The following is a 57,671-nucleotide window of genomic DNA, read 5'->3' as shown; positions in this document are numbered from 1 at the left end:
GGGAAACGCATTTCAAACACAGGCTGAAAAATTGGTGCGACCTTATCCATAGTTATGGGAAGAAGGTGCTGTATCATACGGATGGAGCTGTCCTTCCTTTGATCCCGGGATTGATAGAATGTGGCGTCGATATCCTGAATCCGATACAGCATGTCTGCCCGGGCATGGACAGAGCCAATCTGAAAGAACAATACGGAAAAGATCTTATTTTTCATGGAGGGGTCGAGAATCAACGAACGTTACCGATGGGGACAGTCGATGAAGTGATCGATGAAACCCGTAAATGCCTTGAAACATTGGGGAAGGACGGAGGCTATATCTGTTGCTCATGCCATAACGCACAGGCAGGAACACCGGTGGAAAATATATTGGCAATGATAGATACGGTGAAAACATATAGGAAATAATGGTATCTTGCAATTGAAATTCTGAGTGCAGAATAATTATTTATAAATTAAAGATGTAGTTATGTCTAAAAACTTAATTCTGTTCACGAAAATATTATTGTTGACACCTTTATTTGCATTAGCCAATGGTCCGGATGGAAAAGACTTGAAGAAGTTATCTTATCCTTCTTTGAAGGGTATTCCGACAGGAGAGAAGGTTACTTGTTCACCGGACCCTTTGGTCAATTACCGGTGGAAAAGCCCGGATGCCGACGATGATCTGGAAGTGTATACGCAGAAACCGGTTTCTGTAACGTGCGATGAGCCGGTGAATATGAAAGCTAAAGGTAATTCTGATCTGACAATTACAGGAGCATGTAATATCATGTTTGATTTTGGTCAGGTAAATGCGGGTTGGTTGGAATTTGAATGCGATGATATGCCGGCAACGGTCGAATGCAGTATCAGTGAGTTCAACGAACCGGCTGTATTTAATCTGGGTTCCGAACATCCGGTAAAAACGGTAGTACCTAAGCAATACGGTAAGACTTATCGTTTAGAGTTAAATAAACAATTGTATGAAGGGGTACGTTTTGCCTGGATTCATTTGAAAGATGTATCCAGGAAGTTCAGGATACGGAATGTCCGGTTGGTTTGCCAGACAAAGCCGACTAATTATGAGGGAAGTTTCAACAGCAACAATGACGAGTTGAATCGCATCTGGTATACGGCTGCTTATACTGTCCGGCTTAATTTGCTGAAAGATTATTTCGGTGCTATTCTTATGGAGCGGAGTGACCGTCATTCCTGGACTGGGGATGCACATACTTCTCAGGCTGCTGCTCTTGTTGCTTTTGGTAATTATGATTTTGTCCGTAAGAACATTCTTTACACGGCCGAGCAGTTTAATGGTATCCTGAGTTATTCTCTTTATTGGGTACAGAGCTTATTGGATTATTACCAGTATACCGGTGATCAGTCTCTTTTGGATTCCTTATGCAATAATGCCTGTAATAAACTGGATATCGCTTACCAACATTATGAACATAGTCCGTCGGTCTCTTTTTACGGATGGGACGAACGGTTAGGAGCCGGTTTTGAGAATCCGAACTGTAAAGAGACACATACGGCATATAAAATGTTGTCTATCCAGACCTGGAAGAGGTTTGCAAAGGCGATGAATGACTGTGGCCGACAGGACCTCTCCCGGAAATATGAAACGTATGCCGATGAAAAACAACAGCAGTTACAATGTAGTCCGGACTGGCAGGAAGGGTTGGATATATTTGCTGCTTCCGATGCGGTGAATGCCGGTGTTGTATCTCCTGAAGATGTGTCTTCTTTGTGGAAGAATGTATATAGCGATCGTTTGCAGCGTGTTTCTTATTCTCCTTTTAACCAGTATTTTGTGATCAATGCATTGGCTCGTCTGGGACGTTATGGGGAGGCGATGAATACGATCGATGATTGTTGGGGAGGACAGTTACGGTATGGTGCGACTACATTCTTTGAAGTATTCCGTCCTTCGTGGAATCTCTGTAAGCTGGAGGATAATGATGCTCCGGTCAATAATCAGTGTGGATACACCAGCTTTACTCATCCCTGGAGTGCCGGTGTAGCGAAATGGTTGAGTGAAGAGATTTTAGGTGTAAAACCGGAGACTCCGGGATTTAAAACTTTTACCGTTTGTCCGCATCTGACTTCCGGATTGACCCGTATCGACGGGACTGTTCCTACTCCTCATGGGAAAATACGGGTTTATATGGATGTAAAGGAAGGAAAAGGTTCTTTGTCTGTTCCTGCCGGAACAACAGGGCAGCTGGCTATACCTCTTATGGGGGCAGGAAATATAGAAATCAAAATGGACGGACAAACAGTACAGCCGGAAAAGAAAAATGCCACTCACGTTTATTTGCCTGTATTGAATGATGGATTGCATACATTTAGTTTTTCTTATGACCGTCCTGCTGAAAGTCCGGTGGTTGAGGAAGATATCAACTACTGTTATCCGGCTTCAACAGTAAAGGAAGATACCCTGACTCAGGGGAATTGGAAAGGTGTATATGGTTCGAAAGGATATGTTTTGTTCAGTTACGACGGGGAAGGTGCACACCGGACTAAACTGCCGAAACAATGTCAAAGCATCATTTGCCAGAGAGAAGAGAATTCCAGATATATGAATACGGCTTCTGACAAACGGGCATTGGTCTCAAATCTTGAAAATGACGAGAGTCGTAGTCTGGGAGCTATAACGACGTTCGATCCTCAGGTCTGCCGTCAGACAATAACAATAGATGTGGATTACCGGCACGATAAACCGTATAAAATATCTCTTTACTTTGTGGATTGGGATAATAACGGACGACGGAGTGCGATCGAATTGTTTGATTTACAAAATAAACGTATTTTGTCTCCGGTCCATATGGTCCGCAATTATGAAATGGGACGTTATGTGACATTTGAAGTGAACCAGCCTGTGCGTATCCGTATATGCCAGGTGCGTGGAGCAAATGCAGCTTGTTCTGCGTTGTTCCTGGATTGATTTAAGTTGAAATAAAAAAGAACTACGGTTTCGTTACGAATACCGTAGTTCTTTTTTTGTTATAAACCTTAATGAGTTGCAGAAATATTGATCGTCGGATTCTTTATCTCGAAATAATGGTAAGATTCATCAGATTTCAGATACTTCACAGAATGTTGATTAATACTGCTCAATTGGTTATTTTCATATTTTCTCCCGTTTATAACTAGAGATTGCTTTATTTTATCTTTAGGAAATGCAATATGAATGATTTTATTATCTGTATTGGTCACATCGATGGAATATAGATGTCCTGTTTGATTTTTTATCGTTGCTGTGATAGTTCCCGTTTTTGTAGGAACAGTACATACCACTTGCTTTAAATTTCCTAACATCGGTTTTATAAGAATTTTATTCCATTCAGCTTCAAGTGGAGAGATTCCTGCTATATACTGGGAAAGTAAAGATAAAGGACCTCCTGCCCAGCCATGGTTGATACTTCCTCCGCCAGCTCCACCAATCTGCCAGTCTTCCCACAACGTGGTGAGAGGATGATCGACCATGTATTTATAGCGTTTTTTCATGCGATCGAGACCTCCCTGAACGTCGCCACTAACAAAGAAAGCTTCTAATATATATTTTTCCATATAAGGGCTCGCATGGAAATTATCAGTTAGAAAAGTCTTTATTGATTTCCATTTATCGGAATCGGCAAAACCAGCAAGTACAGCCAGTCCATTAGCGCGATCATCCGGTGATTCCTGAAAATCCGAAGAACAATAGACCTTCCCATTCCAATAAAATGTATTTACTGCCTGTTTGATTGTTTTTATTTGTTGATGGTAAACGCTGGTATCTTCATTATAACCAAGTAGTGAAGCCATGTTTTGTGCTCCTTCTAAAGCGAGGCAATACCATGCGTTATCTAAAACTGGCAGATCTATATTTTCTCCCCAATCTCCCCAGTCCCAATCTCCGGGACGATGAATGACCAAATTACGTTCATCGGTTTTCCACTTGGCCAAGTAGCGTTTCACTGCCGGATATGCATGCCGGATCGTTTCTGTATCTCCTGTATAAAGATAGTAATTCCACATCCCGAATTTTCCGATAGAAGCAAGCATTTGCAGCGGAAGTTCTCTGGCCCAGGAACCAGCAGGAACCGGAGAATATAATACACTGTCTATCCTTTGCCAGTCAACCAGATTCCGGATCGCTTTTTGTATAAGTCCATGTGCATTACTATCACAGGAATATAGTATTTCTCCTGAAACGATAACTGCGTCTCCCCACCATTGAGACCGTTCTCTGTCCGGGTCCTGTATCGCATCACGCATATTTAGATTCATCGTGTTCAAGGATTTTTGCCAAAGTGTATTCAGAAATATGTCGTCACACTCGAATGAACCGACATGTTCCGTATTGAACCGGGTTTCACGATAAGCAACCTTATTCACTTTTACTCCGGGAGGTATAGTATATATTATTGCGTGTCCGTTTACGTAATTAAACGCTTCAAAGGACTGCTTTCCCTTTTTGGTTACATACTCTGCACGAACATTATATTCACTTCCTCCTTTATAGTTGTCAGAACGGATATCGATGAACAGACCTTCATTGGCTTCTATTTCAAAGTAGGGTGTTACACTGATATTTCGTGGGAGTTTGGCTTTAATTATTAATGTATCCGATTTAAAAGAGCGTTCGACCGAAACATATTCTGTCAGACCGGAATCATACCAGTTAGGGAAAGGACGCGGATGTATCTGGTTCCACGGTTGGCAAGGATAATTACCGGCAATGGTTGCTTGCTGCCAATTGGAGTCATCATATTCCGGTTTCATCCAGTCGGGAATATCTTTCCGGGCATCGAAATGAATATTTGATTCAGGTAACCGATAATTGGGGAGAGGTTCCTGCGACTCTCCGTATGCCGGATGTACTTTAACTTTCCAGCTGGCATCCGAAATTATTTCACGATTACCTGATTGTAATTTAGCCAGTAATCCCGGACTGCCGCTATTTTTATGGCAGAAACCGTCTTTTCCCCAATACCACATAAGTATTGCAATTGTGTTATTTCCCTTTTTCAGGTAAGAAGCAATATCCAAGCGGTCAAAGTAAGTGTCATCAGGGTTGGGACCGCGTTTCAAACCTCCTTCGAAAACAACTAATTTTCCATTTACCCAAAGCCAGTATTTTGAATCGACTGAAATAGTAAGCAAGGCTGTTTTTTCAGTTTTTTCAAGTGTAAACGCTTTTCGGTAACAGATCCATTGATTGGGCTTAGTCAATGTTTTTTCAATGGATATCCATTTTACTCCATTCAAGTCGACGGCTGATAGGTGTAAAGCCGTAAAGATAAACAGGGTTAAAAGAATGTATTTTTTCATTTGTATAAAATCATTTAATAGTTGTAATCAGTTTTACCGGTCCGAACAGTCCCGCATCGTATTGGTTTAGATCAGGTATCCCTTTCCATCCCCAGGTCCGGAGTTTTCCCAGATCTTCTTTCATCCACATTTCATTAGCTATCAGATTTCCTATTTTAATCTTGATTTTATTCTCTCCCCGTTTTAATGTGTTGGAAATGTCAAATTTGAAAGGAGGCCATAAACGAGCTCCTACAGATTGATCATTAACAAAAACTTCAGCCATGTATTTTACTTCACCTAAATCGAGGAAGACTGATGAAGATGCATCGTCTATCGTAATGGAAGTTTCATATTCTAAAAATCCGGTGTATTGTTGAAGCCCGTAAGTGTACCAGGAAGCTAGTTTTTTATTCTCTTCCGTGCCAACAGTAAATTTAAAAGGAGCGACAGTTACTTTTTCATCCTTCCGGTTTAATACAAACGACAGCAATTTTGATTCCGGTGCCAGGTTGATTAAAGAATCTGTTACCTTTATTTTTTTGTCATTAAGCCAGATCTCTTTACCTAACATATAGGAAGGGACTATAACCGATTTTGCTCCTACAGGAATATTCATCCTCCAATAGCCATAGGTACATTTAATCTCGTTTTCATCCTGGCGGGAATAATATTTCCAGTTGGAGTCGTCATATCCTAATCGTAAAAACTCATTTTCTTTCAACCGGCTATCTGAATATAATACTTTTGCCGTTGTTTTATAGATTGTGTTTTCATTCGGATAACTTATTTTCCATGTGGTATCGATTGTTCTTTCTCTGGTGGCAATATCCGGTTTTACCTCTATTGAATTTGTTTTATCAGGATCAAAAGCCAGCCAATAAGCTTCAAACGGATTCAATGTCAGAGATACTTTCTGATATCCATTCTCTGTTTCCGACGGAATATTCTTTTTCTGACCTGTCTCACAATCCCATATTTCAGCAACTCCTTTTCCATCTCTCAACCAGGCGGTGAAATGTTTCAATGTATCGGTATTGTTTGCAAACCAGTATAAATTGGTATTACCTATCTTTCTTTGAGCCGTATATAATCTGCCGGAGTTTTCAAGACGTATCTGAGGCTTCATCTTTTCGTTCAGGACTGTGATCATAGCTTCCATTCTGTCTTTATCGGATGCTAAATTAATCACGTTCGGAAACTGTTTTAATGCTTTTGCCTGTGTCATAATCGTTTTATCGTTCAGCCCTTTTTCGGGAGAGCCCTGAGGTAATTCGCCTAATAAAACGACTAATCCTCCCTGTTTGGCAAATTCAAAGATTTTTTTGAATGATGACTGGGGGATAATATACGTTGCCGGAAGTACGATTGCCTGGAAATTATGATTATTGATTGTTATTGTGGCATTTTTGCCTGAGTTTTGTATTGTTCCTTTCGACAAGTAATATTTGTCGGCTATTAAGAAATCGATATTTCCCTGATTCATTTTTCTCATGGCATCCGAATAGACCTGGTCCGTTTCAACTACACGAGAGTCCCACGGTGCATTCTGTACACCTTTTTCTTCAGAGAAATAATTTTCAGAAAAAGACCAGACGGTTTCAAGCGGATGGACCAGCAGAACATCTGCCACCAGGTTGCTTTGCCGGGTAATAAAGGCGGCACGTCTGGCAAAATCAGTCCATTGGTGTAAATAGTTCCAATATGGATTTTCGGTGAACCAGTCACTGGGAAAAGGAACTGTCTCCAATTGTCTGTTCATATAAATACCATGAGGTACAACATGATTAACACCAAATGAAGTGACTGAATTTATGGTTATTTTCATCATTTCCGGAGATTGTATCCATCCCGCTACTCCCATGATCTCACTCATGAAAGGACGGTCTTCAAATTCGGCAACAGACTGTACTTCCTTGAAGTCATGTACATCCTGAGATTTCATTTCCAGACAGTCGTTGCCTGGCATTGTTACACAGCGTGTCGTTCTCATCAGATCGCCTACTGCGATTGTCTGAAGCTGTAACGATTCTTCCCATAAATTGGAGATGTAATACATATTACGTTCCTTCAACCATTTAACCAATGGTTCGAAGTAACATTCATTATATACATCTGATACGACGTCGAACCAGTCACATCGGGCGACAACAAATAAACCGTCTTTGTCTTTTTCGGTTAATAAAGGTAACCATTCCCTTATATCACGTTTCTTCTTTTTCTGATATTGGGTTGCAAGGTGTTCGGACCACGCCATTTTCCATCCGTAATCACCCTCATTATCGACGAATACGCCCGGTATGCTACAGCCCATATCTTTTTTGAAATGTTTGTCGTATTGTTCATGGACCATTGGGATGAATACTTCCATTAGTTTCGGGTCCAGATAATTAACTTTTCCGCCATCGATACCCGGATGAGTTTTGATAGTGTATGTATAGATCATCCAGTTACCGGAAGGAACTGTCCATTTGATCGTATTCCCTTCACCGATAACACGCAAGGATGAGGCATCGAGCTGGTTATTGATCAGTTTTCCGGCAACAGCAAAGTCAACCGAATCGTACTTCACTTCTGTTTTTCCGTTTACATAATAACGTCTAGGAGCAAGATAGGTGGCTTCAAGTTCCGGATGTTTCTGAAGGACTTTCCCGGCTACTTGGCCGCTTGGCCAGTTATAGTCATCACAATATCCGAGTGTTAATCCGTTTTCCTTTGTTTTTTGCAGTGCGTTGCTAAAACTGTTGAACCAGGGTTCTGCGAGGTATTGTTCGACAGGAAGCGCTGTTACCGTGTTATCAAATCCGGAGCGGGGATGTGCATAACCGGGATTCAGTTTCTGTTTAGCCATCTCTTCAGCCATCGAGGCTGCTGTCTGTTCGTCTTTGATTACATCGTCCCAAAACCAAAAGGTGTGAGGTGCATAGAACATGGGAGGATTATCAAACATGTCATGGATTTCCTTGTCGCTGTATTTTTTCAACCATTCAGGCTGAATGTTTTTTTCTTCTTTATCCTGGGCTACTACTATCGAAGAAATCAATAGGCTGCATGTTGTAACCAGGAGCGTGTTTTTCTTTGATATATTCATGGATATACTTCTTTTTGATTCGTGAGTAAAATTGTTATTATCAAATAGTGCCCACTAAGTTATAGTGAGCACTATGTTTCATACGATGAGTTTTACTGACCGGATGCTTCTAATTCTTCAAGAGAACTGATAGGCGGTTCATTTTTCTCATAACCGGCGTATCCGTAATTCTGGTTTATACGTCCGTATAAGTTCGGATCAATGTTACCTTGCGTAATAGGCCAGAATATATTATGTTTCCCGATTTTATATTCATCTCCATGTAAAGTAGTTACACCTTTGTTATAGTAATTATTGTACTTTACGATACGATGCCACCAGTAACTGTTACTGCCTTCGTCTGCCAGGCTTTTCGGAGACTGATATGTTCCTTCTTCGTTTGCTTTAATATACGAGACACGTACCAGTTCCACATGACGGAATTCTTCATACATCAATTCACGGGCCCTTTCGTCCATAATGACATCCAGACCATCCAGACCGTTCATATCGGCTGCACTAAAGAATGTTGTACAATGAGCACGTTTTCTGATCCTGTTCACATCTTCTGCAGCTTTTGCATAATCGTTCAGCCAATAGTAAGCTTCAGCCCTTAGCAGGTATGCTTCTGCTAATCTATATAGGTACGCATCACCAGGTCCTCCCTTATAATCGACACCTCTGTATCCGTTGGCAACATCCCGGTCAACATCATCTACCCATAATTTGTAATAAGGATAACCGTACCAGCAGCGTATAGTATCTTTACACAATAATGTCCCGTCATCTGCAAATTTCTGAAGAGGTTTTAAATAGTACTTTTCATCATCAGTCCCCAGCAGGTTTACATTGTTGTATTTCAAATCTTCCATCGCCATCCAGTTTCCTGTTTGCCTGTTATGTCGAAGATCGTTCTCGTCTGTCCACATACTTTTTTCAGCAAAGTAAGTCGGTCTTATGAAACATTCTCCTCGTCCGCAAACAGCTCTTTGGTCTATATAATCAGGGTATTGAGCCATGAAATCGGAAGTTCCCGCTTGTCTGCCAATTCCGATATTTTGTTTACTTGGAGTTAAAATACCCCTGTTAACATCGGTCATACTCCAGAATGGGGTAAAGTTATATAAAAAACACGTTTCAACTCTACTGTCTTGATTCTCATAACGGCTGATGATAGTCATAATACTTTCTTTATTTGCCGAAATAGATTTATTGACAGGTCTGTGCAAATCCCATAAGACATTTCGTGTCATTGGACGAACATCCGGGAAAGGATTTTCAAATGTACCGAAAGGCTCTTCCATCAATTCATAACCACAGTTATTTATCAGCGTATTTACGGCAGTAAGAGCTTTCTCAAATTCGCCTGCTGCCAGATAATACTTGGTAAGCAACATTAGGCATGTACCTTTGTTCTCTTTCCCCCAATCGTCTCTTTCCGGGATATTTTCTACCGCAAACTCCAGGTCTTTAATCATTTTCTCAATAACCACTTCCATCTTTACTGAGCGGAAGTCCAATTTGGGAGATGTTATTTCTTTCGTAACCAGAGGAACGTCTCCAAACTGGAATGTGAGATGATAGTAACGCCATGCACGATGAAAATAGGCTCTGGAAAGCATCTGATTTTTAGTTGTCTGATCCAGATCCAGTTCAGGAAGACGTGATATTACTGCATTGGCAAAACTACTACCTGCAACACCACTACTCCAAAAAGCATTGGATAAGTTACTGCCAATCCAACCGTTATTAGATGTAGGGGTTATATCTGAAACAAAATTTTGTGAACCGCTTAAGTCTGTGATTGCAGATACCGCTGCATCTGAAAAAATTAATTCGGTTGACAAGGCTGTTCCATCGGTGCCCAAAAAATAGTAAAGCATATCACTTCTACACCGAGTGAGTGCCCCTTCGAGACCTTCAACTGTTGAAAATGTAATATTGGGCTCATAAAAAGACAGAGGTTCCGGATCCAACCAACTTTCGGAGCAAGAAGCCAATGTCGATAAAGCGAGCGTAAGAGATACTGATTTGAATAAATTATTTTTCATAATAAAATGGATTAAAATGTTATACTAGCACCTAATGTATATGTCCGGGGCATAGAGCCTGTCGTTTCAATATCCCAATAGTTGGCTTTTGACCATTCTTTTGAGAATGCCCATATCGCAACGTTACGGATAGTTGCATATACCCTGATATCCTGGGTGCGTAATAAATTTGTTATTTTCTTCGGAACTCTATATCCGACAGAGATATTCTCCAAACGGATAAAATCTCTACTGATTATTTTTTTAGGTTCTACGTTTGAAGGTAGTGTAGACTTCAGACGTGCATAAGAATTAGACTGATTTTCGGGTGTCCAATATTTCCGTACCGGGCTATTCAAATAATCCCCCTTAAAATCGAAGTAGTTTAAATAATCAGTTGTTGCAGCTTTGTGTCCTAAATAAGAGTACAGGTTAAAAGATATGTCGAAGTCTTTAAACAGAACGAAATCATTCCTTAACGCTAATCTGACTTTAGGATCCTCTTGTCCCAAGAATACTTTATCGTCCTGAGATATCCGATAGTCATTGTTTACATCCCGTGCTTTGGCATCGCCTGGTTTTTGTCCGTATTTGGCGGCTTCTTCCGCTTCATTTTCCTGCCAGATTCCAATCATTTCAATATCCCAGATAGTTCCCATCGGTTTATCGATAAACCAACTTTTATTTATATCATCAACTTCTTTTGAACCGACTATATTGCCTTCTTGGTCTAATACGTCTTCGTAAGTATAATATAAATGTTTAATACGGTTTTTATTATGGGATAAATTGAATGTAGTATTCCAGCTGAAGTTTTCATTCTCGATGTTTACAGAATGTAATGATAATTCAAAACCACTATTAACCACTCTTCCCAAATTTGTTACAACAGAACTGTAACCGCTGATATTAGGAAGCGTTCGGTCCATCAATAAGTCTGTCGTCGGCATGTAATACCATTCCAGGCTACCGTTGATTCGATTATTGAGGAATCCAAAATCAAGTCCGACATTCCATGAAGCTGTACTTTCCCATTTTAGATCATTATTAGCCATGCGGCTAATTTGTAAAGTAGAAAGTTCGTATAATGAACCTGTAGAAGTAGCATATGAATATTTGCTGATACCACTACCCGTTGTCAGCTGAGATAATGCCTGATAAATACCAATTTCGCGGTTACCGTTTTTACCCCAGGAGATACGAAGTTTACCATTACTCATAGGCTCCCAATTAAAAAAGTTCTCATTGGTAAAACTCCAGGCTAAAGCCAATGACGGGAAAGTTGCACGTGGATTAGAACGTCCGAAGGCTGAAAATCCATCCCGGCGTACAGAAGCTGTGAGCATGTAACGATTATCATAGGAGTAGAATAAACGTGCCATCAGGGCATCCCCTGTGTATTTTTCGTCATTTGAACTGAATGTTTTTTCATTTGCACTTTGCATGTTATGCCATTCCAAAATGTCGGTTGGTGAAAACTGTTTACCTGTCATTGTCTCACTCCAGTATTCGCTTTTTTCTGCACTTTGTAACAATGTAACATCGACCAAATGCTTTTGGGCAAATGTATAGTTCCATTTAACTATATTATCCAATGTCCAAACAATGGAGCGTGAACTTGCTCTGGTCGCAGAGCCATGTGTAGTATCGAAAACGCTCTCTGAGCTACTCCAATTTCTGTCTTGTGCCCAGCTATAACGTGGTGCAAAGGTAAACTGATAAGTGATATTGAATGGCAAAGTAAGTTTTGCAAAGAAATTACTATTGACAGTTTGCGTTCCTGCACTTTTGGAAGACATGGATAGATTATAAAAACTATTTGTACCAGGAGCCTGGTGACCTTCTCCCATAGGCCATGGATTCAAAGAACCATCTTCGTAATAAGGGGTAGAATAAGGTGAGTTTTTACACATTCCTTCCCAGTCTACTTTTTGGTATCCTTCGTCGCGACTTTGTAAAATCAGATTTGCACCTACTTCCAGGAAGTCGGTAGCTTTGGCATCTATGCGTAAGTTTGTCCTATAGTTCTTAAACCGGTCTCCTGTCTGATTACCTTCGTTATCCTGGTAACCCAATGACCAATAGTAATTTACACGGGCTGTTTGTCCGGAAAGACTGACATTATAGTTTTGCCGTAATCCTGTTTGCCAGGTCGCATCGTACCAGTCGTATGGAGTATTTGCAAAATAATTGCGGCGCTCAACATCTCCCAAACCAATACGTTGCAACCATACATCTTCCATATTTGTGGAACCCTGACCGATCGCATCATGGTTGCGCCATTGTTCTTCGGTTAAGTTGTATTTCTGTAGATTTTCAGCTGTAGGCTTGCTGTAATATCCTTTATTTTCGAACCCGTTACTGCTGGTTGCATAATCCGACCGGTATTGCAGATACTCATCGGGTTCATAAAATTTGCGGCTTACTCCCATTGTCGCAAATCCTACACTACCATCGAATTGCACAGTCGGTTTCTCACCTCTACCTTTCTTGGTAGTTATAATAACTACCCCATTGGCCGATTTAGCTCCGTAAATGGCTGCCGATGAAGCATCTTTTAAAATATCGACAGATTCGATATCAGTCGGATTTATTTCGGAAAGGTCTCCGTTGAATGGTACGCCGTTTAATACTACGAGAGGTGCTGTCCCTCCTGTCAGGGAGCGTTTTCCACGAATAAGAAACGTAGGTCCCTCTTTTGCATCACTGGAAGAAGGTGCAACAATTAAGCCAGGAGCTGTTCCACGAAGAATATCCTGTACTGTGGTAGGTCTTTCATTAGCTAATTTGTTGGCATCCACGTGACTGATAGCTCCTGTTAAGTCTTTCTTTTTCATGCTACCGTATCCGACTACTACCACTTCGTCCAGCAATCGTGAATCTTCTTTCAGGATGATGTTAAAGATCGTTTGGTTGCTGGTAGGGATCGTTTGTTCTGCATAACCGACATAGGATATCTGTAATATCCCATTCTCTGCGATACTGAGGGAGAAATTACCATCCATATCGGATATGGCTCCGTTGGTTGTCCCTTTTTCTATGATCGTAGCACCGGTAATAGGTTCTCCGTTACTATCTTTAATAATACCGGAAATTTCTTTTTTGCCGGAGGTCGTTTTCTTTTGTTTGTCAGAGATCACGATAGATTTGGCAGAGACAATATTGTACTCCAGATTTTTCCCCGCCAATGCTTCATTGAGTACAGAAGAAACCGGGACTTTTGTTTTGGAAATGGTGATGTCTTTTGTAGCGTCTATCACTACATTTCGATAAGAAAAGCGATAAGTGGTTTGCTTTTCAATAGAAGAAAATATCTCCCTTAGAGAAACATTTTCCAGATGTATCGTTACTAGCTTTTCCTGTGCAAAGAGAGAAACAGAAAAAAAGAATAGTAACGAAAACAAAGTTAACATTCTTAGTCTTAAATGTTTGTTCATCTTAATAGTTTTTAGAATTACACTTAATGGGTTCGCTTAATAAGCGTTCTCGATAGTAATGACAGGGGTTATTTTATTTAGTACCGAAAAAAATATATGCTAAAGAACATAAAATGTATATGTATATTAAAAAAACCGCCTCCTTTAAAGAAAGCGGTTCTATATGAATTGGGATGATGCCTGATTTTATTTCAAAAAGATTTCTTTACCGTTGATAACAGCTTTCAGATGATACGAGCGTTCAAGTACTTCAAGTACTTCATTCAGATTGCTAACAGGTAGAGTGCTGGTGAAGGGATCATTGAGATATTCCTCACTTTCTATTTTTATGCGTACATTATAATTTTCTTCTATAGTACGAATCACCTGTGACAGGGGAGTGTTGCGGAATACCATGTCACCGCGCCTCCAGGCTGATATATCTTTTATATGTTCGTCGTATATGACTGTTATATTCCCGGTTGCGTAATCCAATATAGCTTTTTGGTTCTTATTTAAGATCACCTGTTTATTGGTATGGGTAGACAGCAAGGAAACACGTCCTTCTTCTAATGCTAATTCGGCTGTCCGGTCTGTTTTCCGGACAAGCAGGTTGAATTTAGTACCCAATACTTTTACTTGGAGTCCTTGTGCATCGATCAGGAAAGGAATATTCATATCGTGTTTGACCTGGAAATAACCTTCTCCTCCAAAGTGAATGTTTCGTTCTTTTTTGTTGTAATCTTTGGGGAGATAAACGAGTCTGGATTCGGAATTGAGTGATGCTATGCTTCCGTCAGGCAATGTGACACTGGCACGTTCCCCTAGTCCTGTTTCCACAACAATTTTATTAGATAGCAAAGCCGTATTTTCATGATACAAGTAGAAACTTAGTATGACAAAGACCGGCAATAGGACAGCCGCGGCTAACTGCGTCCAACGAAGTATCAGAGAAAAACGATTACTTTCGGGTTTAACTTCCTGGTCGATTTTACCTTTTATTTTCTGTAGCAGTTTGTCGTCGACAGAAGACGTGTCGATCTCTTCATGCAGCCAGTCGTCAAGAATCAGGTTTTCCAGGTCCTGATTATCCATCGCGTTTGCATTTCCTCTAAGTACCGACAGATCTTCAGGACTCAGTTCGTTTATTCTATATTTTTTTATCAAGTCATTCATTCTATTCTGTATGTTAAGACAAACAATTATCTGATTTGTACTAATTGAATCGATTTAATTAATAAATAATAACATAAGATATACTCCCAAGCTTCCCAATTTCTCTTTAAGAGTTTTAAGTCCGAGGGAAAGCTGGTTTTTTACCGTCTGTTCACTCAGTGATAGTTTGTCTGCTATCTCTTTATTCGAGAACTGTTCTATTTTAGACAAAGTAATTACCTTTTGTTGCGTCTCCGGCAATGTTTTTAATATAGCACGGAACTTTGCTACAAATTCCTGATATTCCAGTTGGCATGAAGCGTCATCTACTGACCGTTCATTTATATACTGAATATATTCTTCGTATTCAGGTTGATTGATCTTTGTGCGGAATGCATTGATAAGGTAATGTTTTGTCATAATAAAAAGAAGCGATCGAAGTGTATCTTCCTGTCGTATCTTCGCCCGGTTTGTCCAAAGCCTCATAAATACATCCTGTACAATTTCTTCTGACTCTTCCTGAGATTTCGTAAATTGTATGCTATACGCAAATAGACGTTTTGCGTACATCTCGTATATCCTCTCGAAGGCTTTATAAGAGCCGTTTTTCAATGAAAGGATAAGTTGTGGTTCATTATATTGCACTTGTTTTTCCAAAATACTCAATTAGATTAATCCTAGTATGTCTCCTTTTTCCTTCTGCAAACTTACATAAAAACTTTATTTATTAGTGTATTTGATAAAAATAAAGATCAAGCTGGCTTTATCTTTGCCGTCTGGCATATAGCATCCCGCAGATTGCAAACAGAGCGAGGAATCCGGTGATAACAAAAGCCCAGATATTTGGGACTCGTGACTGGGCTTCCAGTATATAATCGCCCGGTAACATCCGGTAGGCATCTACCTTCCAGTAAGGAGCATCTCCTTCCCGCAAAGAAGTATTGGCTGTGATCAACCGGCCAGGCATATTGAGCTCATACTTAATTTGGTGGCCGAATAATTCTATCGGCTGACATTTCTCTTCAAACAACAGGTTTATCTGATCTTTGTCTTTTTGATATGCTGTGGAGAAATAAGTTGTCTGGTAGAAAGTATCGAGTAACTCACCCATATCTATCGATTCCAGGTCTGTATCTTTGGCCTTGTCCATGGCAGCTCTTTTGATCGCATCTTTATCCGCTTTCAATTTTGAAATAAAGACTTTGTTGCCTGATTTGCTTTCCCACTCTTCGATGGTTTCAAAGCGAAGTTCGTACAAACTCTCATCGTACCATTTCATGAAACGTTCTGTTAAGTCATTCAGTTTATCGTTCAGTTCCAACCCATTCATACCCTGATAGTCGGTCAGGTCACCTTGAAAGAGCAGTCTTTGTTCCTGCTTGTTCAGGAACTGTTCGATAGGGATAGGTCCTTTTTCTTCGATTTGACGGTAACTACATGTAAATGTATAATAAGTATAAAACCATCTGAAATGTTTTTCCAGCTTTTCCTGCGGAACGGCCAATGGCTCCAGCCACTTTTTTTCGGGGGTAAGGAGAGGAGGATTTTCCCATATATTCCATGTGTGTTTGACTTTCACATTCAATTTGTCTTCTTTACCGAGTGAATTGCTTTTCTCGCCCAGAATGACAAAAGGGATACTGGCATCCAAAGGGATCTGCTGCCAGCCCCGGATAGAGAACAGGAAAGGCGAATGAGTATTATCGCCAGCCATAAAGGCAGAATCGCCATAAGCATATACTTCACGGCTGATCTGTCCGTCCGGATAGATCTGAGTCACCATTCGATGATTGGATGAACAGGATGCCATAAGAAGCAATCCGGAAATGGTAAATAAGTATCCTATAGTTTTCATGTTTTCTTCGTTTTAGTGGATGATGTTTTCTACGGAAATTTTTTTGGACAGGAAGAAGGTCTTTCTTTTCGATAGTTCCTTCTTGTATTCCTTCCATTGTTCGGATAGATAACGGCTCTTTTCAAGGAAAGAACTTTCAGTGTTCCAGTCATCGGGCAGGAAGGATGCCTTTCCTTGCCAGACGGCGTTAGCAGTGGATGGTTGTTCCGTAAACTGTTTGTCTTGCGGAAATAATACCGTTTCGCTGATCAGGAAACAAAGTAGAAAAGCTGCGGCAATACCGGAGATTCTACTGACTAAAAGCAGTATCCGTGAGGGATTTCCGGACGGTAATGCGTCTATCCTGTTCAGGATATCGTTTGTCAGCTCTTCCGGGTTGTCCAGACATGGTTCGGTTGTTTTTATCTTCTCCAACCATTGTTCGTATGTATCTTCTTTTTTTGTCATAAATTGTCCTCCATCAGGTTTATTTTTATTCGTATCTGTTTGCGTGCCTGGTAAAGATTGCTCTTGATCTTTTCGGCAGACATTCCGGTGATAGCTTCTACTTCGGATACTTCAAGTCCTTCTATTTCCCTCAGCGTGAATACCAGCTTTTGCTTCGGGGTCAGTTCATGGGTAAACCGGAGTATCAGCTCTTTCAGTTCCTTATTTATCAGGCTTTGTTCCATATCCTCCCCGGAAGAAAGGGAGATATTGGCGAGAGAGATTCCTTGCATACTCCCCGAAGGGGAATGCTGTAAAGAGCGCAGGCGGTCATAACAAACGTTTCCGGCAATTGTATAGATCCAGGTGGAGAAGCGGTATTCCCGGTTATACTTGTCAAGGCTCAACCACACTTTTACAAATGTTTCCTGTACCATATCTCTTGCCTCTTCTTCGTCGCAGAGTAAGCGGAAAGCCAAGCGAAATACAAGTTGCCGGTATTCTGCAACCAATGCGGCAAAGGCGGCCGTGTCCTGCTTTTTGCATTTGTCGATAAGTACTTGTATTTCCCTTTCATTCATCATATTCTGCTCCTTTATTATATGATACGTAAAAAAGAGGGGATGGTCGAATTAAAATATAAAAAAAGAGGTCCACCTATAAAGTGAACCTCTGTGAGTGTCTTTCTGTGGAGAATATCGGACTCGAACCGATCACCTTTAGACTGCCAGTCTAACGCTCTAGCCAGATGAGCTAATCCCCCGTGTGTGGTTTTCGGTTGCAAATATAGAGGTTTTCCTGAGATATTCGCTATCTTTGTGTAAGAATTTTGGAGAAAAAGAATATGATCGTTTATAATACAACATTCAATATAGAGAATGATATCCTTACCGAGTGCATAGAATATCTGAAAAAGAGCTATATACCCCGTGCCTCGGCGAGCGGATTTTTGAGAACGCCTTATCTGCGCCGTATCTTACAAGATGAATCGGAGGATGCAAGCAGCTACTCTATACAGTTCCATGTAAAGAATCCGGAGACGCTGGAATACTGGATGCAATCGGAAGGCCGTGCCCTGCAGGAAGAATTGATTACACGTTTCGGAACCAAGATCGTTGGTTTCAGTACCTTACTCGAAGAAATAGACTGGGAGAATGACTAAAGACCGCATTATATTAGGTATAGACCCCGGAACGATCGTGATGGGATACGGCGTACTGAAGATCGAAGGGAATAAACCGAAACTCGAAGCGATGGGCGTACTGCAGTTGAACAAGTACGAAGACCATTACCTGCGTCTGAAGAAGATATTTGAACGGGTGCTGGCGCTTATCGACCAGTATCATCCTGACGAATTGGCAATCGAGGCACCGTTTTTCGGGAAGAACGTGCAGAGTATGCTGAAACTGGGAAGAGCACAAGGCGTCGCGATGGCGGCGGCTTTGGAACGGGAAATTCCTATCTTCGAATACGCACCGTTGAAGATCAAAATGTCTATTACCGGTAACGGTAACGCTGCAAAAGAACAGGTAGCAGGCATGTTACAACGTTTCCTGCATATTCCGGAAGAGTCGATGTTACCGCAGTTGGATGCGACCGACGGATTGGCAGCCGCTGTATGTCATTATTTCCAGACAAATAATCCGATCTCGGAGAAGAAGTATACCGGTTGGAAAGACTTTATGGCAAAGAATCCCGGTAAAGTAAGAAAATAAAAAACTCCGGTTCCTGATTTAACAGAGACCGGAGTTTCTTTATTATGGAAAGAAATTATCTTTTGCCAAGCTTGTGATCCAGAAGAATAGCATGATGTTCTCCATACATTTTCAGCTGATCTACGATTGCCTTTGCCGATGATTCTTCTTCTACCTGTTCACGAACGAAACCATATAAGAAGTCTTTTGCTGCATGATCGTTATCTGCTTCAGCGATGTCAACCATCTTGTCGATCAACTCTGATACATGTACTTCGTGTTTGTAGACATGTTCGAATACTTCCAGCGGAGTGCCCCATGCAGTCGGAACAACATTGATCTGGTTAATTTCGATGTCACCCCCACGGTCGATAGCAAAATCGATCATCTTGTGGGCATGTTCCATTTCTTCTTCTGCCTGTTTTCTCATCCAGTGTGCACAACCGTTCAGGCCTGCTTTCTGGAAATAGATCGACATTGACAGGTACAGGTTTGAAGACCACATTTCTGCTTCTACCTGTTCATTGAAAGCTTTTGATAAGTTCCTACTTAAGATCATAATGTTTACTTTTATTGAGTTGTATTTGTATAAAAGTAATTACAAAAAGCATGCCAGACTCTTTTATACAATACCTTGCGCCATCATGGCTTTGGCGACTTTCATGAAGCCGGCAATGTTGGCACCTTTCACATAGTTCACATAATTACCATCTTTACCATGAGCAAGACATTGCTCGTGGATAGCACCCATGATCTGATGCAGTCTGGCATCCACTTCATCGGCAGTCCAGGAGATATGCATGGCATTCTGCGTCATTTCCAGTCCGGAAGTAGCGACACCGCCTGCATTAACGGCTTTACCCGGTGCAAACAACTGTTTGTGTTCGATGAACAGATCGACAGCTTCTGCCGTACATCCCATGTTGGAGACTTCGGCAACACATAAGGTCTTGTTCTCTATCAGCTTGCGGGCATCGTCGGCATCTAGCTCGTTTTGTGTAGCGCAGGGCAGGGCAATATCCACTTTCTGTTCCCAGGGCTTCTTGCCTGGATAGAAAGTTGCGCCGGGATATTCGTCGGCATAAGGTGCCACGATATCGTTACCGCTGTTACGTAGTTCCAGCATATATTCGATCTTGTCGCCCGAGATACCGTTCGGATCGTACACATATCCGTCCGGACCGGAGATCGTTACGACTTTGGCTCCCAGTTCGGTTGCCTTCTTTGTCGCTCCCCAAGCCACGTTCCCGAAACCGGAAACGGCAACTGTCTTACCTTTTATATCTATACCATGGGTTTCGAGCATCTGATGTACGAAATAGAGAGCACCGTAGCCGGTTGCTTCCGGACGAAGGATAGAACCTCCGAACTCCATGCCTTTGCCGGTGAAAGTACCTGTGTTTTCGCGGGCCAGCTTTTTGTACATGCCGTACATATAACCTACTTCACGTCCGCCAACGCCTATATCGCCTGCCGGTACGTCGCGGTCCGGTCCCAAATTACGCCACAGTTCCATAATGAAAGCCTGGCAGAAGCGCATGATCTCCGCATCGCTTTTACCACGGGGGGCGAAGTCGGAACCGCCTTTACCGCCACCCATCGGCAGGGTAGTCAGGGCATTCTTGAATGTTTGTTCAAATCCCAGGAACTTCAGGATGGACAGATTTACGGACGGGTGGAAACGAATTCCTCCTTTATACGGGCCGATCGCATTATTAAATTGTACGCGGTATCCTAAATTGACTTGTACTTCACCTTTATCGTCTACCCAGGGCACACGGAAAGTAAAGATACGTTCCGGTTCGACCAGCCGTTCGATGATTTTGGCTTTCTCGAATTCCGGATGCTGGTTGTAAACCTCTTCTATTGATAAAAGAACTTCTTTCACGGCTTGCAAGTACTCTTTTTCACCCGGGTGCTTTGCTTCCAGTGCAGATAAAATAACTTCTGTCTTCATAGCGTTTCTTGCTTTTTTAGGAATAACAATGTGTAGGCAAATGTAGCGAATTCTATGGATTGACCAAGAGTTTTGCTTTCTTTTTGATAGTAGATTATATGTTTTTGATGCATGTCTTTGTGCCGATACTGTTTTTCTGCCGTCTCTCTAACGCCCGATTAAATACGGGCATGCCGGAAAGTATAAGGCCAAAGGGAGGAAAATATTAAAAAGTAAGTAGGGAAATAATAGAATATAGGGAGAAAAATACTAATTGGCGGCATCCAAACTGATTTTTTCCTTACATTTGGGCGCATATAATTCTATGAAATCGTTATGAGCGGAATACCGGACTTTCAGAACCTTGTGTTTAAAGACACATCATTCGCCAATCTAATGAATAAGCGTATATATAATGTACTGCTTATTGCCACAAAATACGACGCCTTCATGCTGGAGGACGATGGACGTGTGGACGAACAGATATTTAATGAATATACTTCACTCAGTCTTCGTTATCCTCCCCGTTTTACCCAGGTGACAACGGAAGAAGAGGCGCTTGCCGAATTAAAGAATCGTAATTTTGAGTTGATCATCTGCATGCCGAATATGGATAACCGCGATATTTTTGCGGCGGCAAAGGAGATCAAGATACATTATCCGAATATCCCTATCGTTGTGCTTACCCCCTTCTCGAAGGAGGTTTCCAAGCGTATCGCCAATGAAGACCTGAGTGCGATCGACTATGTATTCAGTTGGTTGGGTAATGCCGAGTTGCTGCTGGCCATTATCAAACTGATAGAGGATAAGATGAATGCGCCCGACGATACGGCGAGTGTCGGCGTACAGATCATCCTGCTGGTGGAAGACTCCATCCGCTTTTATTCGTCAGCATTGCCCCACTTATATAAATTCGTGCTGGAGCAGAGCCAGATGTTTGCCAAAGAGGCGCTGAACGGCCACCAGCAGACGCTCCGGATGCGCGGACGTCCCAAGATCAAACTGGCACGTACTTATGAGGAAGCTGTCCGTATCTTTAATCAGTACCGGGACAATATGCTCGGTATCGTATCGGATATGAGCTTTATGCATGATGGGGTGAAAGACCCTTATGCCGGGTATAAGTTCGGGCAATATGTCCGTAAGACAGGGCTGATCATTCCTTTTGTGCTCGAGTCTTCCGAGTCGAACAATAAAGTGTATGCCAAAGAATTGGGTGCCTCGTTTATCGACAAGAATTCAAAGAGCTACCCGCAGGATCTGCGTAAGAAGATCATGCAGCGTTTCGGCTTCGGTGACTTCGTGATACTGAATCCGCAGACGAAGGAAGAGATTATGCGTATCAAGGATTTGAAGGATCTGCAGAGGAAAGTATTCCAGATCCCTGACGATTCGCTGGTTTACCATCTTTCGCGCAACCATTTCTCCCGTTTCTTCTATTCGCGTGCCATGTTCCCGCCAGCCGAGGTGTTGAAGCGGGTCGATGTAAGCGATTATAAAGATATGGATGAGGCTCGTAAACTTATTTTCGACCTGATCGTCCAGTATCGCCGTATGAAGAACTCCGGAGTGGTAGCTATTTATCAGAAAGATCGTTTCGACGAGTATAGCAATTTTGCCCGTATCGGTGACGGTTCGCTGGGAGGAAAGGGTAGAGGTCTTGCCTTTATGGGGGCGATGGTTAAACGCTATCCCAAGTTGGAGACGGAGAACTTCAATACGAATATCCCGAAGACGGTAGTAATTTGTACGGATATCTTTGATGAATTTATGGAGACGAACGAACTGCTGCCTGTTGCGTTGAGCGATGCGGATGACGAGACGATCCTGAAATATTTCCTTCGTGCCAGTCTGCCTGCCAGCCTGATAGATGACCTGATGGCTTTCTTCGATGTGGTGAAAAGCCCTATTGCTGTCCGTTCGTCTAGTCTGCTGGAGGATTCGCATTACCAGCCGTTTGCCGGAATTTACTCTACTTATATGATTCCGCGGCTGGATGATAAATATGAGATGCTTCGCTTGTTGAGCGATGCGATCAAGGCTGTCTATGCATCTGTCTTTTACCGGGACAGCAAGGGATATATGACTGCCACGTCGAATCTGATCGATCAGGAGAAGATGGCGATTGTCCTGCAGGAAGTGGTCGGTAACCGTTACAACGATCATTTCTACCCGACCATCTCCGGTGTGGCACGTTCGCTTAATTTCTATCCGATCGGTAATGAGAAGGCGGAAGACGGCATAGCTAATATTGCCCTGGGATTGGGTAAATATATTGTGGACGGCGGTCAGACATTACGTTTCTCTCCGCGCCATCCGCACAGTATCCTGCAGATGAGTTCGATGGATTTCGCACTTCGTGAGACGCAGACCCGTTTCTATGCGCTCGACCTGAAGAACCTGGCGGAACAGTTCTCTATCGATGATTCTTTTAACCTCCTGCGTCTGAACCTGAAAGATGCTGATGCGGATGGTTCTTTGAAATATATCGTTTCTACTTACGACCCCTACGATCAGATCATTCGTGACGGTTACTATCCCGGCGGGCGGAAGATCTTGTCTTTCGTTAATATCCTGCAACATGATGTATTCCCGCTGGCAAAGACGCTGGATGAATTGCTTCGCATCGGGCAGGAGGAGATGGGGCGTCCCGTAGAGATCGAGTTTGCCGTGAATGTCGATCCCGCCAATCACGACAAGGCTACTTTCTATCTGCTTCAGATCCGTCCGATCGTTGATAACAAAGAGATCATGGATGAAGACCTGACGCAGATTGAAAATGAAGAAACGATCCTTTCCTCTACCAGTGTCCTGGGGCATGGTATCGTGACGGACGTACAGGATATTATCTATGTAAAGAGCGGTGCTTTCAACTCGTCTAACAATCAGTTGATCGCTTACGAGATAGAGAAGCTGAACCGCCGTTTTACGGAAGAGGAAAAGAATTATGTGCTGGTTGGTCCCGGACGTTGGGGCAGCAGCGACTCCTGGCTGGGTATTCCGGTGAAGTGGCCACATATCAGTAACGCCCGTGTTATCGTGGAGTGCGGATTGGAGAACTATCGTGTCGACCCGAGCCAGGGAACGCATTTCTTCCAGAACCTGACCTCTTTCGGTGTCGGTTATTTCACGATCAACCCGTTCAAAGGCGATGGCTGGTTCGATGAGGCTTACCTGAATGCTTTGCCCGCTGTGGAAGATACCGAGTATCTGCGCCATGTCCGTTTCGACAAACCGATCGTTATAAAGATGGATGGAAAAAAGAGTTTAGGGGTGGTGCTTAAACCGGAATAAGAATAAAAACGGGGTCTGTATTACAGGCTCCGTTTTTATTTAGATATATCTTTAATCATTGTCTCAATTGTTGGAAGTAAAGGTGGAATGTCTTCTTTTATTGTGGTGTAAACAATGCCTGCATCAATGTCGAAATAGTGATGTGCTATTTTATCACGAATTTGCATTACACCTTTCCAGTAAATATTGGGATATAGGGGTAGTATCTTCCCTTCCGTTATTTTATCAAAGTTTTTAACTGATTCTCCCAAGGCTATCAGATTCATGCAAATAGCGTCTAATCGAAGCATCCCGTCCGGAGTCTGTAGAAAATCGTCCATACAAGAAATCACGTTAGCACGTTCTTCGATCATTAATAAAGCTTTCCTTATATTATTCAAACATTGGATATGTAGTTCTTTATTAGACATAGATAGCTTCTTTACTGATGCGTTCTTTCAAATAATCATTCATATGTTCGCGGATGCGGATTAAGTCTACTGGACATCCGAACAGGTTTCTCAATTCAGACTGTATTTTGTCTAAAGTAAGTAAGGACGGTGCTTTCCCCTCATAACAAATATCAACATCACTACCTTCTTTTTGTTCTCCCCGTGCTACTGAGCCAAAAATCCCCATACGGGTTATACCATAATTCCCGGCATGCTGAGTTTTATAGTTCTTTAATATGGCGAGGTATTCTGCTGTTGTTTTCATATTATCTTGTTTTAGGACAAAGATAAAAATATTCTGGAATATATCATATCAGATATATTCGTAACCAACTATATTAATACATTTCTCATTTCTGTATATCTTTTGGAGTATCTATTATATAAATAAGTCCTCTCATGCACTAGGCAGAGAGGACTTTATTGTTTGATGATACAATAATCAATCAGTCTTTTTTCTTAATAAAGTCCGAAGGATAATTCACCTTATTGATGATCTCATTGTCTTTCAAGCGGATCCAGGTCTTGAAGCCATTTTCACCTTCTGTCATTTCGATCACACGTGCACCGTTGGTCAGGTTGTTATAAACCGTGTCGCCACCTGTATAACGACCGTAAGCCAGTAAGATGCCTTTCCAATAAACGGCATAATCGTCATCGTGGTCGTGTCCGACAAATACCCCCTGGATATCACCCATCTCTTTCATGGAAGTGAACAGGCCGGAGTTCAGTTGCGGAGCGCAAGCCCTTTCCTTACGTGTTCCTACCAGAATAGCGGTTTCGTCGGATGCAGCCTGGTTGTATTCCGGTAAGGCGATGTGAAAGAATGCCAGAGATGGAACAGGCGTTCCGCCGTTCTGTCTTGTATATTTGGCACTGTTCTCACGATACCATTGTATCTGGTCGAACTTGATGTAATCGTATCCGCCGATTCCTCCGATCTGTGAATAAGAATGAGAGTCCATGCAATAGAGGACGGTTGCATCCTTCTTTCCGTCGGATGATTTGACCGGCAGGATATAATTGCTGGCACCTGATACGCCTGCAACAGAATCGGTCAGGTTGTAAGGGATCGTTTTGATGATATCGAACAACTCCGTACGTGTCAGCCCCTGTTCATTGTCATGGTTACCGAATGTCATACCAAAAGGTATTTTGCGTTTAGAGGCCAGGTTGAGAATGGTTCTCATTCCTTCTTCCGCCGGTTTACCATAAATGACATCGCCGGTAAAAAGGACCAGGTCCGGTTTTTCAGCATCCAACACTTCATTGATCCTTTCAATCGAGATAGCCGATTTCGGGTTGTTATGAATATAATGTACGTCGGTAAACTGAACGATCTTGAATTTTCCGTCCTTATTGAATTGAAGTGCCGGTTGCTGGGCGTTTGCATTTAACAGACCACCTAACAGGCATAAGATACTTATAAATAATCTTTTCATCTCTTTTCTATATTATTTGAATACCGGCATTGGACGACCGATCCAAACCTGAGGCTGGGTCAGACCTAATAAAGCTGCAAGGGTAGAGGCGCAGTCGAACTGCATCATGCTGACATTGTCGAAGCAATAACCTTTCTTTACGTTCTTTCCGGAGATGATGAACGGAGTCTCCATTTCCAGCATGGTCTTGCCTCCGTGTCCCTTATTGATCCCACCGTGGTCTGCTGTGATAACAAAGATTGTTTCGTCCAGCATACCGGCCTGTTTAACGGCGTCGACGATTTTTCCGATGTTTTTATCCAACTCTTTCAGCGTATTGTAATAAGAAGGTGTGTCGTGTCCGTCGGCATGACCTACATGATCCGGATTATCGAAGATAACGGCAAACAGGTTCGGCTTTTTCTCTGTGATATACTTCACCGCCATTTCTGTCAAAACGGTTGGATATTTATTATAATCCGGTCCCTGGGCATGATAGCTGAGTGCCAGTGTATCTACCAGATATTTGATGCCGTCCCAGTCATAGACACAACCGATTTCTGCTTTCGGGGCAGCGTCGCGGTACAGTTGGAAAACTGTTGGGAAAATACCATGTTGATTCAATTCACGTGAAGGAAGTTCAGGAGTTTTTGATCCCCATTCGGTGTATCCGTGAAGCTCCGGTCCCGCACCCATAAACATAGAAGCCCAGTTCACAGCACTGGAAGAAGGCAGAACGGAACGTTTTTTCAATGTGTAAGAACCGTCTTTCATTAATTGTTTGGTCACCGGCATCTCTGCTTTTTCTACGCTGTAAGCCCCCCAGCCGTCGAGACCGATCCAGATTACATGTTTTGCTTTTGGTTTGGCAGCAAAAGCCGAACTGATCGTTACAATGGTTAAAACCAAAATAAGAAGTAAGTTTCTTTTTTTCATGATATGTGTTTAATTTTGTATTAGTTCACCAAAGGTATGTATAATTGGAGCTACTCCCTAATTATCATAAGTTCTTTTATTATTATTTTATAGTAATATCGAATTGGTCATACGATTCCGTTCTCCAGGATTTGTCGGCTGTTGTCGGCGAAATGGCGAAAAGCGGAGAAAATGTTTTGATCTTGATCGTCTGTCCGTCAGGCATAAATTCCATGATACGGAGCCAGCCGTCGCCGCCGTTGCCATGCCAGAAACCATCGGCAGTCTGGGCGTTGAACATCATTTGCGGGATATCCTTACCGGCTGCATTCTTTTCGATGCTGAAACCGACATTGTCTTTATGCGGAGCGATTTCACATTCATGTCCGCAAACAACCAGGCAGATATTCTTCGACGGATAAACCAGCTTTTGCCAAATGGCTTCTCCATAGTTGGCCGGAGATATCTTATAGTTTTCTTTCAGGCGCCGTTTTCCGTCTGCAGTCAGGAAGGAGTGGGTCAGCAGGATCACTTTGTGATTGGCATATTTGGGTTTCTCTGTCACAGCTTTAGCCCATTCGATGGCTTCGTCGCGTGGCGCGAATTCCAGAGAGACCACCAGTATTTTACCCCATGTTTCAGTGTTAAATTCATAAGCTGCGTTTTCGAGTGTCGGGATTCCCTGATAATTGTTACCTACTTCAACCAGCGAATTTCTCCAGCAGGAATTTCTTTCTGACGGGAAATACTCCGGTAGACGGCACAGACGGTTCTCAGCCTTTTCGTATCCGTAATCATGGTTTCCGGTGCAGACCACGTAAGGCAATTTATTATCCAGCCGGGCAAATGCCTGTGAGGCTGCTTTCCATTGTTCTTCGCTGGTCTGGTTGCCGTTCACTCCGTCAGGAATACGGATTTCGTTTTGTTCTACCAGGTCGCCGGTACAAAGAACGGCCTCGATATTCAGTCTCTCTTTGTTGTTGGCGGTCCATGCCGTCATCAGTTCGAATAGTGGCTGGTTTACATCGAATTTGGTGTAACTCTGGGGGTCGGGCAACAAGATCATGGAGAATGATCTGTCGTCTGTCAACTTGGGTTGCACAGGCTGCACCTGTGCATTCATTGTCATCAGGTTCAGTAAAGCGATGACTGATAAAAATAATCCTTTTTTCATGCGTATTTAGTTTAATGTATTATTTGCCTGAAAGAGGCGTCAGTTCAAATGTTGTCAGTACAGCGGCATGGTCTGATGCCCATACATCGTCGATCTCCGGAGCTGTTTTTACAATTTTGGAAGAAACAGCCCGGATATTATTTCCTTTATAGTAGAGAAAGTCGATCCGGCTAACCTGCAAGTGTCCGTAAATAACAGCAAAGGTCCCTTCCGGGCGAGCTATTTCATCCGGATTTATTTCCCTGAAACTATCTTTATAACCTTGGTCGAGCATATATTGGGAAATAGGGAAGGGGACAGGTCCGTAACCGAAATGGATCGGCGCTGCTTTTTTTGTCCAATCCAGATGGCTGCAAGAATTGAAATCGCCTCCTATGATGATTGGAGTATCTTCACCTTCTGTCAGATAAGGTTTTGTATCCTTTTCCAGAATATATTTCATGTCTTCTAATCCTCGGGCGGCATCTTCTGCTACCCAGGTAGAAGTATTATGTCCTATGCAAGGATAATTGCAGGAATATTCCGGTTGATAGGCATAACGTAACCAACAGGCGTTGACTAACAAGGGGCGATTGCCTGGCAGTGTTAATTTGACAGGATTGGAATTGAATGTTTTCTTTGTCGGTATGTCTGTTATAGGATACCGGCTGAAAAGAACCAGATTATCCTGGAGCGATGGTGTTTGCATATAATATCCCAGTGAATCTTGAATGCGTTTCTGGCTACCGTAACCTTCCTGCATCGTGATAATGTCAGCATTTGTCGCTTTTACCAGATCGATGACACGTGCCTGACCGTCGTCTCCGACGTGGTTACCTCCATGCCAGATATTCCATTGCAGTACTTTTATGATGTTGGGATTGTTCTGGCTGTTTTCGCTGATCCTTTTATCGATATTCCTTTCACTTGTCTCCGGTATATAGGTCGTTCTTCCCAGCTTGAAGGAGGGGACGGATATTTTGATCTTGTTACCAACGGTGGCTTTTTCGGCTATGTCCGCTGTTACTAGCAGGTAATTGATACCCGGTGTTAATGTCAGAACTCCTTGTTCATCTTTAAATATCATTTTCTTTTTAGGTATTTCCCCCTGACCGAATAGTTCTGTTTTAATGTTTGACCGGGCGGTTTTCCCGGTATGATAGATATGGATCTGCGATATGTCGGACAGTGTTGTGACATCAGACAGGTCGAGTTCAAGTTCTGTCAGGCGTAATGGATTTCGGTCTCCGGTTACGGCGATTCGGAGTTTAAGGATCTGGTCGTCCGAACTACCCTGATCTGCATCCCATTCGCTATCTATTACGATTGCATTGAATAATTCTTGCTGTTTAGCGGGTTTTACGAATTTTGGATTGTCATAGGGCACTGCGTATGCCATTGGAATGGAACCTTTATATTGGAGCCTTCCGTTTCTGATATGGTATGCCTGGTCTCCTTTACCGACCCAGTTTGTCGAAACATCTTCTATGCCGTCGTCAAAGTTATAGTATGCGACCAGTGTTTTAAATTGCGGGTGAGTGGGTTCCAAAGGTTTGCCCATCCATTCTTTGAGTGTTTCAGTCGGCACGGCGGAATTCCAGATACGGACTTCATCCATTAATCCTCCGAAGGTTGTAAGATCGTCTTCATTTACTCCTAATGCTCCGGGAAGAACAGACATGGCTGTTATTTTACTATCGATGACTTCTCCGTCCAGATAAAGCCGGGTGGCAACACCGTCACAACTTAGTGCTACATGATGCCATTGGTCGTCCAGTACTTCTTTTGACCACAGATCGGGCCATGTACTGTGAAGTCTTCCGTTCTCGATAACCAGAGGCAGATAATCTGCCCTGTTTGTCAGGCTATATTCGCCTCCGCCAAAAAGAACTTCCTGTTCTTTCCAGGAATTGTCATCGCCTTTGACCCATGCTTCGAGGGTCCATGAGCCATTGAGATATCCGATACCGGTGCGGACATTATTGTCTTTGCCGTCCAGATGAAGGGCCAGGTTTTGAGAGGGTTGTTGGGCTGTGACCGGAATAACAAATAAATAAGCAAAAAGAAAAATGATAATATGTTTCATGGTGATGTGTTTTTTTGATCATCTAAAAGTAGTTGATTTTATACAATAAGCAACTGCTTTTAAGTGTTTATTTTTAGAAACAAATTTACCGAATAGTAGGTTGTTCATCCATTCTATTCGGTAAATTCAAAAGTAACAGTGAACTATATTATTTTAATACCCACATAATTTTATTCACGTCTTCGGCTCCTCCCCATTGGCGGTTAACTGCATTGATCAGTTGTTCCTTATTGTAATTCGTTTCTGATTCAGGATATAACCATCTTACCGGAATTTTGTACTTATCGTCATTCAGGTTTGTTTCCGGGTTGATCGGTAATTCCGGATAACCGGTACGTCTGTAATCATAATAAGAATCCCAGGCCAGGTGGAAATAAGAGGCTAAGAATGCCTGCATCCATATTTGTTTCAGCCGGTCGAGTGATGTCCCGTTTGTAGCATAGGCTACATCTTCTCCCTTTAGATATTGGGTGATATACTCGTCTGTGATGGTCATTCCCTGATTATATTCCGGAGAAGAAACCGTCGTACGTACGAATTCAAACGAGGCGCGGATACCTTTTTCATAATAATTTTGAGCAGATCCGCTGATCCATCCTCTTTCAACCGCTTCGGCCAATACAAAATTCATATCAGCATATCCCAATCGTATAGAAGGAACTCCGACATAATCTGTGCGATAAATATCGTTGGGGCGGCAATGCATTTTGTTAGAGATCTTTTTCTGTTCCGTGTTGAATAATCCTGCGGCTTCAACTCCCTGATAGGCATTCCAATCGTTTTTTTCTAACAAGGTTTCACCTTTCGGCAGATATATTGGATCTGTCAGAGCCTGCATCGGGGCAAAATAAGAGAATAACCGATAATCTTTGTACTTTTTCAGCGGATCGATCAAAGTGGTTGTTCCTGCATACACATTGATACTTCTTGTTAGATCCTGATGAAAAGGATTTTTCTGGCCATCTTTATTGGAATAAGTAACCTGGAGGTTATCATCATTCCCTTCAAAAAGATTCCCTTCTTTTACAATTTGTGCAAATTTTTCTTTGATCTGTAACTCCGGTGTGTCATCCGCTCTTTTCTGTAAAGCCATTAATACTTTCAGGCGGAGCACATTGGTCGCTTTTCTCCATTTAGCAGGATCGCCGTTGTAAAACGGATCACCGCTGATACCTTCCGTCGCTTTGGCAAAATGACTGTCTGCCTGTTCCAGATCGTCGAGTATCCCTTTGAATACCTCTTTTTGTTCATCATATTTAGGATATCTGAACTCATTGACCTGAAGCGCTTCGCTATAGGGAATGTCTCCCATATCCATTGTTGTCCGGTAAAATGCCCAGCCCTTTAAATAATAATAGAGACCTGTATAAGCATCTTTATTGGATTCGGAGGATAATTCAACCATTTTTTGTGCATTGGTAAGTCCCTGTATGGCACTGAAGCTTCCTTTTTCCACACGATTGTATTGATAATTATCCATTTGTTCTCCCCAGAACATGCGTTTGCACATGAATTCACCATTATCACTGCTCGCTGATTTTACATGATCCAGTATCACTTTAGTTGCAAGCATTGCCGGAGACACTTTTGTTGTTGCATCCGGATTGGTATTCAGATCATCAAAAGAAGATGTGCAGCCATTCCAGATCATAGATATTCCTATTGCACTGAAAGCAAATAGAGATTGCTTTATATATTTCGTTGTTTTCATATATTCTACCTTTAGAAGTTTGCTTTTATGTTAAAACCTATGTATCGTTGAGAAGGTGAATTCAAGCTTTCGTAACCACTGCTATCTCCTCCTTTGTCAGGGTCTGCGTATTTGTATTCTTTGGCCCATAAGAATAAATTCTGGCCTGTCAGGCTGACCGATGCCGCTTTCATTCCTATTTTTCCACACCACAATTGAGGTATGTCATAAGTAAATGTCAGATTTCTTAGTTTGAAGAATGTTTCATCCAATACATTCTGGCGGCTGGGACGACTGGTTGAGTCATGGTATTTTGAAATATATGCTTCATAAGATACTACAACATCATTAGGAGCGAAAACGCGGGTATCGCTGAGGATGTTTCCATCCGGGTCACGTTCAACACTACCGGATACAACTTTGACACCTTCTCCGATGAATGTTTTGTTTCCATTGACCACCTCTTCATATCGCCATTGATTGTCGGAGTCTTTATGTGCACCGGAGTTCCATAACATTTGGTGGGTACGTGAGTATGACATGCCTCCAATACGTCCGTCGATGGTGAAGTTGAGTGTAAAGTTTTTATATCTGAAAGTATTGGTGATACCCCAAACCAGGTCGGGGGTCAGATTTCCTACTTTGGTTTTGAAGTTTTGTTTTACCGGAATACCTCCGTTATGTATGATATTTCCGTCCGGATCTCTGTCCCAGTCATATATATCGAACCAATCCCAGCTTTCACCTTTTTTTACCCAGGTTTTTTTAGTTGAATAATCTGGGTCGATTTTGAAGTAAGAATATTTATCATGTCCCCAGTTTGTAAGAATGTCCCACTGGAAATCTTTATTTTTTATAGGACTTCCCCCTATGGTCAATTCATAACCGTTTCTCAATCTTTCTTCTTTAAAGTTGACCTGAACGGAGCTGAAACCTGTTGCAGAACTTATACCGCCGGAAATGATAAAGTCTGATTCAAGTTTTCTGAAATATGCAAAGTCTGCGTATAATCTGTTATTGAAGAAATTAACAGCTGTACCGACTTCATATACCATAGATTTTTTAGGACGTACATTACCTCCGATAACAGATGAAGGATAAGAAGCCGTACCTAATCCATCCCAAACATTGGTAGAGACAGAGTAAACATTATTATTATCGTAAACTGCAGCATCTTGTTTGGAGGTTGTCCATGAACCTCTTATTTTCCAGAAATTCCAAACTTCAGGTAATGTGATAATCTCTGAAAGTACTATACTTCCAGCTAAGGAAGGATAGAAATAAGAACGCGTCTCTTTGGATAGTGTGGAAGACCAGTCATTACGTCCGGTTACGTCCAGAAAATAAGTACTAGCCCATGACAATGAAAGTTTACCATATAGACTGTTCACTCTTTTCCTCTTTAATTCACTGCTGGCAGAAATAGGATCGACGCTGGCTTTCAGAGAGTAAAATCCAGGAATAGTGAGTCCTCCGGCTGTTGTACTTCTCAATTTGTCATCAGAATAGAAGTAGATATTTCCTCCGGCTAAAACATTCATGTTTAGTTTACCCCATGTTTTATCAGCCATCAACATAGCATCGGTGTTAATACTATACCCCGAATTTCTGCTGATTCCGAAGAAACCGTTTTTGTCCCATGCGTAGTTTGCGCTTTTTGCGTTTCTCCATTGATTTTTCTTAGAATAAAAATCAAGGCCTCCCCTTAACATGGCTTTTAACCACGGAGTAATTTCATAGGATGAGTTCATATACACATTCAATATATCGGTGTCATAAGCATCGACTACTTCATTCGCTTTAAACCAGGGGTTATCATACCAACTGTTATCGTACCAGTTTTGCTGTTCATCTTCTTTGCCTTCAACCCAATAGTTTTTATAATCACGTACGTCGTATTCTGTGTCACCCCAAATTACCATGTCGTAAATATAGCTACCGCTATAACCGGAACCGTTGTCGTTTGATGATACACGTTTGTTGTATGACGCTGATCCTTCCAGTTTGAAGTTTTTGTAACTCATTTCACCTCCGGCTGTATAAGTTATTTTGTTCAGTTTCTGGTTCGGATATTGTCCCTTGTTGAATACGTGGGTCAATGATGTTCTGAACGAGCCGTATTTTCCTTTTTGCGAGACACTGACATTGTTGTTTGTGATCGCACTGAATTGGAGGAAGTTTTTAAAGTTATTTTTACCTTTGGATGTTAACTCCATTTCCCTCCACTCGAATGTTTCCGGATCGTATTGAATAGCCGTTCTTCCGATATCCAATTTGTCTCCCCATACATAATCGCTATTGTATTTTCCACCATAACCTCTACTATAAGATGATTGTACTTCCGGAAATGCCAGATATCCTGCGAAAAACATTGTGTTACTGTTGATCTCTACATTGATACCTTCATTTTGTGAACCTCTCTTGGTAGTGATCATGATCGCACCGGTCGTACCGCGTGCTCCGTACAAAGCAGAAGCGGTGGCGCCTTTTAAAACATCGATGGATTCGATATCGTCAGGTGCAATTTCGTTCAATGTCATATTTCCATATGGGATACCGTCGATGATCAATATGGGAGTTTCTCCTCTTAATTTCAAAGAGGGAGCTTCATTGAATTCGGTACTGTTCTTAACATTTAAACCTGCCACTTTTCCGGTTAATGAAGTTCCGACATCGATGCTTTTTGCAGAGGTTAATGCTTTCGCATCTACTTTTTGAACTGCATATCCCAAGGCTTTTTCTTCACGTTTGATACCTAACGCCGTTACAACTACTTCATTTAAGTTTTGAGTGTCTTCTGTCAATTGTATGTTGAAGACTGTCTGGTTTCCTACGATAATAGCCTTGGATACGTATCCGATATAGGAGATTACCAATGTCGATTTATTGGGCACGGATAAACTGAATTTACCGTTGATATCGGTCACGGTACCGTTTGTAGATCCTTTCTCCAATACATTTGCTCCGATGATCGGTTCGCCGTTGCTATCGGTAATAGTACCGGATATGTTTTTTATGGCTTGCTGTACGACAGCACTCATCAGCATCTCTTTGGGTGAGAGGATAATACTTTTATCCAGAACCTTATAACTGATATCCGTTCCGTTAAATAATTGTTCAAGGACGTTGAATACATCCTTTTTTTTACTTTTAATAGAAACAACACGATTTGTATTTACCTGTTTGTTGTTGTAGAAGAAATGAAACTCAGATTGTTTCTCAATTTCATCCAGGACCTCTTGTACCGTTTTGTTGTTAACGTTCAGAGTTAATGTTGCAGATTGACTGTAACTTTCGGAAGCATATGCCAGTCCGATGCATACAAATAACATTATTGCGGTGAGTCTCATACATAATGGTATTTTTTTCAGGACAATAAACGATGAATTCACCATCCTGAAATGTTGGATGCTAAAATAATTTGTCATAGATTTGTAAGTGATTTTAGAGTTAAAAAAATTCATTTGCTGGAGCTTGTCGCCAAACAAGCTTTCAGTTGTTTTTCATACGGGGAAATACGCCAATATTTTCCCGTATGTTTTTTAAGGAGGTTCGAATGTTTTCATTTTAGTACTTGAATTTAGGTTGTTCATACTTCTATACATTTAATATAGTTCAACAATTGTTTTTTCTGATATTTTATCTGTTCCTGTTTCCGGATCAACGAACTTATATTGAATGCCGGATGATAAGCGGAAGTGTTCAAGTATAAGATGCAGATGTTGCCCGTCGAAAGGTCCCGTAAATGAGTTTTCATATAGAAGATCATTCTTTACGATGAATTCAACATTGAATCGTTTACTTAATACATTTAATGCGTCTTCAAATGGAGTGTTTCTGAAAATAACCAAACCGTCTTTCCAGGCTGTTAGCGTAGGAAGATAAGGTTTGCTCAGGCTGACTCCTCTGGTTTTTGAGTTATAGGAGATTTCATCATTGGGTTTCATGATCATCGTCTCTTCTGTATTGTTTTTGTTTTGGAATGAGAGTCTTACAGAGCCGGAGATCAGCGTCGTGACCACCTTATTACTCTCTTTATAAGCTTCCATATTGAATTCTGTACCCAACACTTCCGCTTTCAGATTAAAAGGAGTGTTTACTATGAATTTTTTCGATTTATCTTTTTGTACGGAAAAATAAGCTTCACCTTCCATTTCAACGTTTCGTGTGTCTCCTGTAAATTTCTGCGGATGCTTCAGGTAAGAGCGGGAGTTGAGCCATACCTTGCTGCCGTCAGGGAGATTAACGGTTGCAACCATTCCCGGATTAGTCCTGATTTCTATGAATTCGACCGGTTCTTCTTTTGTTGCATAATAGAGAGTGCTGATTAATAAGGGTATAACAAAAATAGCCGCGATCCGTTGTAATTGGAGAATGAAAGATCGTTTACTATTCTCTTTTTTGCTGAATCTGACTTTTACCTCCTTTAATGCTTTGGTCGAATCGATGGATTTGATCGTATTGATCGTATCTGTGGCAAAGTAGATGTATTCGATATCCCGTGCTATTTTCCGGTTTTCTTCAGTTTCCTGTATCCAGGCTTCCACCTCCTGTTTTTGGACAGGGGAAAGAATACCGGAAAAATAGTCCAATAATGCTTGTTCGTCTATATGTTTTTGTGTGTCCATTTTGTCTCTTTTATAATTAAGACTAATGAACCGGGAAACCTCCTAAACGAAAAAGTGTTTTTTTGTGATAATTTTTTTTGATTACTGAAAGAGTTCTAGTAAGACTCATGTATATAGTTGTGCAAAAATAACATTTTTCAACACATTGCCCTATTACATTCCGATTAAGTTTTTATAATGTTAAACAAATACAAGCTTTTAGATATATCAACACCCACAAAATCAACCATATTAACCATAGTCTTACTAGAACTAAATACTTTTTATATGCTTTCAACTGTAACAGACAAAACAAACGACGAGATTCTTTTTCAAAGGATCCAGGTTGGTGATGTGAAAGCATTCGATGTTTTGTTTATGCGTTACTATCCTTTGTTATGTGCGTATGCTAAACGATTTGTCGATTTTGATGACGGACAGGAGATAGTACAGGATGTGATGGTTTGGTTCTGGGAGAATAGTTCTATGCAGGTGATCGAGTCTTCTCCTAAAAATTATCTGTTTAGGGCCGTAAAGAACAGATGTCTTACATTGATTAATCGTAACGAGCTGAAACAGCGGATAGTCGATACTATCTCTGTAAATATGCAGGCTCAGTATGAGGATCCTGATTTTTACATCGTGGAAGAACTGGCTAGAAATATTGAAACAGCCTTGTCCCGCTTGCCGACAAGCTATCGGGAAGCTTTTGAAATGAACCGGTTCCAGAATATGACTTATAGCGAGATTGCAGAAAAACTGAATGTTTCGTCTAAAACAGTCGATTACCGTATTCAACAGGCATTGAAACTTCTTCGTACCGAATTGAAAGACTATTTGCCATTGTTGATGGCCTTAGTCAGAATTGTTTGAATACATTTCCAGCTAAAGCCACCCACCTTTTTATTGATTTTTCATCCATTCTTCCGCTTTAGCCAGCGCATCCGGTTTTCCTATATCCAGTAACCGCAGGTTTTCGGCTGCATAAGCGTGGATATTCGTCTTGGCACAGATCGAGAGATAAAAATTGATGATCGGAAATTTTCCCGTCCACTCTTCCATCCAGTCGAATATTTTAGGCGATAAGACATGGATACCGCTAAAAGCATATTCGTTGTACTGATTAGGGTCGAAATCCGGATAGAAAGATTTAACTTCTCCGGTTTCGTGGTTACGCCATCCGCATAACCGGTTCTTTTCATTGAACAGGAGATAACGTGATGTATTGCGTTTACTGACCAGCAAGGTGGCAAGTGGATTAGTTTCCAGGTGACGATCATATAACTTTTTCAGGTCGACGTTCGACATGATATCGACATTGTGTACCAGGAACGGTTCGTTTCCCTGGAGAAATTTGGCTGCCTTTTTTATTCCTCCTCCGGTGTCGAGCAGATAATCCCGTTCGTCGGAAATATGGATCTGAACGCCAAAATTGTTATTGGCGGCCAGGAAATCAATGATCTGGTCTCCCAGGTGGTGAACGTTGATAACGATTTGATGAAACCCTGCATCCTTTAGTCTCAGGATCACATGCTCCAACATTGGTCTTCCATTTATTGGTATCAATGCTTTTGGGGTATTGTCAGTCATCGGCTTGAGGCGGGACCCCATACCGGCTGCAAAAATCATAGCTTTCATAATATTGCGTCAAAGATTTGTTCTATATTCTGTTCCCTGTGGGTCAGGTCTACTTTTACTCCGAATTTCGCATGCAGATGCTCTGCCAGATGCTGTGCCGAATAGACAGAACGATGTTGTCCGCCGGTACAACCGAAAGAGATCATCAGGTTCGTGAATCCGCGATCCAGATAACGTTTTACCGAAGCATCGACAATCGTATATACATGTTCGAGGAACTGGGTGATCTCTCCGTCTTCTTCCAGAAAACGGATCACCGGCTCGTCCAGCCCCGTAAAGTGGTTGTATCGTTCATATTTCCCGGGGTTATTGATTGCCCGGCAATCGAAGACGAAACCACCGCCGTTTCCACTCGGGTCGTTCGGTATCCCTTTTTTATATGCGAAACTGACGATCTTGACTTCCAGCATCCGTTTTTGTATATCGTCCCTGAATTGAGTCAGACCGGTCAATTCTCTCAGGACGGAACACAGATACGGATATTCCGGATAATCGTTCTTTAATAACTGTCGCAGGTTGTTGATGGCAAAAGGGACGCTTTGGATAAAATGTGGTTTCTTTTCAAAGTATCCTCTGAATCCGTAAGCGCCCAGCACCTGTAAAGTGCGGAATAAGACAAAATGACGTAGTTGACGGAAAAAATATTCTTCGTCTACGTCCGTATATTTTCGTAATGCCTGCAAATAATCGGCTAGCAATTCATTCCTTAAATCTTCCGGGTAATTGGCTTTGGCCTGCCAGAGGAAAGAGGCTACATCATAATAGACTGGCCCTTTCCGTCCTCCCTGGAAATCGATAAACCAAGGTTCGCCTTCTTTGATCATCACGTTACGTGACTGAAAATCACGGTACAGGAAAGTAGGAGAGGCGTCTTGTAATAAGACATCGCTCATTTTCTGGAAATCATCTTCCAGACGGTCTTCCTGAAACTCCATGCCTGTTGCTTTCAGGAAACAATATTTGAAGTAATTCAAGTCCCAGAGAATGGAACGCTCGTTGAATTCCGGTTGGGGGTAACAATTACTGTAATCGAATCCGTCGGCTCCCGCATACTGGATAGAAGGGAGCTTCGTGATTGTCTTGTGTAACAGACGACGTTCTTCTTCATCGAACACACAGCTTTTACGTCCTTTTTCTATGGCGTTGAAGAGCATGGTATCTCCCAGGTCTTCCTGCAGATAAAAGGAATAATCGTCCGAATGGAAATGTACCTCCGGAACGTTGATACCTTTTCCTTTGAAAAATCCGGCCATATAAATAAAAGCTTTATTCTCTTCCTGGGAAGAGCCGCTGACCCCGATCAGTGTCTTCGGTCCGGATATTCTGAAATACCGGCGGTTAGAGCCTGATGAAGGAAGTTCAGTTATATCTTCGGCCTGTGAACCTGTGTATCCGTAGTAGAGTCTTTTTAATTCTTCTGTTACCATAATTTTTTGAATTACGGCACTAAGGTAAGTGTTTTTTGTCAGGGGAGGAAACTTATCAAAGACATTCGCTATTGTATTTGGTTTTTGTTACGATGTAATTTGAATTAGTATACGTGGTAAATAAAATTACATGCCGTACTAATCAGTGGTTGATAACCATCAACCGATCGGTTCACAAATATCAACCGTATGGTTGATAATTATCAGCCGTATGGCTGACAATTATCAGCCGCTGAAAAGTATGGGATGAAAATGAAAAGAGTATAGGTGGAAAGGTACACAATATCAGGCAGTTTTGTCGCTGAAAACGGTAGTTTTTTTACTTGTTTCCGGCTTCCTTGAAAAAAGTTTTTTTATTTATGTATAATGTTTGTATAAAGAAGGCTTTAATAATGACTGGAATAGGTTGACATAAAAAGAACTGGTTTTGTACAATATAGATGATTGTAAGCATCTTTTAGTGTTTTTATAGCTGTTTGATATTTAAAATAATTTATCTTTGTAGCTAGTATTATATGGAAGTATAAACCAAGAATGAAATAATATATGAATAAAAAATCTACTTTATTGGCTGCTGCTTTGATGGCAGTAAGTTCATTCACTATAAATGCTGCAGAAGTCACAGATTTAGGGTCTACAGATAATTTCTATTATTTGAAGTCTGAAGGAGGTTATCTGTCACTGTCTGGTATCAAATCGGACTCCGTTGTGGTGAAACCGATTGATGAAACATCAATGACTAAAGCTGCTTTAGATTCTGCCTTGTGGCAAATCATGGAAAAACAAACGAGCTTAGGTGTTACTACATATTCAATTAGGAATAAAGTTACTTTACAATATCTGGCTTTTGCATCGGCAGAAAAACCTGTTCCAAATTTGGTATCGGTAGTAGATGGAGTGGCTCATAGATGGATTTTTGATGAAAAAGATGGTTTAAAGGCTTATTATAGTGGAGATAAGTATTTGTCATTCTCTATTACTAATACAGATTTGTCTATTCTTGATTCTAAATCAGGTGAAGATTTTTCAGTAATAGCTCCTACTGAGAAGTTTGTTTTGAAAGCTGATCAATTAGGTGGTGGCTTTACAACTTTTCAATTAGAATTCGGTGCAATTTATGAGGGAGATATCTTTTCAGGTAAAGATCTGATAGCAAAAGATGTTCCTGGAAAAGCTGGCTACGTCGCTTTGCAGTCTAAAGAAGATAGAGCCTATCCGAATGGAGTTGCCAAATATTTTGGAATCGATACATTGAAAACAACCATTTCCGGAGCGAAAGATGTTTTCGGATATAGGTTTTCTTTAGATTCTACTCGTACGGTACAGAGGCCGAATGCTGCATGGCAACAATTTAAATTTACAATCGATTTGAAAAATGATTCGTTGGCTATGTTCGTTGCAGCTACTCCATTGGCTGCTGAAACCCCGTTAGATGCTGACACCGTTCAGGTTGTAGTTGCCAGTGTAGATACAAAGCAGGTTTTGACAGTATCAAAGATTGACGAGTCTGGCAAAGTATTGCAAGGAGCTGTTCCTTATGTGGCACTTTCTAAAGGTACTCATGCTGATATACCGACAGGTTCAGGTGTTTATTTCCTCCAGAGTGCAAGCAAAGGAGCCAATGGCGGTAAATATTATGTTAAGAAAAACTCTTTTATGGGTGGAGACAGTGTTCCTTCTGTGAACTTGCCGAGAGGACAATGGTATATAAAGACTGAAAATGGTAAATATTCTGTTGTCGACCGTGAATCGGATAATGCTTTTATATTGAATCAGGAAATATTTGAAGTGGCAGGAATGGAGGATACCTATTTATTTGATGGAGACTCTGTAACAGTTACTGCTATGTCAGTCGATTTGAATGACAAATATCTTGGTTCAATGGCTTTTACGGAGAAAGATTTGGCTGAGAAAGGTTTTACGCTTCATCTGATACCAGGAACTCCGATAGGTATATCTTATCTGTATACATTTACGAACGATTCTATTTTGAAACAAACCGGTGAAAATATTTCAGGTGAAATTATGTTTAAACTGGTACCGAAAGATACGCAAATAGTAGCTGGCGCAAAACAGTTAGGCGATGAAATCTCTGTTATATCGTATCAGTTGCGGACATTGTTCGGAACAGATAAGATTGCTGCTCAAAGTGATAGTTTGAAATTGTCTGCGACAGGCGATCCTCTTTTATTCCGTTTTGCTTATAATGAGACAAAACAATGGTATACAATGAAAGTTGTGGGTGATGCTGAGGGACGCTACGTTGGAATGGATATGCAGACAAGTTGTCTTCAATTGACAAAAAATCCGGCAAAGGTTATAATCTTGTCTGCCGATGCTCCTGAGTATGCAACCATGGAAGCAGGCCATAAGCGTTTTTCTACTGCTAATAATTCGTTGGTGATGAACCCGAATACATTCCTGGCTGAATTGAAGATCGAAGGTAATGAGATTACGAAATCCGGTTATACGGAAGATAATTTTAGCCTCTGGGTTGAGAAAGCAGAAAATAGTCCGTTGGGTAAACAGTTGTATTACATCTCTTGTGAGGCTATAGGAACGAAAGTAGGTGACGAACCCCGCTATTATCTGGCAGCCAGTGATACTTTGGGCGGACGTGCCGTGTTTACTTCCGATGAATCTGTTAAAACGATGGAAAATAGTCCGACTCTTTTTGCTTTAAAAATTGTGGAAGGTGGCACTTATTATCTGGAAAACCAGAGTGAGTTCAAAAAGAATGATGCTAAACCGTATGTCGGTATGGTGAATGGGTTTGCTGTGATGCAGCCTGTTCCGATGGCTGAGTTTACGATCGAGAACGCTCCCGCTCCTGTGGCTAACGAAGAGATCGAAGCACCGAATACAATTAAGGTAATCGGTAGTACCGGTGAATTCCAGATTCGTAATGCCAGAGGTAAGAAGATCACTTTGTCGAATATTCTGGGTCAGACGATCGGTTCTCGTCTTGTATCATCCGATAATGAATCGGTTCAAACATCCAGAGGTGTTGTGATTGTTTCGGTTGAAGGTGACAAAGCTTACAAGGTGATCGTGAAGTAAAAAGATCGAAAGATATAACCAATAAAAAACCGGTTCCTATTTTAGTGGGGACCGGTTTTTTTATGAAGTAAAATGAATTTTATTCTTCCGTATTACTATCCAGTTTGCTTTTCAAATAAGCAATTCGCTTGGTTGCTTTTTCTTTTTCTTTCTGGAGATTTTCCAGGTCGCTTAAAACCATTGCCAGTTCAAAAGTAGCGGCAATGGCTTTTTTATCTCCATCGGCAATATATAATGTATAGGGTTTACCGCCCGTGTATTCGGCTTTGACACGCTCTTTTACATTTGCAGCAATGAACTTGGCGGCATCGAGGCCTTTTTCGCCTTTGTAAGTGACAACTTCTGTTGTTTTACCCAGGTCTTTGAAACGATAATTCACGCCGCCGTCATATGGGATAGAAGCCGTTTCTGCGAACTGTCCGTCCTGGGTACTGACCTTTATTCCTGTATGATTGATCGGGGCACCGCCGTAAAAGACGCTGGCAAGGTAGATTTCTCCTTTTTCGTTAACCCCGCTACGGATATAGCAACGCTGTACGTTCCGTTCTACCGTTTGTTGTTTCCATATATAATTACCGATCTCTTCGTAGACACTGTCTTTTTCAAAAACGAATCCTTTTTTCAAACCTTCGGCCTCTTCTGTCTTAATAGGAATAAGGCTGTCGCAGAAGGCGATATTTCTTTCCGCTTCTTTTACTTCAACGAGCCTCATAAGGGAAAGACCTTCTTTCAAAACTTTGAATTCTTTCGGATAGAGTGTGCGGATACTGTCTATTTCACTCTTTGCGGCGAAGAGTTCATTTCGTTCATACATGCTTTTTGCATTGTTCAACCGGGCCTGGGCTTCCTTCTCTGCATTGTTGCAGGCTGCCAGTGTTACAGCGGCAAGTGCGATACATATTGCTGACTTCTTCATGTTGTTTATCTTATTCGTTCTGTGTGCAAAGATATATTTTTTATCTTTGCAGTCTCAATGAGTGAGATAAATAAAGCGAATGTATATAGATCAGGAAGATATTTTAAATCATATATCGGCAAAGCCGTTCCGCATAATTTCAGAGGCTGCAGACGAATTGAGTGTTGAAGCTTACGTGATTGGCGGTTACGTCAGGGATATTTTTTTATACCGTCCGTCAAAAGATATTGATGTCGTTGCGGTAGGCAGCGGGATAGAATTAGCAAAAGCAGTAGCCAATAAGTTGGGTAAAAAGACGCACTTGTCCGTTTTCAAAAACTTCGGAACGGCACAGGTGAAATCAGGTGACCAGGAGATTGAATTCGTGGGTGCCCGGAAAGAGTCGTACAGCCATGACAGCCGGAAACCAATCGTGGAAGACGGTACGCTTGAAGACGATCAGAACCGGCGCGATTTTACCATCAATGCACTGGCTCTGTGTCTGAATAAAGACCGTTATGGAGAACTGGTAGATCCTTTCGGAGGTTTGGAAGATATGGATAACTTGATTATCCGTACACCGCTCGACCCTGATATAACGTTCAGCGATGACCCCTTGCGTATGATGCGTGCTGTCCGTTTTGCTTCACAACTGGGCTTCTTTATCCATCCCGATACGTTTGAGGCGATCGAACGTAACAAGGAGCGGATCTCTATTATATCTAAGGAACGGATCGTTGATGAGTTGAACAAAATCGTGCTTTCCCCGAAACCTTCCATCGGTTTTGAATTATTGGATAAAAGCGGTTTACTGCAACTTATTTTCCCGGAACTTTGTGCGTTGAAAGGTGCGGAGACAAAAGAAGGTATCGGGCATAAGGATAACTTTGCCCATACGTTAATGGTTCTGGATCGTCTGAGCAAGACAACGGATAATTTGTGGCTCCGCTGGAGTGCTATTTTCCATGACATCGGCAAACCTGCCACCAAACGTTTCGATCCTCGTTTGGGTTGGACATTCCACAACCACAACTTCATCGGTGAACGTATGTTACCGGGGATTTTCCGTCGTATGAAGTTGCCGATGAACGAAAAGATGAAATATGTGCAGAAGATGGTTACATTGCACATGCGTCCGATTGCTTTGGCCGATGACGAGGTGACTGATTCTGCAATCCGCCGTTTGCTTTTCGATGCCGGTGACGATATCGATGATCTGATGAAACTTTGTGAAGCGGATATTACCAGTAAAAATCCGGATAAAGTCCGTCGCTTCCTGAATAACTTCCGTCTGGTCCGTGAAAAGCTGGCGGATATAGAAGAAAAAGACCGGGTCCGTAATTTTCAGCCTCCTGTTTCCGGAGAAGAAATCATGGAAACTTTTGCCCTTCCTCCTTCACAACCTGTAGGAGTGATCAAAGAAGCCATAAAGAATGCCATCCTGGATGGTGTTATTCCCAATGAATACGAGGCTGCCAAGCAATTCATGCTGGAACGGGCGGCAAAGATGGGGTTGAAGCCGGTTGGGAAATAATTTCCGACGTTTTTTTACTTTAGTATAAACAGTTATAGAACATAATATAAATAATAGGATCCGGTTTATTGTCCAATAAGCCGGATCTGATCTTTTCAACAGATAAAAATATCACTTTCCTTTTAGCAATTCTGCTGCTTCATCTCCGAAAACGATTTTTAGCACCTGTTCTTTTTTATCGTTGTCCAGTTTGATTTGTAATATTGTTTCTGTTGATATATTACTTTCCTTGCTCAGAACATATTTATCCGGATATGCAATAATATCTATTACTGATTCTTGTAGAGCATTTGCAATTTGTAATAATGTGTTGTATTTTAGTTCCCGCTCTCCCGACATGATAAGGCTTAATCCTGCTTGTTTTAAGCCAATCTGACTAGCTAGATATTCCTGCGAATATCCTTTGTTCCTGCGAATTGTATCTATGTTTCTCAATATATCGTTCATGTAAGCAATTTAGTGTTTGTGGTTTGAATAAATAAATGATATTTGTAATAAAAAATTGCACTTATATTTGCTAATATAACAAAATGTAATATCTTTGCTGCTGTGATTTTCTTAATTCTCTTAATAGACCCTATGTTCCCATTTTGAAACATTTTGCTATTAAGTCTAATAGTTAACCTAATTTGTCTGAAGATAATGTTGATGTATAGAAAGTTATGCTTAGTAGGCAAACGAGGTGTCCGGTATGTGTATGAAGGGGGCCGTTTCCCTTAGTAATACGGTTGCCAAGGCATATGCCAGTTGTTTCTCTGTAATAAAGATTGCACTTTGTTAAGTAATGGAGAAGATAAAGTTTAAGTTTATATAATTCACTAGTATTCATTTTAATATTGCTTGCCTATGATTATGAATTTTTAATTCCAATGTTTTCTATTCGGATATGTAGTCATATCCATTGTGTTTTTTAACCTTATATTCATTTAATAACAGAAGGAAATGAAAGAATCTTTTTTAGACATACATTTAAAAGGATGTCGTGTTAAAAGTAAATTATTCAGAATGTTAACCTTATTGCTTTTAACTTTTTGTACGACAAATGTATTTGCACAGCAGAAAAATGTCAGGGGAACGGTTGTTGATGCTTCAGGGGATCCTCTTATTGGTGTAAATGTTTCAGTAAAGGGAATGACAATCGGTATAATTACCGATATGGAGGGTAAATATCAATTGGAAGTACCGGCCAATGCCATACTTGTCTTTTCTTATATAGGCTACCAGACGCAGGAGACTGTGGTGGGTTCTCAATCATCGATCAATGTAACATTAAAAGAAGACACTCAGAAACTGGACGAGGTTATAGTAGTCGGTTATGGAGTACAGAAAAAGGTAACGGTAACAGGTGCTGTTGCCAGTGTATCGGGAGAGGAACTGAAAGCGTCTCCGACGAGTAACTTGACCAGTGCTATGGTCGGTCGTATGCCGGGTGTTATTGGTTTTCAAACTGCTGACGAACCGGGTGGCGGTAGTACGACAATTCGTATACGTGGTACTAACTCCTTGGGAAGTAATGATCCGTTGATTGTAATTGATGGTATACCCGATCGTGATGGTGGAATGAATCGTTTGAACCCGACTGAAATTGAATCTATTTCAGTATTAAAAGATGCTGCTGCCGCTATTTATGGTGCCCGTGCTGCCAATGGTGTAGTTTTGATTACTACCAAACGCGGTAAAGAAGGCAAACCGGTTGTTTCGTTCAATGCAAGTGGTGGATTCTCTAAGCCGACCCGCATACCGGAAATGACAAACTCGTATGAGTACGCAACAATGTTAAACGAAGTACTTCCGGGTTCTTTCTCAGATGAACAAATCGAGGGTTTCCGTACACATACTGATCCATGGAAATATCCGGATACGGATTGGTTTGATGAAATTGTAAAACCAGTTTCTCCTATCTATCGCGCTGATATCGGTATATCCGGCGGTACGGATAAAGTTAAATATTATGCTAATTTCGGTGCAAACGGGGAAGATGGTTTGTATAGAAATTCAGCCAACCGCTATGACCAGTATAGCTTGCGTACAAATTTAGATGTCAAGACCAGTCAATACGTAGATTTTCAGCTTGGAGTAGCTGCCCGTTTGGAAGATACCAAATATCCGGCTAAACAATCTGGCGATATTTTTGGTAATGCACGTCGTACCCGTCCGGATCAACCGGCGTGGTGGCCAACAGGTGAACCGGGGCCGGCTATCGAACGTGGTGACAACCCGGCTGTGACGAGTACAGACCTTGCAGGTTTCGACCATTACAAAGACCAGTATATCCAGAACAACCTTTCCGTAAATGTAAAAGTGCCCTGGATCGAAGGTTTGACGTTGCGTGGTAACGCTTCTTATGATATCCATTTCCAGAATCGTAGAAAAATGGAAAAACCGGTTTATTTGTATTCCTGGGATGGAGTAAACGAAAGCAGTGAAGGCTTGAGCTCTTCCAAGCAATGGATAGATTCTCCGACATTGGAACGCAAACATACCGAACAACTCGGCTGGATGCTCAACGGTTTGATCGACTACAACCGTACATTCGGGAAACATACGCTCGGTGTTACATTCGGTATGGAAGGTCAGAAAAAACAATATGAAGAAACCTTCGCTTATCGTCAAGGGTTCATCTCTGATAGCAAACCTGAACTGAATTTAGGTGGTGAAGAAGGTCAGAAAGCAACTGGTTACTCCTGGAAAGAGACTCGTCTGAACTATTTCGGCCGTGTGTCTTATAACTATCTGGAACGTTATTTATTCGAATTCGTTTGGCGTGTCGATGGTTCCTACCGCTTTCCGAAAGATCAACGCTACGGTTTCTTCCCTGGTGTATCTGCAGCCTGGCGTGTATCAGAGGAATCATGGTGGAAAGAAAATGTTCGTTTCATCGACTATTTTAAGTTGCGCGGTTCCGTGTCTCAGACTGGTAATGATGCCCTCGTAGATTCAGATAACAAATACGACCATTCCATCCAATATCTGACAACATATGCATTCAACAACAATGGTATAGCATTTGGTGGAGTTGAAAATAAACGATTGTATCCAAGCCGTACTCCGAACCCGAATATCACATGGGAAGTTGGTACGACCTATAACGTAGGTTTAGATCTCAAATTCTTACAGAACCGATTAAGTTGGGAGACAGATGTATTCTACCACAAACGTACGAATATGTTGATCTCACGTAATGCGTCTCTGCCGGAAATTACCGGTATCACCTTACCGCGTGAGAACCTGGGGGAAATGAAAAATCGAGGTTTTGAATCTTTGGTAAGTTGGCAAGACAAAATCGGCCAGGTAGAATATGGAGCCTCTTTGAATATGACATACGCAAGAAACCAGATTACCTTCTGGGATGAAGTGCAAAATGTCCCTGGATACCAGTTATCAACAGGTAAAGCAGTGGGTAGCCGCGACTTGTTGTTTTATGTAGCAGACGGTATTTTCCATACCCAGGCAGAAATCGATGAGGCGCGGGCAAAAGGTCTGTTGTATTCAGATAACACGGTGCCGGGCGATATTCGTTTTAAGGATATGAACGGTGATGGTAAAATCGATGGTTTGGATCGCGTCCGTCCGGAGAAAAACCAGGAGCCGCGCTTCGTTGCCGGTTTGACACTTACTGCCAGGTGGAAAGGCTGGGATATCATGTTATTATTCCAGGGTGCAACAGGGGCTCAGGTATACATCGAAACATGGTCCGGTCTGGTTGGTAATTTCCTGAAGAGTGACTTCGATAAACGGTGGACACCGGAAAATCCGTATTCGGAAGGGCCACGTGCATGGGACCGTGAGAATCAGTACTGGATTAACAATGATAACACCTATTTCTTACGAAATGCCGATTACCTGCGTTTGAAGAATGCCGAGCTCGGATATACCTTTAATTTCGGAGGATTGAAGAAGGCAGGTATTTCCAATTTGCGCCTCTATGCAAACGGTAGTAACCTGTTTACCATTGATGGTGTAAAAGATGCCGACCCGGAACAGCGCAGTAAAGACTTAGGAGATTATCCTCTGAGACAAATCATCAATTTTGGAGTTCAAGCAACATTCTAAAACGTAATTATTATGAAAACAAGACTAAAATATATTTGTCTTTCGGCTGTCGCAGGACTAACATTTTCATTCAGCTCCTGTTCCGACTTTATGGATCTGACACCGGAAGACCAGTATGACGAAGCAACCGTCTGGGCAGATGCCGATTTGACAAAATCAGTTGTTACCGATGTTTATTCGTATGTATGCGACATCGCACAAGAAGTAAATCCTGAAGCATGGACAGATGACGGGTTCTTTACACACGTATATGGATGCCGTGATATAAACGAAGCAACCGTCTCTCCTAGCAACTTGGCCGCTTACGATCGTGACGACTGTCCGTTTAGATGGAGCAAACAGTTTAAAGCGATCTACCGTGCCAATCTGGTATTGGAAAATATAGACAACGTTCCTCAGAAAACAGGGGTAGACTTAAATGTCCTGAAAGGTGAAACTTATTTTCTTCGGGCGTATATCTATACGGAACTGCTCCGTGGCTTTGGTGGCGTGCCTATAGTAGATCATGTGTACAGCATCGAAGAGGCTTCAGAAATGGAACTGCCACGTTCCAATGTGGCTGATGTTATGGATTTTATATTAAAAGACATTGAACAAGCTGTTAGCTTATTGCCGGAACAACAGACCGGTGCAAACTTAGGCCGTGCAACGAGGGGAGCCGCTAAAGCGTTGAAGGCTCGTTTATTGCTGCATATTGCCAGTCCGTTGTTTGCAGACCGTTCTGTTAACACTTTGGCATGTAATCAATACACAGGCGACCGGCAAGCTTTATATCAAAAGGCACTGGATGCAGCTAAAGAGGTAATTAACGATGGTAATTATTCACTTATCGACTGTAATGCAGGTACAATCAAGGATATTGCAGAAAAATTCCATAATATCATTATCACGAATAATGACGAAACAATCTGGTCCAAACAGTATGTAAACAAAGATAAGGATGCCGACAACTGGGTTCGTAACCGCGTAGCCTTACTGCATGGTCCGAATGGATACCACAACTGGGCAGGTACTGCTCCGACTCACGATTTGGTCATGGCATTTGAGACGGAAGACGGAAAGATCCCGAACACCTTGCTGAAAGTCGGCGAAGAAACAACTGTGAATCCGTATACAAACCGCGAACCACGTTTCTATGCAACAATCGGCTATGACGGAGCAGAATGGGGACGTCCCAGAGCCTCTGATGGAGCTGTGTTCGATGCAACTCCATTGGGTAACCTGCAGTTCGGATATTATGAATTGAGTAGCGGTGGTGCTGAAGTCAATGCCATACAATCAGTGGATGATGAAAATAATGCTATCAAAAAGCAACAATTCAACGGTATGGTTGGTGTAGATTCCCGTATGTCTAATATCGAAAACTGGAACGGAACGTACACAGGTTATCTGGAAAAGAAATTAATCGATGGTACGGTTTCTGCGACCGAGCATAATTTCCAGATCTGTCCGATGCCATATATTCGTTTGGCCGAAATGTACCTGATTGCAGCCGAAGCTTGTATTGAACTGAATAAGTTGGATGAAGCGGTTATTTATTTGGATGCCCTCCGTGGTCGTATCGGACGTCCGGATACAAGAGCTACTTTGGCTGTTCGGGGACAGGCTTTCAATCAGAATGATCTACGTGAGTTTTTGCGTCATGAACGTCGTGTAGAATTAACTTACGAGCATTCTCGTTATTATGATGTACGTCGTTGGATGATAGCTCCGGAGACAAGCAGTAAAAAGTTGACGGGTATCACTATTGTAGGTCGTTTGAAACCGGGTAAGACTGCTACGTTACCATATGTACATGATGAAGACGTTTATAATTATACCTGGACCGTCCTCAATCTGAACTACATAGAGAAACGTAAATGGGATAACAAGATGTATTTTGCTCCTATCAAACTGGAGGAGACATTACGTAATCCGGCATTGGAGCAGAATCCGGGTTTCAAATAGAAGCATAAAGGTTTATAAATATTATTATGGCACGTTGATCGCGCAGGTTACTCTGTGGTATCAGCGTGCCATGTATACAATTGAATAGGTAAAGGAAGCGAAGTAATAGCTGTTTATAGATCAATATCAAATATTAATATTACGAAATTTATTGTACATATTACAGCATTTTGTAACTTTGGGCAATCTCTCAATTCGTAATTCGTAAAATAGTATTATCATGAAAAACAGAAAGCTAAGAATGGGCATGGTAGGTGGTGGAAGCGATGCTTTTATTGGAGCTATCCATCGTCGTGCGGCCTTTATGGACAATCAGATTGAATTAGTTTGCGGATGTTTCAGCGTAGACCCTGAAATTTCCAAGAGTTCCGGACTCTCTTATTTCCTCCCGGAAGATCGTATTTACAGTACTTATCAGGAAATGTTCGAACATGAAATGACTTTGCCGGAAGGCGAACGGATGGATTTTGTGACCATCGTGACACCTAACCGCTGGCATTTCGAACCTGCTATGATGGCTCTTGAAAGAGGGTTCCATGTTGTAGTGGATAAACCGATGACATTCTCGCTGGAGGAAGCTAAACAACTTCAGAAAAAAGTGGAAGAAACAGGACTGATCCTGGCACTTACACATGTATATTCTGCTTACCCGGCTGTGAAAGAGGCCAAAACCCGTATTGCCAGAGGCGATCTGGGTACGCTTCGCCGTGTTTATGTGGAATATCTGCAGGGCTGGCTTTCCGACCGCATCGAATTGCAGGGAGGAAATAATGCGGGATGGCGTACAGACCCGAAACGTTCAGGAAAAGCGGGTTGTATCGGTGATATCGGTACGCATGCCTGGCATTTGAGCGAATATATAACCGGCCTGAAAGTACAGGAGGTTTGCGCTGACCTGAATGCGTTTGTACCCGGACGTCCGATCGATGACGATGGCGCCGCTTTCCTGCGTTATGAGAACGGGGTTGTTGGAACGCTTACCGCATCGCAGATCGCTGCCGGGGAAGAAAATAACATCCGTATCCGTATTTACGGCGATAAAGGCGGTCTGGAATGGCAGCAGCAGGAACCGAACACTTTATACGCCAAATGGTCGAATAAGCCGACTGAGGTGATCCGTATGGGAAACAACGGTTTTATCGGCGATACGGCTAAAATGAATACACGTACGCCGGGTGGTCACCCGGAAGGTTTCATCGAAGCTTTTGCTAATATCTACCGGAATTTTGCCCATACCGTGATGAGTATCAAGAAGGGAGAAACTCCATGCGAAGAATGTCTGGATTTCCCGACTGTTTATGACGGTGTGAGAGGTATGCAATTCATTGAAACAATGGTGGAAGCCGGATACAATGAAAATGTGAAATGGCAGAAATGGGTGGATTGATTACCGCCACAGTAGTAAATCAAAGATAGAAATGAAATTTAAAATGTTAGTTTGCTGTTGTTCCCTCGTTGGAATAACAGCATTCGCTCAAAAAAATGAGTGGAGAGATCCGAACGTGAATGCGGTGAACCGTGCTCCGATGCATACTAACTATTTTGCGTTCGAAACAGAGGATGCAGCGTTAAAGGGATGTAAGGAATCGTCAGGTAATTTTATGACTTTGAATGGAACCTGGAAATTTAACTGGGTGAAAGATGCCGATGCCCGTCCGACAGATTTTTATCAGGTCGGTTTCAATGATAAAGGCTGGGCGAATATGCCGGTTCCGGGGATATGGGAACTGAATGGTTTCGGTGATCCGTTGTATGTAAATATAGGATATGCGTGGCGGAACCAGTTCAAGAACAACCCGCCTGAAATTCCCGTAGAAAATAATCATGTCGGTTCTTACCGTAAGGAAATCGTAGTTCCGGCAGACTGGAAAGGAAAAGAAATATTCGCTCATTTCGGCTCGGTGACTTCCAATATGTATCTTTGGGTGAATGGCCAGTATGTCGGTTACAGCGAAGACAGTAAGCTGGAAGCTGAGTTTGACCTGACGAAATATCTGAAACCGGGTAAGAACCTGATCGCATTCCAGACTTTCCGTTGGTGTGACGGTACTTATCTGGAAGACCAGGACTTCCTGCGTTTATGTGGTGTAGGGCGCGATTGCTATCTGTATGCCCGTAATCCGAAGCATATCCAGGATATCCGTGTAACTCCGGATCTGGATGCCCAGTATAAGGATGCTACGTTAAATGTGAGTGTAAACCTGAAAGGTAGCGGCGTTGTAGATGTGAAACTGCTGGATAAACAGGGCAATTCTGTGGCTACTGCATCTTTGAAGGGGGCTGGTAAGGTATCGACTGATATCGCAGTCGCCAATCCGCTGAAGTGGACCGCAGAAACTCCGAACCTGTATACGCTGGTTGCCACATTGAAAGACGGTAATAAAGAGTTGGAAGTAATTCCGGTGAAAGTCGGCTTCCGTAAGATCGAACTGAAGAACAGCCAGATCCTGGTGAATGGCCAGCCGGTATTGTTCAAAGGAGCGGACCGTCATGAGATGGACCCCGACGGAGGTTATGTCGTATCCCGCGAGCGTATGCTGCAGGATATCAAAGTAATGAAAGAGTTTAACATCAATGCAGTCCGTACCTGCCATTATCCGGATGCAAACTTATGGTATGACCTGTGCGATGAATATGGTATCTATGTCGTTGCCGAAGCCAACGTAGAATCTCACGGTATGGGATATGGCGAAGAAACATTGGCTAAGAATCCGGCGTATGCAAAAGCTCATATGGAACGCAACCAGCGTAATGTACAACGTGGTTTCAACCATCCGTCCATTATTTTCTGGTCGCTGGGTAATGAGGCAGGTTTCGGGCCGAACTTTGAAGCATGCTATACCTGGATCAAGAATGAAGACAAGAGCCGTGCCGTTCAGTACGAACAGGCAGGTAAGAATGAGTTTACCGATATCTACTGTCCGATGTATCTGGATTATAAGAGAAGCGATGAGTATTGCAATAGCAATGTAGATAAACCGCTTATCCAGTGTGAATACGCACATGCAATGGGTAACTCGCAGGGTGGATTCAAAGAATATTGGGATCTTGTCCGTAAGTATCCGAAGTATCAGGGTGGTTTTATCTGGGACTTTGTCGATCAGTCTTTACGTACAAAGAATAAAGAAGGTGTTGAATTTTATGGTTATGGGGGTGACTTTAACCGTTATGACGCTACCGATAATAACTTCCTGGATAACGGTTTGATCAGTCCGGATCGTAAGCCGAATCCGCATATGCATGAAGTAGGCCATATTTACCAGTCGATCTGGGTTACTCCTTCGGACCTGGCGAATGGCGTTGTGAATGTTTATAATGAAAACTTCTTCCGTGATCTGGATGGCTACTATGCTGAATGGGAACTGCTGGCTGACGGCGAAGTTGTACAGACCGGTATGATCAAAGATATGGAAGTGGCTCCGCAGCAAACAAAATCCGTTAAACTGAATTACAGTACGGAGGGAATCTGTAAATGTAAAGAATTGCTGCTGAATGTCGCATTCAAACTGAAAAAGGCGGAAACGATGTTGCCTGCCGGATATACAGTCGCAAAGAATCAGCTGGTGGTTCGTCCATACAAAGCGCCGGAACTGAAACTGGCTAATGTGGAGAAAGTGAACATTGCCACTGTAACTCCGACGATCAGGGAAAACGATTATAATTATCTGATCGTTTCCGGCGAAAACTTCCTGATCGAATTTAGCAAACACGACGGATTCCTTTGCAAATACGATGTGAAGGGGTTGGCTTTGATCGATGAAGGCGGTAAACTGACACCGAATTTCTGGCGTGCTCCGACCGATAATGATATGGGAGCCGGTTTGCAGAATAAATATGCGGCATGGAAAGAACCGGGGCTGAAACTGACTTCATTAACGAATAAGATCGAAAACGGTCAGGCGGTAGTCAATGCGGAATATACGATGGATGCCGTATCGGCAAAATTATCCGTTTCCTATACTATAAATAATGAAGGTGCAGTGAAAGTATCCCAGAAGATGGTTGCCGATAAGTCGGCTAAAGTATCCGATATGTTCCGTTTCGGTATGCAAATGCAGATGCCGGAAGAAATGTCGCTGATCAAATATTATGGACGTGGTCCGTGGGAAAACTATTCTGACCGTAACAATGTGACCGATCTGGGTAAATTCAGCCAGACAGTTGATGAACAGTTTTATTCTTATATCCGTCCGCAGGAAACTGGTACGAAAACAGATATCCGTTGGTGGAAACAGACGAATAAAGGTGGTAATGGTTTGATGTTCGTTGCCGAGGCTCCGTTCTCTGCTTCTGCATTGAATTATTCGATCGAATCGCTGGACGATGGTGTACAGAAAGATCAGAGACACTCCGAACTTGTTCCGAAAGTCGATTATACCAATCTTTGTATCGATAAGGTACAGATGGGACTAGGTTGTGTGAACAGTTGGGGGGCACTTCCGTTGGAGAAATATCGTTTGCCTTATGGTGATTATGAGTTTACTTTCATTATGACACCTATCCAATCGAATCTCTGATATAATTATAACAGCTGGAAGGGTTGATACGGATGTCGACTCTTCCAGCTTTTCGATTTTATTTCATATTCCTGAAAATAATTAAAAAAAGCATAATCCGTTTACGTATTACGTTAAATCGCCTCGTATGCTTTCTTTATATTAAGGAAAATACTACTTTTATTGCCGATTTTTAAATCTAATCTTAGACTAAGTGTAAAATTGAATACCATAAAACAGATGGCTACTAACAAAAATTCTAATCGATATTCATCAGACCAGAAGAAGAAGAGTTTTTTTAAAGGAAAGACCTTTATGCTTCTTGCAGGAGTGGTTTTTGGTGCCGGGGTAATGATCCTGGCTTATAATACTTCTGTCTATTTTTCCTCCGACGAATCCTGTATGATGTGTCATGTGCATCCGCATGTGGAAAATAGCTGGAAGTTATCAAAGCATGTCAATAACAGAAGCGGTGTGAAAGTACATTGCGTGGACTGTCACCTTCCGCCTAAAAACGATACCTGGAACCATTATACGGCAAAAGCTAAGTTGGGTTTGAAAGATGTTTGGTCTTATATGACCAAAGACAGTGCCGATTTTGACTGGGATGTAAAGTCGGAACTGGACCATGCCGTTAAGTATATCCCGAACGAATCATGTAAAGAGTGTCACCAGAATTTGTTCCCGGAAGGAATAACAAACGATGGGATTACCGCGCACCTTTATTATGATGAGAATGAAAAGAAACTGGACTTACAATGTATCAGCTGTCACTTGGATGCAGGACACTATAATCCGAATTACAACCATTCGAAGCTGACCGGTATTCCCGGACTGGCAGCCGGCTCTTCGGTTGTCGATACCAGTTTGTATTTTAAAGCACCTGCGCAGGTAACAAGTTTCTCCGACTATGTAGAACAGATACCCGGAACTCCGGTGTCATTCAAAATGGTTGCCGTTCCCGGCGGTTCATTCAAAATGGGTAGTACCAGCAAGGAACCGTTCCATCAGCCGGATGAAGCTCCTGTCCGTAATGTGACAGTCAGTCCGTTCTTTATGGCAGAAGTGGAAGTGACCTGGGATCAATACTGGTCATTCTATGGAAGTACGATGAGTGAAGGACGTACTCCTCCCGAAACTGTATATGCAAACAACAGCAATCCCGATGTAGATGCCATATCCGGTCCGACACCTCCGTTCGGATTCCCCGACCAGGGTTGGGGTGGCGGTGACCGTCCGGCTATCACGATGACACATTATGCGGCAGAAACATTCTGTCAGTGGTTATCGAAGAAGACAGGTAAGAAATATCGTTTGCCGACTGAAGCCGAATGGGAGTATGCAGCCCGTGGCGGTACGGAAACTCCTTACTTCTTTAGCGGCAGCCCGAAAGATTTCTCTGATCAGGGATTCTGGCGTAAGTTCTTTGATGCAAAAACCGACAGCATCAGCTCGTTCGTTATTTACAGCAAGAACAGTAAGAATAAGACACAAGAACCGGAAATGGTGAAAGCCAATCCGTTCGGTTTAAAAAATATGTTGGGTAATGTCATGGAATACTGTGCAGACAAGTATGATCCTGAAGCTTACAGCAAGGGGGGCGAATCTGTAACAGATCCGTTGGTAACCGATGGAACAGAATGGGTAGTACGTGGAGGTAACTATACTTCCGATGCTGCAGATCTGCGCTCGGCAGCCCGTGATTATACAAAACATGAAGCGTGGTTAAAGACCGACCCGCAGCAGCCAAAAAGTATCTGGTGGTACTCTGACATACGTGGTATTGGTTTCCGCGTAGTTTGCGAGCCGGATTCATCAATCAAGTAGACTAGTGTAAAAATAATATCAATTCTTTAAAATTTTGCTATATCATGAAAAAGGAAAACAGTATCAGTAGAAGATCATTTTTAAAGAGCTCAGCGATGGCCGGTGCCCTGGGTGCAATCGGTACAGGTAGCGCAGCAAGTGTGGTTTTAACCTCATGTGGCGGAGGAGAAAAAGCAGATGCTTTGAAACCGCTGAAAGAACCGGGTACTTATTATATTCCTGAATTGCCCGACCTGGCAACAGACGGAAAAGAACTGAAAGCCGGTGTTATCGGTTGTGGCGGACGCGGTTCCGGTGCAGCTTTCAACTTCCTGAATGCAGCGAATGGTCTAACGA

At 42.1% G+C, this 57,671-nt stretch carries 38 protein-coding genes and 1 tRNA gene (2 of these 39 only partly in view); 14 read left to right on the top strand and 25 right to left on the bottom strand.

Annotation, left to right across the window (positions count from 1 at the left end; all coding sequences use genetic code 11):
* Positions 1-407, top strand: the end of a protein-coding gene (locus tag DWW23_RS20575; protein WP_122355695.1) for a uroporphyrinogen decarboxylase family protein. It extends 661 nt beyond the left edge of the window; the window shows 407 of its 1,068 coding nt (coding positions 662-1,068); its start codon lies off the left edge, out of view; its stop codon occupies positions 405-407.
* Positions 408-468: 61 nt separating this feature from the next.
* Entirely contained in the window at positions 469-2,928 is a 2,460-nt protein-coding gene (locus DWW23_RS20570) for an alpha-L-rhamnosidase C-terminal domain-containing protein (RefSeq protein ID WP_122355693.1), read from the top strand.
* A gap of 68 nt (positions 2,929-2,996) precedes the next feature.
* On the opposite strand, the gene DWW23_RS20565 is transcribed toward DWW23_RS20570, so the two are convergent.
* The 10 genes from DWW23_RS20565 to DWW23_RS20520 all read right to left on the bottom strand — a co-directional run bounded on the left by DWW23_RS20565 (position 2,997) and on the right by DWW23_RS20520 (position 17,994).
* Positions 2,997-5,300, bottom strand: coding sequence for an alpha-L-rhamnosidase N-terminal domain-containing protein (locus tag DWW23_RS20565; RefSeq protein WP_122355691.1), 2,304 nt, complete (start codon positions 5,298-5,300; stop codon positions 2,997-2,999).
* 10 nt (positions 5,301-5,310) lie between these two features.
* A complete protein-coding gene (locus DWW23_RS20560; RefSeq protein WP_122355689.1) occupies positions 5,311-8,370 on the bottom strand; it encodes a glycosyl hydrolase in 3,060 nt (1,019 codons plus the stop codon).
* 92 nt (positions 8,371-8,462) lie between these two features.
* The gene (locus DWW23_RS20555; protein WP_122355687.1) at positions 8,463-10,400 is read right to left on the bottom strand and encodes a RagB/SusD family nutrient uptake outer membrane protein; all 1,938 of its coding nucleotides are present in this window, start codon (positions 10,398-10,400) and stop codon (positions 8,463-8,465) included.
* 11 nt (positions 10,401-10,411) lie between these two features.
* Positions 10,412-13,816: a TonB-dependent receptor gene (locus DWW23_RS20550; protein WP_122355685.1), complete on the bottom strand. Its 3,405-nt coding sequence runs from the start codon at positions 13,814-13,816 to the stop codon at positions 10,412-10,414.
* 186 nt (positions 13,817-14,002) lie between these two features.
* Positions 14,003-14,971, bottom strand: coding sequence for a FecR family protein (locus tag DWW23_RS20545; RefSeq protein ID WP_122355683.1), 969 nt, complete (start codon positions 14,969-14,971; stop codon positions 14,003-14,005).
* A 54-nt stretch (positions 14,972-15,025) separates the two neighbouring features.
* Positions 15,026-15,607, bottom strand: a complete 582-nt coding sequence (locus tag DWW23_RS20540; RefSeq protein WP_122355681.1) for an RNA polymerase sigma factor — start codon at positions 15,605-15,607, stop codon at positions 15,026-15,028.
* 106 nt (positions 15,608-15,713) lie between these two features.
* Positions 15,714-16,805, bottom strand: a complete 1,092-nt coding sequence (locus DWW23_RS20535; protein WP_122355679.1) for a hypothetical protein — start codon at positions 16,803-16,805, stop codon at positions 15,714-15,716.
* Positions 16,806-16,817: 12 nt separating this feature from the next.
* Positions 16,818-17,252, bottom strand: coding sequence for a hypothetical protein (locus tag DWW23_RS20530; protein ID WP_122355677.1), 435 nt, complete (start codon positions 17,250-17,252; stop codon positions 16,818-16,820).
* On the bottom strand, positions 17,249-17,812 hold the full coding sequence (locus tag DWW23_RS20525) for an RNA polymerase sigma factor (RefSeq protein ID WP_187576753.1): 564 nt from the start codon (positions 17,810-17,812) through the stop codon (positions 17,249-17,251). The genes DWW23_RS20530 and DWW23_RS20525 overlap by 4 nt, the downstream gene beginning before the upstream one ends.
* A gap of 108 nt (positions 17,813-17,920) precedes the next feature.
* Positions 17,921-17,994: transfer RNA gene (locus DWW23_RS20520), tRNA-Ala, on the bottom strand.
* A gap of 81 nt (positions 17,995-18,075) precedes the next feature.
* Here DWW23_RS20520 and DWW23_RS20515 point away from each other — a divergent pair.
* Complete coding sequence (locus tag DWW23_RS20515) at positions 18,076-18,393, top strand: DUF4286 family protein (RefSeq protein WP_122355673.1); 318 nt, start codon at positions 18,076-18,078, stop codon at positions 18,391-18,393.
* Positions 18,386-18,946, top strand: coding sequence for a crossover junction endodeoxyribonuclease RuvC (ruvC, locus tag DWW23_RS20510; protein WP_122355671.1), 561 nt, complete (start codon positions 18,386-18,388; stop codon positions 18,944-18,946). The genes DWW23_RS20515 and ruvC overlap by 8 nt, the downstream gene beginning before the upstream one ends.
* Before the next feature lie 55 nt (positions 18,947-19,001).
* Here ruvC and DWW23_RS20505 read toward each other — a convergent pair whose 3' ends face one another.
* Together DWW23_RS20505 and gdhA are read right to left on the bottom strand one after the other, a co-directional pair.
* Positions 19,002-19,484: a ferritin gene (locus tag DWW23_RS20505; protein WP_122355669.1), complete on the bottom strand. Its 483-nt coding sequence runs from the start codon at positions 19,482-19,484 to the stop codon at positions 19,002-19,004.
* Between the two features lie 63 nt (positions 19,485-19,547).
* On the bottom strand, positions 19,548-20,882 hold the full coding sequence (gene gdhA / locus DWW23_RS20500) for an NADP-specific glutamate dehydrogenase (RefSeq protein WP_122355667.1): 1,335 nt from the start codon (positions 20,880-20,882) through the stop codon (positions 19,548-19,550).
* Positions 20,883-21,197: 315 nt separating this feature from the next.
* On the opposite strand from gdhA, the gene DWW23_RS20495 reads away from it, so the two are divergent.
* The gene (locus DWW23_RS20495; RefSeq protein WP_122355665.1) at positions 21,198-24,155 is read left to right on the top strand and encodes a PEP/pyruvate-binding domain-containing protein; all 2,958 of its coding nucleotides are present in this window, start codon (positions 21,198-21,200) and stop codon (positions 24,153-24,155) included.
* 35 nt (positions 24,156-24,190) lie between these two features.
* On the opposite strand, the gene DWW23_RS20490 is transcribed toward DWW23_RS20495, so the two are convergent.
* The 9 genes from DWW23_RS20490 to DWW23_RS20450 all read right to left on the bottom strand — a co-directional run bounded on the left by DWW23_RS20490 (position 24,191) and on the right by DWW23_RS20450 (position 36,479).
* Positions 24,191-24,565: a DUF86 domain-containing protein gene (locus tag DWW23_RS20490; protein ID WP_122355663.1), complete on the bottom strand. Its 375-nt coding sequence runs from the start codon at positions 24,563-24,565 to the stop codon at positions 24,191-24,193.
* Positions 24,558-24,851, bottom strand: coding sequence for a nucleotidyltransferase family protein (locus DWW23_RS20485; protein ID WP_122355661.1), 294 nt, complete (start codon positions 24,849-24,851; stop codon positions 24,558-24,560). The genes DWW23_RS20490 and DWW23_RS20485 overlap by 8 nt, the downstream gene beginning before the upstream one ends.
* Positions 24,852-25,032: 181 nt before the next feature.
* Positions 25,033-26,028, bottom strand: coding sequence for a metallophosphoesterase family protein (locus tag DWW23_RS20480; RefSeq protein WP_122355659.1), 996 nt, complete (start codon positions 26,026-26,028; stop codon positions 25,033-25,035).
* A 12-nt stretch (positions 26,029-26,040) separates the two neighbouring features.
* Positions 26,041-26,943: an alkaline phosphatase gene (locus DWW23_RS20475; protein ID WP_122355657.1), complete on the bottom strand. Its 903-nt coding sequence runs from the start codon at positions 26,941-26,943 to the stop codon at positions 26,041-26,043.
* An 82-nt stretch (positions 26,944-27,025) separates the two neighbouring features.
* Positions 27,026-28,096, bottom strand: a complete 1,071-nt coding sequence (locus DWW23_RS20470) for a metallophosphoesterase (RefSeq protein WP_122355655.1) — start codon at positions 28,094-28,096, stop codon at positions 27,026-27,028.
* A 19-nt stretch (positions 28,097-28,115) separates the two neighbouring features.
* A complete protein-coding gene (locus DWW23_RS20465) occupies positions 28,116-30,161 on the bottom strand; it encodes an endonuclease/exonuclease/phosphatase family protein (RefSeq protein WP_122355653.1) in 2,046 nt (681 codons plus the stop codon).
* Positions 30,162-30,309: 148 nt separating this feature from the next.
* On the bottom strand, positions 30,310-31,872 hold the full coding sequence (locus tag DWW23_RS20460) for a SusD/RagB family nutrient-binding outer membrane lipoprotein (RefSeq protein ID WP_122355651.1): 1,563 nt from the start codon (positions 31,870-31,872) through the stop codon (positions 30,310-30,312).
* Positions 31,873-31,883: 11 nt separating this feature from the next.
* The gene (locus tag DWW23_RS20455; protein WP_199664162.1) at positions 31,884-35,201 is read right to left on the bottom strand and encodes a SusC/RagA family TonB-linked outer membrane protein; all 3,318 of its coding nucleotides are present in this window, start codon (positions 35,199-35,201) and stop codon (positions 31,884-31,886) included.
* 255 nt (positions 35,202-35,456) lie between these two features.
* Positions 35,457-36,479 (bottom strand): FecR family protein, encoded by a 1,023-nt coding sequence (locus DWW23_RS20450; RefSeq protein WP_122355649.1) that lies wholly within the window; start codon positions 36,477-36,479, stop codon positions 35,457-35,459.
* A gap of 267 nt (positions 36,480-36,746) precedes the next feature.
* Here DWW23_RS20450 and DWW23_RS20445 point away from each other — a divergent pair, with 267 nt between their 5' ends.
* Positions 36,747-37,331 (top strand): RNA polymerase sigma-70 factor, encoded by a 585-nt coding sequence (locus DWW23_RS20445; protein WP_122355646.1) that lies wholly within the window; start codon positions 36,747-36,749, stop codon positions 37,329-37,331.
* Between the two features lie 30 nt (positions 37,332-37,361).
* Here the strand turns inward: DWW23_RS20445 and DWW23_RS20440 are convergent, their stop codons facing one another.
* Positions 37,362-38,096 carry a nucleotidyltransferase family protein gene (locus DWW23_RS20440; RefSeq protein WP_122355644.1) on the bottom strand — a complete coding sequence of 245 codons (735 nt, stop codon included), beginning with the start codon at positions 38,094-38,096 and terminating at the stop codon, positions 37,362-37,364.
* Positions 38,093-39,523, bottom strand: coding sequence for an RNase adapter RapZ (locus DWW23_RS20435; protein WP_122355642.1), 1,431 nt, complete (start codon positions 39,521-39,523; stop codon positions 38,093-38,095). The genes DWW23_RS20440 and DWW23_RS20435 overlap by 4 nt, the downstream gene beginning before the upstream one ends.
* A gap of 546 nt (positions 39,524-40,069) precedes the next feature.
* Between DWW23_RS20435 and DWW23_RS20430 the strand changes: the two genes are divergently transcribed.
* The gene (locus DWW23_RS20430) at positions 40,070-42,583 is read left to right on the top strand and encodes a DUF6383 domain-containing protein (protein ID WP_122355640.1); all 2,514 of its coding nucleotides are present in this window, start codon (positions 40,070-40,072) and stop codon (positions 42,581-42,583) included.
* A 79-nt stretch (positions 42,584-42,662) separates the two neighbouring features.
* Here DWW23_RS20430 and DWW23_RS20425 read toward each other — a convergent pair whose 3' ends face one another.
* Complete coding sequence (locus DWW23_RS20425) at positions 42,663-43,499, bottom strand: hypothetical protein (RefSeq protein ID WP_122355638.1); 837 nt, start codon at positions 43,497-43,499, stop codon at positions 42,663-42,665.
* Positions 43,500-43,578: 79 nt separating this feature from the next.
* On the opposite strand from DWW23_RS20425, the gene DWW23_RS20420 reads away from it, so the two are divergent.
* A complete protein-coding gene (locus DWW23_RS20420) occupies positions 43,579-45,012 on the top strand; it encodes a CCA tRNA nucleotidyltransferase (RefSeq protein WP_122355636.1) in 1,434 nt (477 codons plus the stop codon).
* A gap of 111 nt (positions 45,013-45,123) precedes the next feature.
* On the opposite strand, the gene DWW23_RS20415 is transcribed toward DWW23_RS20420, so the two are convergent.
* Complete coding sequence (locus DWW23_RS20415; RefSeq protein WP_122355634.1) at positions 45,124-45,459, bottom strand: helix-turn-helix domain-containing protein; 336 nt, start codon at positions 45,457-45,459, stop codon at positions 45,124-45,126.
* Positions 45,460-46,017: 558 nt separating this feature from the next.
* On the opposite strand from DWW23_RS20415, the gene DWW23_RS20410 reads away from it, so the two are divergent.
* From DWW23_RS20410 to DWW23_RS20385, 6 genes are all read left to right on the top strand, one after another.
* Complete coding sequence (locus tag DWW23_RS20410; protein ID WP_122355707.1) at positions 46,018-49,065, top strand: TonB-dependent receptor; 3,048 nt, start codon at positions 46,018-46,020, stop codon at positions 49,063-49,065.
* A 12-nt stretch (positions 49,066-49,077) separates the two neighbouring features.
* Positions 49,078-51,012: a RagB/SusD family nutrient uptake outer membrane protein gene (locus DWW23_RS20405; protein ID WP_122355632.1), complete on the top strand. Its 1,935-nt coding sequence runs from the start codon at positions 49,078-49,080 to the stop codon at positions 51,010-51,012.
* Between the two features lie 220 nt (positions 51,013-51,232).
* Positions 51,233-52,399: a Gfo/Idh/MocA family protein gene (locus DWW23_RS20400; protein WP_122355630.1), complete on the top strand. Its 1,167-nt coding sequence runs from the start codon at positions 51,233-51,235 to the stop codon at positions 52,397-52,399.
* Between the two features lie 31 nt (positions 52,400-52,430).
* Positions 52,431-55,529, top strand: coding sequence for a glycoside hydrolase family 2 TIM barrel-domain containing protein (locus DWW23_RS20395; RefSeq protein WP_122355628.1), 3,099 nt, complete (start codon positions 52,431-52,433; stop codon positions 55,527-55,529).
* 219 nt (positions 55,530-55,748) lie between these two features.
* Complete coding sequence (locus DWW23_RS20390; protein ID WP_122355626.1) at positions 55,749-57,335, top strand: SUMF1/EgtB/PvdO family nonheme iron enzyme; 1,587 nt, start codon at positions 55,749-55,751, stop codon at positions 57,333-57,335.
* A 44-nt stretch (positions 57,336-57,379) separates the two neighbouring features.
* Positions 57,380-57,671: the start of a Gfo/Idh/MocA family oxidoreductase gene (locus DWW23_RS20385; protein WP_122355624.1), read on the top strand. 1,097 nt of this gene lie beyond the right edge of the window; the window shows 292 of its 1,389 coding nt (coding positions 1-292); the start codon lies at positions 57,380-57,382; its stop codon lies off the right edge, out of view.

Source organism: Parabacteroides sp. AF14-59 (assembly GCF_003479515.1).
Classification (GTDB): Bacteria; Bacteroidota; Bacteroidia; order Bacteroidales; family Tannerellaceae; genus Parabacteroides; species Parabacteroides faecis.
Note: the sequence above shows the minus strand (reverse complement) of the source record. Positions and strands in the feature narration are given on the sequence as shown.

Excerpts from the sequence above, each read along its gene's own strand:
- DWW23_RS20570 (WP_122355693.1), top strand. The coding sequence starts at position 469 with ATGTCTAAAAACTTAATTCTGTTCACGAAAATATTATTGTTGACACCT.
- DWW23_RS20565 (WP_122355691.1), bottom strand. The coding sequence starts at position 5,300 with ATGAAAAAATACATTCTTTTAACCCTGTTTATCTTTACGGCTTTACAC.
- DWW23_RS20560 (WP_122355689.1), bottom strand. The coding sequence starts at position 8,370 with ATGAATATATCAAAGAAAAACACGCTCCTGGTTACAACATGCAGCCTA.
- DWW23_RS20555 (WP_122355687.1), bottom strand. The coding sequence starts at position 10,400 with ATGAAAAATAATTTATTCAAATCAGTATCTCTTACGCTCGCTTTATCG.
- DWW23_RS20550 (WP_122355685.1), bottom strand. The coding sequence starts at position 13,816 with ATGAACAAACATTTAAGACTAAGAATGTTAACTTTGTTTTCGTTACTA.
- DWW23_RS20545 (WP_122355683.1), bottom strand. The coding sequence starts at position 14,971 with ATGAATGACTTGATAAAAAAATATAGAATAAACGAACTGAGTCCTGAA.
- DWW23_RS20535 (WP_122355679.1), bottom strand. The coding sequence starts at position 16,805 with ATGAAAACTATAGGATACTTATTTACCATTTCCGGATTGCTTCTTATG.
- DWW23_RS20530 (WP_122355677.1), bottom strand. The coding sequence starts at position 17,252 with ATGACAAAAAAAGAAGATACATACGAACAATGGTTGGAGAAGATAAAA.
- DWW23_RS20525 (WP_187576753.1), bottom strand. The coding sequence starts at position 17,812 with ATGAATGAAAGGGAAATACAAGTACTTATCGACAAATGCAAAAAGCAG.
- DWW23_RS20515 (WP_122355673.1), top strand. The coding sequence starts at position 18,076 with ATGATCGTTTATAATACAACATTCAATATAGAGAATGATATCCTTACC.
- ruvC (WP_122355671.1), top strand. The coding sequence starts at position 18,386 with ATGACTAAAGACCGCATTATATTAGGTATAGACCCCGGAACGATCGTG.
- DWW23_RS20505 (WP_122355669.1), bottom strand. The coding sequence starts at position 19,484 with ATGATCTTAAGTAGGAACTTATCAAAAGCTTTCAATGAACAGGTAGAA.
- gdhA (WP_122355667.1), bottom strand. The coding sequence starts at position 20,882 with ATGAAGACAGAAGTTATTTTATCTGCACTGGAAGCAAAGCACCCGGGT.
- DWW23_RS20495 (WP_122355665.1), top strand. The coding sequence starts at position 21,198 with ATGAGCGGAATACCGGACTTTCAGAACCTTGTGTTTAAAGACACATCA.
- DWW23_RS20490 (WP_122355663.1), bottom strand. The coding sequence starts at position 24,565 with ATGTCTAATAAAGAACTACATATCCAATGTTTGAATAATATAAGGAAA.
- DWW23_RS20485 (WP_122355661.1), bottom strand. The coding sequence starts at position 24,851 with ATGAAAACAACAGCAGAATACCTCGCCATATTAAAGAACTATAAAACT.
- DWW23_RS20480 (WP_122355659.1), bottom strand. The coding sequence starts at position 26,028 with ATGAAAAGATTATTTATAAGTATCTTATGCCTGTTAGGTGGTCTGTTA.
- DWW23_RS20475 (WP_122355657.1), bottom strand. The coding sequence starts at position 26,943 with ATGAAAAAAAGAAACTTACTTCTTATTTTGGTTTTAACCATTGTAACG.
- DWW23_RS20470 (WP_122355655.1), bottom strand. The coding sequence starts at position 28,096 with ATGAAAAAAGGATTATTTTTATCAGTCATCGCTTTACTGAACCTGATG.
- DWW23_RS20465 (WP_122355653.1), bottom strand. The coding sequence starts at position 30,161 with ATGAAACATATTATCATTTTTCTTTTTGCTTATTTATTTGTTATTCCG.
- DWW23_RS20460 (WP_122355651.1), bottom strand. The coding sequence starts at position 31,872 with ATGAAAACAACGAAATATATAAAGCAATCTCTATTTGCTTTCAGTGCA.
- DWW23_RS20455 (WP_199664162.1), bottom strand. The coding sequence starts at position 35,201 with ATGAGACTCACCGCAATAATGTTATTTGTATGCATCGGACTGGCATAT.
- DWW23_RS20450 (WP_122355649.1), bottom strand. The coding sequence starts at position 36,479 with ATGGACACACAAAAACATATAGACGAACAAGCATTATTGGACTATTTT.
- DWW23_RS20445 (WP_122355646.1), top strand. The coding sequence starts at position 36,747 with ATGCTTTCAACTGTAACAGACAAAACAAACGACGAGATTCTTTTTCAA.
- DWW23_RS20440 (WP_122355644.1), bottom strand. The coding sequence starts at position 38,096 with ATGAAAGCTATGATTTTTGCAGCCGGTATGGGGTCCCGCCTCAAGCCG.
- DWW23_RS20435 (WP_122355642.1), bottom strand. The coding sequence starts at position 39,523 with ATGGTAACAGAAGAATTAAAAAGACTCTACTACGGATACACAGGTTCA.
- DWW23_RS20430 (WP_122355640.1), top strand. The coding sequence starts at position 40,070 with ATGAATAAAAAATCTACTTTATTGGCTGCTGCTTTGATGGCAGTAAGT.
- DWW23_RS20425 (WP_122355638.1), bottom strand. The coding sequence starts at position 43,499 with ATGAAGAAGTCAGCAATATGTATCGCACTTGCCGCTGTAACACTGGCA.
- DWW23_RS20420 (WP_122355636.1), top strand. The coding sequence starts at position 43,579 with ATGTATATAGATCAGGAAGATATTTTAAATCATATATCGGCAAAGCCG.
- DWW23_RS20415 (WP_122355634.1), bottom strand. The coding sequence starts at position 45,459 with ATGAACGATATATTGAGAAACATAGATACAATTCGCAGGAACAAAGGA.
- DWW23_RS20410 (WP_122355707.1), top strand. The coding sequence starts at position 46,018 with ATGTTAACCTTATTGCTTTTAACTTTTTGTACGACAAATGTATTTGCA.
- DWW23_RS20405 (WP_122355632.1), top strand. The coding sequence starts at position 49,078 with ATGAAAACAAGACTAAAATATATTTGTCTTTCGGCTGTCGCAGGACTA.
- DWW23_RS20400 (WP_122355630.1), top strand. The coding sequence starts at position 51,233 with ATGAAAAACAGAAAGCTAAGAATGGGCATGGTAGGTGGTGGAAGCGAT.
- DWW23_RS20395 (WP_122355628.1), top strand. The coding sequence starts at position 52,431 with ATGAAATTTAAAATGTTAGTTTGCTGTTGTTCCCTCGTTGGAATAACA.
- DWW23_RS20390 (WP_122355626.1), top strand. The coding sequence starts at position 55,749 with ATGGCTACTAACAAAAATTCTAATCGATATTCATCAGACCAGAAGAAG.